Raw genomic sequence first — 57,671 nt, 5'->3', positions numbered from 1 at the left:
TCGGGTCGGCGTAGCATTGCCGTCGCGGCGCGCCGCTTCGGCCCGCTGCGTTCGAAAAGGGGAACATCGTATGCACATGCAACTAGCTCGCGCTTGTTTTCGCGCGCTGTCGGTCGCTTCGGTCGTCGCCCTCCTGGGGTGCAACGTCGAGGTCGAGAGCCCGGATCAGGGCAACGGTGACGTCGACGGGGGCGAGGACGAGGCGATCGGCGCCGCCGAGCAGGCGTTTGCCGCGTTCGGGTACAGCAGCGCCACCGCGACGTCGGGCAACGCCTTTCAGAACCTCGGCACCTGGAGCGGGAACGCGGCCTACCTCATGGGCGTGACCGGAAACCTCCGCGACGGCGGCAACGTCGCGATGTACAGCTGGCTCGGCACGGCGCGCGTGTTCGCGCACGCCGACTCGGGTGTGTCGGTTCGTGCCTACGGTGGGCTCGCCAACCCCGGAACCATGATCACGCAGGTCGGTTACTCCAACAACAGCTATACCACGACCAGCCCCAGGGTGTTCCTCGCGTCCACCAGCAACAACCGACGCTGCTTCCTGACGCAGGTCATCAACTACGAGGGCGGCCACAACTTCGCCAGCGCGTCGGACTACATCGGCGTGGAGAAAGACGGCGGCTCTTGGTACCTCCACGGGCAGGGGAAGGTCGCCGGCTACGCGAGCTGCGTCCAGGTGACGGACTACCTCGGCGAGGCTTACCACGGCATCCAGGCAGGGTCGGTGGACCTCGGCCCCGCGGTGACCGGCAAGACGTGCTGGCTCAAGGGGATCGGCGGCATTCTCCGCGGCGGCGTCTCCACCGGCGTGGTCGTCCAGTACGACGCCGCCCAGTCCAGGTGGGAGATGAACGTCTCCGCGAACACGCAGGGCTTCGTGGAGTGCAGCATCTGATCGGCCGAGGTCCGGCGCCGGCGATCCTCTCGAGGACCGTCGCGCGCTCGGCTTCGTTGTCGCCTTCGTCGAGGCCATCGGCGACGCCCGCCGGCGCGCCCAGGGGCTGGGCGCCGCTGGATCAGTGGTCCGTCGACGCGAAGATGCGCAGCCCCTGCGGTGTGCGCAGCAGGTTGTAGCTCTCGCGCCAGCTCAACAGCACGCCGCCTGACGCGTCCAGCAGGTCCCACGACACGGTGGCGAGCAGCGCCTCGCTGCCCATCGTGACCACCTGGAGCTCGCGGTGGCGGCAGGCCGTGCAGCCGTCGCCGCGGTACTGGTCGACGATGCGCTGGAAGTAGGCCCCGACGGCCTCCGCGCTCGTCAGCAGGTCGTGCAGGCCGGCGGCGTGCATCGCGAGGTACGGCACGTGGTAGCGGCGGGCGATCAGCGGCCCGTCGAAGTGCACGAACGCGGCGACGAAGTCGTCGAAGAAGGCGGTGGCTTCGGCGTGGTGGACGTCGGTCATCGGCAGGGCTCCGGGGCGGGCGACCCGCCATCGCGGCGGGCGCGGGGGACGACGACACGGCTGCCGCCATGGATAACACACGCCCGGCCGCCCGCTCCTTGACTGCGGCTTGCGGTCACGACCCGACGCCTCGCGCGTCGGGGCGAATGGACAGGAGGTACCGATGGACGAGCCCTGTGGACGCGATCTGGCGAACAACGCCGTGGTTCCCGAGCGGCTGGCGGAGCTGTTCCGACACGTTGCCGACAACCTGGAAGCCCACGCGCGCTGGGTGGGCAGCGCGACGCCCGAGGCCCGCCTCGAACACGACGTGATGCGCCGGGTGGCCGACCCGTTATACATCGCACCACCTCGCGGAGAACGACCTGAAAGCGGGCTGCGAGCAGCCGATTCCCGTCTGGCGCTCGGCCGACGCTGCGCAGCTTACTTGATCGCCTGGGCCGCCGGCTCGACGACGCAGCGGATGCCGAGGAACCCGCAGCGGTACGTCGCCTCGAAGCCGCCCGGCCGCGCGGTCCTGACGAGCGGCGCGATGCCGTCGCGCCAGCTGCCGCCGCGGGCGATGCGCATCTTGCCCTTGCCGTCGTTGGCGTTGGTTGTCCACTCGAAGACGTTGCCCGCCAGGTCCTGGATGCCCTGCGGGCTCGCGCCGGCGGGGAAGCTCCCCACGTCGCACGCTGTCTTGCGGACGGTGCCGCCGCCGGACCAGCAGAGCTGATCCTTCGGCGCCTCATCGCCCCACGGATACGGCCGCGCCTCCTCGCCGCCGCGGGCCGCCCACTCCCACTCGTCGTCGCGCGGTAGCCGCTTGCCCTGCGCCGCGCAGTAGGCCTCGGCCTGCGCGAAGTCGACGCAGACCATCGGCTGCTTCTCCTTGCCGGCCACGCCGTAGGTCGACGCCTCCTTGGCGCAATCCGCGAATTTGTCCGTGCACTTGCCATCCTTGACACACGCCGCGAACGCCTCGGCGGTGACCTCGGTCCTGTCGACGCAGAGGTCACCCACCGTGGCCTTCACCTTGAGCGGGCCCATCACGAAGCTGCCGCCCGGGACCCGGGCCATGCCCTCGGGGCAGCCGTCCGATGGCTTCGCCGCCTCGGCGGGCGCGGCGGGCGGCTCGGCGCCGGCCTGCCCGGCGCTCGCCGGCGCCGAGGCCACCGCCGGGTCGGGCGGGGGCGGCGCCGGGGCGAGCGCCGCCCCGGTCGGGGCGGGGCTCGTGGCCGCGGGCTGCGCGGCGGGCGCCTGATCGGCGGGCGGGCCGCCGGGGGCCGCGGGGGCCGCGCCGCACGCGGCGACGAGCACGCCGCTCGCAGCGGCGAGGAGGAACAGCGAGGAGATGGCGCGGAGCGGGGTGGGGGATCGCATGGTGTCTCAGGAGGCGGTCACGGTCGGCGCCGGCTCGTCTTCCAGCCATTGCTCCTGGATGACGATCGCCGGCAACAAGGTGAACGGCCCGTCGTAGCCCGGGCCGAACGTCAGGATCTGGATCACCCGCCGATCGCCGCGGCGGATCGGGAACATCACCTCGCCCCCGCGCGGGAGCTCGCTGCCGCCGCGGGGCGGATCGATCCAGAAGGCCACGCCCTCGGACTTCCCGCCGAGCAGCGAGATGGCCGAGACGGTGAGCTCCGGGCAGCGGACGCGCAGCCACTCCCTCGCCCTGTACGCGCGGCAGCCCGCGGCCGCGGGGCCGGCGCGGGAGAGGCGGACGCGGGGCGCCGCCTTCCACTCGGCGGCCGTGGGCTGCCTGGACGGCTCGGGCGGGAAGGGCGCGGCGTCGAGGGGCAGCTCGTCGCCGGCATCGGTCGCGCCGGCGTCGGTCGCGGCGGCGTTCCTCGCGCCGGCGTCGGCCGCGGCGCCCGCCGCGGTCTTGGACGCACCGCCAGGCTGCGAGGCGCTCACCTCGGTCCTGGGCGCGCCGCCTGGCTGCGCGACGGGCGCCCCCGATGCGGCGGCCAGGGCGGAGGCCACGCCTGCGCCCATCAAGGCGAGCAGCACGGAGCGCGGCCTCATAACGTCTCCAGGAACGCCACGAGCGCCGCCCTGTCCTCGGGCGACAGGTGGCTTGTCTTGCCCATCCAGTCGGCGTTCTGCTCGATGAGCTCTGCCAGCGTGCCGGCGCGCCCGTCGTGAAGGTAGGGCGGCCGGCCTCCGACGAAGCGCAGCGACGGCGTCTTGTACTCGGGGCGCGGATCCTCGTCGTAGCCTGGCGGCGGCGGTCGCTTCGGCATCGGGTACGCCGTGCGATCGGTGTAATCGCTCGCGGGGACGTGACAGCGGGAGCACTTCGCCTCGTCGCTGTGGAAGATCTCCCGGCCGCGCTTCTCGCGCTCGTCCGGCGCCCGTTCGGTACGCGGCGGCGTGACGAGGCCCCGGCGGAGGAACATCGCGAGGTAGGTCGCCCGCGCCGCGAGGCTGGTCGGCGTATGGTCGATCGGCAGCCCGCCCCAGCGGTGCAGCCCCATGCCTGTCTGCAGCCTGCCGACGAGGTCCTCGCTCTCGCCGTGCCAGCCGTACGGCCCGGCGGCGCCCACGTTGCCGGCGAGCATCGGGGTGCGCCGCGGGACCCCTCGCTTCCTGGCGACCTCGGGGATGTTCTCCGGCCGCCCGACGAAGTTCGCGTGCTCGCCGTCGGCCGTGCTGAAGGTGGCCTCGCGCCAGACGTACCCGTCGTCGCGCCCGTCGGGGTGGCATCCCGCGCAGCCGAGGTTGCCGCTCACCGTGGCGTCGAGCGCGTTGTAGAAGAGCCGGCGGCCCTTCGCGACCTCCGGCCCGAGCGGATCGCCGGCGAGGTGCACGAGCGCCGACGGCCCTTCCGCCACACCCGCGGCGGCCGGCGCCGGCGCGGAGCTGGCCGCGCCCGCCGGGCCCGCCGCTCCCACGGGCGCGACGGTCGAGCCCGCCGCCGCGTCGTGCAGCCGGAGCGCCGCCACGTCGCCGGTCGATCGGCAGAAGACCCACGCCGTCGCCTCGTCCGCGGAGAGCGCGAGGCCGGTCGGCGCGCCGCACGTGCCGGCCACGCGGATGTGCGGATCGTAGCGGCCGCCGACCGGGTAGCTCCTCACGATCGCGAGCGTCGGATCCACCGCGGTCGCGTCCACCTCGAGCACGAGATCGTCGCCCTCGCCCGCGACGAGCAGCGTGCGCGCGCGCTTGCGGTACGCCATGGCGCGCGGCTGGGTGACGGGCGTGACGCTCGCGCCGGGCAGGGTGATCACGCTCTCCGGGGTGATCACCTGCTCCGCGAACGCCGACCGGAGCACCGGCAGCTTGCCGTGGTGCGGCGGGGCGAGCGGCTCGTCCCGGCCGGTGATCAGCACGTCCACCGTCGCGGCGCCGAACCACGCGGCGTGGCCCATGGCGCCGAGCGCGTGCCGCGCCGCGAACAGGCGCCGCCCGTCCTCGGAGAGCGAGAGCGCGTACCCCAGCGACGCGGCGAGCCGCTCGCCCGACGGGGCGCGCAGCGGCGAGGCGGGCAGGGCGACGCGCCGGACCTTCGGCGCCCCGCCGAGATCGTCGATCCTCGTGAGATCGGCGCCGACGAGGTGGCTCACGTACGCGGCGCTGCCGTCGGGCAGCACCGCCACGCCCCGCGGCTCGCGCGCCACGTCGACGGTCCACCGCGTCTGCCTGGCCTCGAGGTCGACGGCCGAGACCTTGTGGGTCCACGCCGAGGTCACGATCGCGGTCTTCTCGTCGGGCGTGACCGCGACGCCCCACGCGTCGGCGGGCAGCGGCACGCGGCCCACCTCGACGAGGCCGGCCGCGGGATCCGGCCGGTAGATCAGCAGCAGCCCCGGGTCGCGGACGGTGGCGAGGACGCGCGGCTCTTGCCCGTCGCGCCCGCCGAGCGCGAGCACCTGCGCGGGCCTGCCCGGCGCGGGCACGCCTGCGCCGGGCCGAGCGGGGTCGAGCGGCAGCGACACGACGCGCACGACGCCATGGTCCTCGTCGGCCACGTAGAGCGCGTCCTCGCGCGCGGCGCGGGACAGGGCGCCGCCCTCGCGGACCGGCGCGGGCAGCGGCGCGGCCGCGGACGGGGGCAGGGGAGCGGCCGGGGCGCCCGCGCCGCTGGCCGAGGAGCTCGCGCTGCCGGCCGGGCCAGGCCCCGCGTCCGCGCCGGGCGTGGGGCCGCGGGAGCAGGCGCTCGCGGCGAGCGCGAGGAGCGCGGCGAGGTGGCGTGTCGCGGGGAGGGTCGGCAAGGGAGCGACGGATGGTCGCGCGCCCTCCGGTCGCGGGTCAACAGGCGGGCCGCGGGGCCGCGGGCGCTGGAGAGCCCGAGCGCCGCGCCCGACGCGCTCCACGCGGCGTTTGATCCGCGAGCTCGAACGAACTACCGTCGCCGGGACGACATGAACGCCATGCGGGGCGGACCGGCGGCGCTGATCGCGGCGAATTGACGCCTGGAGCGCGAATGTTCTGGATTGAGGGCTGGGTCGAGGTGACGCGAATGTTGCCGTTCGAAGAGGACGAGCACGCATGGCAGGGCGTCCTCCGCGTGCTGCCTCTCATCGACGGTGCGGACGCGATTTCCCAGCGACTGTTCGGGCTATCGAGGGACGTTGTCGCCGCGGGTGAGCCGCTCGGAGCTGTCGCCGCTCGGCGGGGAATTCCACCAAACCCATCTGCTCAGCTTCGTGCAGACCTCGATCGGATCGCCGAGCATGAGCGGCGCTACGGTCCGGGCGAGCTGGGCGGCACCACCTACGCCAGCTGGACAGAGTTGTCGGCATTCGCGACTCGTGTCCGGAAGTGCGATCGAGCGACTGGGCCACCGTCTTTGAACTCATGGACCGAATCGCCAGCGATGAGCGGTTTTCAAGCGCCCGTTTGCGGCTCGTCGTCTGGTATAATTGGTAGCTCGCGGCCCGACCTGCCGTCGCTGTCGACAGCGCCCTCGGGAGCGCTCCTCGCGACAGGGCCGTTCAGCCCGCGGAGCTCCGCGCATCAGTCCCAGCACGCCGACAGCCGGACGTGGATGGCCCCCTCACCGGAGCCGGTGCAGGCGTCGAGGCAGATTCGGGACGCGCCCTCGCCGAAGTACGATCCATTCACGCCGTCGGCGAAGTACGCCGCGATGCAGTCGCAGTCGGTGCAGCCGTCGTAGGCCGGGAGAGCCGTGCAGATGTCGTGGCCGTCGCAGCCCAAGTACTCGGCCTTGTGCTCGCACGCCTCGGTGCCGCGGTCGCAGTTGGTCTCCCCACACCGGAACTCGTCGGCGCTGGGCTCAGGGTCGGCGTCGGTGCAGAAGAACCAGGGCGGCTCCCCCTCGTCGTCCGTCTGGCAGCTCTCGCAGACTTGATGCGTGCCGCAGACCGCGTCGCCGCACGCCGTCCCACCACCTCCGCCAGTCGCATCGCCGCCGCCGGTGCTCGTGCCGCCGCCCCCGCCGCTCGCCTCGCCCCCGCCGCTCGCGCCTTCACCTCCGGCGCCCGTCGTCGTCGTGCCGGCGTCGCCGTCACCTCCGCCTGTCGCTCCCATCGCCGTTGAGGTAGCCGTTGACGCGGTGCCGCCGCCTCCGCCCGGGTCGCCGTAGATGTAGTCGCCGCATGCGGCGACCGTGAGGAGGGAGAGAATCATCGAGGCGAGGAGCGGGCGCGAGGTCATGTGCCGCGACCAAGCAGCTCTCGTACCGTCACGCAACACAGCGGAATTGCACGCCGGTGCCGGAGCGCTCGTTCCTCATCGGCAAAAGCTGGCACAGCTGGGCACATCCAGGGCGGCACCCTGGTCCGCGCGGTGTTTGATCCGTGAGCTCGAACGAACGACCGCCGCCGGGCATGGAATCGTCATCTCCGGGGGGACGCGGCGGCTCGGATAGCGCCCAGGCACCTCGGTTCACGCGGCTCCGGCATCGGCGCGGGGCTCGGCGTTGCGCCACACGAGCGCGCGCCACGCACCCCGCTCGAAGATCTCCGGTCGACGCTCGGCGAGGAGCGGCGCGTAGCGCGCGACGATCTCCGGAACGTCGGTGGACACGAGCCCCGAAAGGATCAACGTCCCGCGCGGCGCCAGGCGAGCCACGATCCGAGGGGCGAGCGCCGAGAGGACCTCGCGAAGGATGTTGGCCACGACGATGTCGAACGTCCCGTCCGGCCACGTCGTCGCGAAGCGCACGCGCGCCTCCACCGCGCTCCGCCGCGCGTTGTCCGCCGCGATCGCGTTCGCGGCGGCGTCGATGTCGACCCCGATCGCCTCGCCGCCGAGCTTCGCGGCGCCGATCGAGAGGATCCCCGTCCCGCTCCCCACGTCGAAGAGGCGGAAGCCGCTGCGCGGCGCGAACGACGCGAGCGCCTGGAGGCACATCCGCGTGCTCTCGTGCCGGCCGTCGCCGAACGCGTGGCTCGGGCCGAGGACGATGGTGCGCTCGTCGACCTCCGCGTCCCGCGGATCGATGATCACGCGGAAGCGAGGAGGCACATCAACGATGGTCGAACGGTCGCTCATGGGTCGTCGGAGTCTGCCACCGCGGCGGCCGGAGCGTCATCCGTACCGTGGGCCCCGGGGGCGCCGAGCGGCGGGGGCTCTCGGCGCGCCGCCCCGGTCCTGCGGCGAGCGCTCCGACCCAGGTGGGCCGGGCTCACCAGCGGGTCCAGCGGGAGATCCGCTGCACACGCGTGTACCCGCTGCCGTCATCCGAGAGCCCGTACGAGGTCGCGTCCGGAGTGCTCATGTGCGGGCCCCAGCCCTCGTCCTCGATCGGCTCATCGTCGTCCGCGCCGAGGTTGTAGACGAAGCAGTGCCCGTAGTGCTGCGTGACGCCCGCATAGGCGCCCGCGCAATTGCCGTCGTCCTTGGTGTCTGCGTCGAAATCCGGCGACGACCATCCGGTGCCGAATTGCCATGAAAAGAGCTGCTCATCCCCGCCGACCCGTATCGGCGTGAGGAGGTGCATGTCCCCGGTGTCGATGCCCTCGGCGGTCGCCCGCATCACCTCGGCGACGGTCCCTGCGATGTCCTCGATCTCGTCGCGGTATTCCCGGCCGGCGATGTACAGCGACGGCTGGTAAAGGTTGTCGCCGAGCGACGGCGTCCCCTTGGTGGCGAGCCGATCGGCATACAGGATCTTCCAGAACGCGAGCGTCGCGCCGTCCGCTGACCCGACGCTGTTGTAGACGAGCGCCCAGCGATCGCCGTCCACAGGCTCACCGCAGTAGACCTCGGCCTGCTCCTCTGGGCCGGGCCCGTCGGGATCGAGCGTGTAGACGCCGCTCGGGGCGCTCTCGGGGACGGCGCCGCACCGGTCATAGACGCACCCTTCGCTCGCCTCCTCGGCGCAGTCTTGCCCGCCGGCGCCGCCGCCACCTCCACCCCCACCGCCGGCGCCCCCGCCCGCCTCCAGGTGGTAGGGCCCATCGAGGCCGGCGAGGGAGGTGCACCCGCCCGCCACGAGGCACGCCGCCGCCCCCACCCACGCCGCGGACCCGCTCGTCATCGTCGCTCCCATGACCTGCTGCCTGCCGCATCCCACCCGCCGGATTGGCGTGGCGCTCCTCCCGCGCCGCGCGGACGCTACAGCCTCACCCCAGGCCTGGCAAGCAACCGGTCCGTTCGCGACGCTCCCCGACCGCTCGCTCGGGCGCGCCGCTGCCCCGCAGTCATTGAAACTGAAGACGAAGGCGGCGTGACGAGCGTAACGAACATGACGAACATGACGAACATGAAGTGAATGAAGAAAAAATATCCTACAGAAACTTCATAGAAACAGGCGCCCATGCATCGTCCTTGGCAAATCCTGGGCCCGTGAATGGCTGAGGCCATCCAGGGCGCACACCCGCGGCGAGCGCGAGCTCACCCTGCCGATCTCGCCGCGGAGCTGGCCTAGGACACCGATCAGCTTGGCAACCATAAAAATGAGACGCCAGAAGACGCCCAAAGACGCCAAAAGACGCCACGAAAACAATAAATTCTGGCGTCTTTTGGCGTCTCTTGGCGTCTTCTGGCGTCCCAACTTCTCGCTGTCTGCGTGCGGCTTCAACCCGTTTGTCGCTCTAGCTCATCCTCGAACGAACAGGCGATTTCGCGGACGGCGCCTCCGGAGCGCAGCCCGTCCAGTCTGCCCCGACCGGCGGGCGTGCCCCTCTCCATGCGCCCGAGGCTCCACGGTCATCCCAGCAAAGGATCTTTGGAATGAAGAGACGAGAACCTGCGCGTGAGGCCCCGAGCGCCACGCCCCTCCACCGCCGGCGTTTCCTCGGCGGTGCGCTGGCGCTCGGGGGAGCCGCGCTCCTCCCCGCTTGTGAATCGCGGTCCGAAGCGTCGGCGAAGCCCGCGGCGAACGCCGCGCCCCTCATCCCGGACGCCGCCAAGCCCGAGGTGCCCGATCTGCGCTTCGGCATCATCGCGCTGACCGACTGCTCTCCTCTCGTGATCGCCCACGAGAAGGGGTTCTTCAAGAAGTACGGCATCAACGCGACCATCGTGAAGGGCGCGAGCTGGGCGGCGATCCGCGACTCGCTCTCGAACGGGGATCTCCAGGCGACGCACATGCTCTTCGGCATGCCGCTCGCCTCGACGATGGGGCTCCTCGGATCGCCGAAGACGCCCATGGTCATCCCGTGGCTGCTCAACCGCAACGGCCAGGCGATCACGATGAAGAGCGACCTCCGGGGCAAGGTGGCCGGAGATCCCAAGGCGCTCAAGCCGTTCGTCGAGGAGGCGAAGGAGAAGGGGGCGCCCATGACCTTCGCGATGACGTTCCCGCCTGGAACGCACGCCATGTGGACTCGCTATTACCTGGGCGCGGGCGGCGTCCACCCGGACAAGGACGTCGCGCTCGTGACCATCCCGCCCGCCCAGATGGTCGCCAACATGAAGGTGGGCAAGATGGACGGCTTCTGCGTCGGCGAGCCGTGGAACGCCAGGGCGATCTCCGACCAGATCGGGTACACGGCCGTCACCACGCAGGAGCTCTGGAAGGACCACCCCGAGAAGGTGTGCGCGTTCACCGCGGAGTTCGCCGGCAAGAACCCGAAGACGGTGAAGGCGGTGATCAAGGCGCTCCACGAGGCGAGCGTCTGGCTGGACAAGCTCGACAACCGCCCCGAGCAGGCGGACGTCGTGTCGAGGCCCACGTACATCAACTGTCCGCCGGAGCTCATCCTCGGCCGGCTGCAGGGGCGCTACGACTACGGCGACGGGCGCACGAAAGAGGACAAGGACTACATGATCTTCAGCGATCGGGGCTGCAACTACCCGCAGCCCAAGTACGCGCTCTGGTGGCTCAGCCAGTTCCGCCGGTGGGGCATGGTGGAGGGGAAGCCGGATTACGAGGGCGTCGTCAAGCAGGTCATGCGCCCCGATCTCTACGAGGAGGCGATGAAGGAGCTCGGGGTCGCGCACGGCGGCCGGAGCGACGCGCCCGAGACGCTGTTCGACGGCGTGACGTTCGATCCGAAGGACCCGGAGAAGTACGCGACGTCGTTCCAGGTCCACGCCCTGAAGGGATGAACCCACATCGCCATCGCCGCGCCGGCGGGAGGCGCGGCGGCGGAAGCGGAAGCGGAAGAAGCGGAAGAGGAGTGCTGCATGAGCGAGGCGAAGGCGATCTCTCCGAGGATTCGAGTCGACCACATGATCCTGCCCCTCTTCGGGGTGGCGTGCGTGATCGGGCTGTGGGCCGCCGCGAGCAGCCTGTGGACCCAGACGCTGCCCTCTCCGCTCAAGACATGGGAGGTGAGCAGGCCTTACATCTTCGAGCCGTTCGAGAAGCGGGGAGAGCTCGACCAGGGCATCCTCCGCTTCACCTGGTACTCGCTCCAGCGGGTCGCCAAGGGCTACACGCTGGCGATCCTCCTCGGGACGCCGATCGGCTTCTTCCTGGGCGCGTCGAGGCTGTTCAGGTCGAGCTTCGATCCCATCATCCAGATCCTCCGCCCGGTCTCGCCGCTCGCGTGGCTCCCGCTCGGCCTCGTGCTCTTCCAGAAGCCCGACCCCGCCGGCGTCTTCACCATCGCGATGTGCTCGATGTGGCCGACGGTCCTGAACACCGCGCTCGGGGTGCGATCGATCCCGCAGGACTACATGAACGTCGCCCGGGTGCTCCGGCTGTCGCGCATGAAGACGCTGTTCAAGGTGCAGCTCCCCGCGGCGCTCCCCTACATGTTCACGGGCTTCCGGCTCAGCCTGGGCATCGCCTGGCTCGTCATCGTCGCCGTGGAGATGCTGACCGGCTCGCCCGGGGTCGGCGGCTTCCTCTGGCAGGAGTACAACAGCCTCATCTACGAGCACATCATCCTGTGCATCATCACCATCGGGGTCGTCGGCTTCCTCCTGGACGCCCTGATGAGCCTCGTCGAGCGCCGGCTCAAGCTGGCGGGAGCGTGACGTCCATGCCGCTGGTCGAGCTCTGCAACGTCGGGAAGAGTTATGGTGGCGGGGCCACCCGCACCGAGGTGCTCAGGGACATCCACCTGGAGATCGAGAAGGGCGAGTTCGTCGCCGTCGTCGGCTATTCTGGCGCCGGCAAGACGACGCTCATGTCCCTCATCGCCGGGCTCCTCAGGCCAGACACCGGGGAGGTCAAGCTGAACGGGAAGGTCGTCCTGGGGCCGGGCCCCGACCGCGGCGTCATCTTCCAGAACTATTCTCTCCTGCCCTGGCTCACGGTCTACGAGAACGTCTACCTGGCCGTCGACCAGATCTTCGGCTCCTGGCCGACGGACAAGAAGCGGGAGCACACCGAGCGCTACATCGCCATGGTGAAGCTCACCGAGGCCCGCGAAAAGAAGCCGGCGCAGCTCTCCGGCGGCATGCGCCAGCGGGTCTCGGTGGCGCGGGCGCTCGCCATGGATCCGGAGGTCCTCCTGATGGACGAGCCGTTCGGCGCGCTGGACGCGCTCACCCGCGCGACGCTCCAGGACGAGATCGCGCGGATCTGGCGCGCCACCCGGAAGACCGTGCTCCTCATCACGAACGACGTCGACGAGGGCATTCTCCTCGCCGACCGGATCGTCCCGCTCAGCAAGGGCCCTCGGGCCACGCTGGGGCCAGGGATCACCGTCGATCTCGAGCGCCCTCGGGATCGCAAGGCCCTCAACCACGATCCGCGCTTCAAGGAGATCCGCGGCGCGGTGATCAGCTACCTGCTCGGCCCGGGCGCCGGGCCCAAGGCGGGCGAGAGCGCGCCCGATGCAGCGCGGAGCGCGGAGGCGGTCGCATGAAGAAGTACCTCGAGATCTGGAATATCACGAAGACCTTTCCCACGCCGAAGGGCCCCTCGGTCGTCGTCAGGAACTTCGATCTGAACCTGAAGAAGGGAGAGTTCCTGTCCCTCATCGGCCACTCCGGGTGCGGGAAGTCCACCGTGCTGTCGATGGTCGCGGGCCTCTCCGAGATCACGAGCGGCGGTATCGTCCTCGCGGGCAGGCAGATCCAGGGGCCTGGCCCGGACCGCGGGGTCGTGTTCCAGTCGCCCTGCCTCCTGCACTGGATGACGGCGCTCGAGAACGTCCTGCTCGGGGTCGAGCAGGTGCACCGGCAGAAGAGCAGGAAGGACTGCATCGAGATCGCGACGCACTACCTCGGGCTCGTGGGGCTCGAGGAGTCCATGCACAAGAAGCCGCGCGAGCTGTCGTCGGGGATGCAGCAGCGGGTCGGGCTGGCGCGCGCCTTCGCCCTGTCGCCCAAGATGCTCCTCCTGGACGAGCCCTTCGGCATGCTCGACTCGCTCACCCGGTTCGAGCTCCAGGAGGTGCTCATGAACCTGTGGGCAGAGGACCAGAAGACGGCGCTGATGGTCACGCACGACGTCGATGAGGCCCTGTTCCTGTCGGACCGCATCGCGATGATGACGAACGGCCCGGGGGCGCGGGTCGGCGAGATCCTGGAGGTCCCGTTCCCGCACCCGCGGGACCGCCAGGAGGTGCTGGAGGACCCGATGTACTATCCTCTCCGAGAGCGGCTGATCACCTTCCTCGAGGGCCAGGCCCACAAGGAGAAGCCCGCCGAGGAGAGCGCCCGAGAGTCCGTCCCGGAAGGCGCCGTGAAGACGGGGCGGTTCTGGAGCGCGCTCTGGAAGGGGACGAGGACATCAGCGTAAGCGGGAGAGAAGGGAGCGGGCGGCCGTGCCGGGCTGCCCCATGAACGTGCCTCTCCAAACAGCCTGCATGTCCTCTCCTCTCGAGGACCGTACAGCGTCGCTTCCTCCGTCGAGGGCTCTTTGCGACGAACCTCACCAAAGCGCGGATTGCGGTCTCGCTGACCGTTCGGGGCAGAGCTCATCACGACCAGGCGAGCGCGAGCTATGCGCTGCGCGCGCAGGTGCGCGCAGCGCTCACGAGGCTCACCACCTCCGACAAAAATAGAGGGAGAGGGGCATGCCCTGAAACAAAAGCCATACGGACAAGCTGGAGTTGCGCGAATGTATCCTCTCTTCGACTGCGTCGGTTGCGGCGAGCGATCAAGCGAGGAAGTGCATGCGCGTATCTCGAATCTTCGCGGCTGTCGGCATCGTAGGGCTCTCTTTCGCCTGCGGCTCGTCCGAGGGCACCGGCTCGGGAGGCGAAGGGGGTGTCGCCACCACGTCAGGCCCCTCCAGCGGCGCGGCCGGGGGCAGCTCCTCCGCCGGTGGCTCCGGAGGGACCAACGCTGGCGGCGGCGGGACGACTGGAACGGGCGGCGGCGGCGAGACGACCGGAACGGGCGGCGCCAGCGCGACGGCCGGCTCTGGAGAAGGCGGCGCGGGCACGGGCGTGGGTGGCGCAGGCACCGGCGGCGCGGGCGGCGCGTTCGCCAGCGGGACGGGCGCCGGCGGCACGGACGGCGTCGGCGGCGCGGGCGGCCCTGACACGGGGGTCGAGGTGCCGACCTGCGCGCCTTTCGGGTCCACGTGCGCGCGCTCCGGAGATTGCTGTTCCGGCATCTGCGACAGCGCGACGAGCACCTGCGCGTCGCCGCTCAGCGTCTGCCTCGGGACAGGCGCCGCTTGCGAGGAATCCTCGGAGTGCTGTGGCCTCAACTGCGCTTCGGGCAGGTGCAGCGCGACCGCCTGCGTCCCCGATGGATCCGACTGCACGGCAGGCGGCGCCGCGTGCTGCAGCGGCATGTGCGTCGGCGGGACGTGCAGCGACGTCAACGGCGCCACGGCATGCCAGACGGGCGGCAACCCGTGCACCGAGGACAGCCAGTGTTGCTCCCAGCTCTGCGGGCGAGACAACCGCTGCGTCCTCTACTCCTCGTTCTGTGTTCAGCGCAACGACGTCTGCAAGGGCGACAGCGACTGCTGTACCGGCGTATGCGTGAAGCGGAACACCTCCGATCCCGCGGGTTACTGCGGCGCGGAGCCGTCGACGGCGAGCCGCTGTAGCAGCGGCGGCATCGACGGCGCGGTCTGCGACAGCTGCGGCTTCTGCTGCAGCCGCGTCTGCGCGCCGTACGGCCCCACCGGGATCGCCGTCTGCCAGCCGCCGAGCGGCTGCCGCGTGAACGGCGCCCTGTGCCGGCGCAACGAGGACTGCTGCGGCGGCGATCCCACGGCCGCTCTGCCGGGCGCGGGCAGGGTCGTCTGCGACACGTCGGGGGATCCGGACGGGGAGATCGGCCGCTGCCGCAACCCGAACGGCTGCACGCCCCAGGGCGGCGTCTGTCACTTCAAGGACAGCTATTGCTCGGATACGTCCACCAGCGCCCCCAACAACTGCTGCGGCTACCTGGGGAACGCCAGCAACTGCCGCCTCGACGCCCTCGGCGTGCCTCGGTGCAACGCGCTCACGGCCTGCCGCCAGGCAGGCGAGGATTGCGCCTCCGCCGACGACTGCTGCGACGGCGCTCCCTGCGTGCGGAATAGCGAAACCGGCAAGCTCCAGTGTTACGACACGCCAGGAGGGACGGGGCCCCAGTGTGTCACGGCGGGCGGACCCTGCACGAACAACGGCGACTGCTGCGTCGGAACCACGTGCGAGTACGAGCCGGGCTCCCTGTCGGGCACGTGCACGACAGACTCCCCGTCAGGAGCGACCGGGAGCTCGAGCGCGACCGGCGGAACGGGCGGCGCAGGCGGCGCAGGCGGCGGCGGTGGCTCGGACGGGGCGGGCGGCACCCCGCCGCGATGCGCCGAGTACGGGCAGCTCTGCGGCGCCACGTCCGACTGCTGCAACGCCGGAACCGTGCAGTGTTACAACGGCATCTGCCGCATTCCTCCGGGCTGACGCCGCGTTCAGGCGCGTCGACTCGTGTCGATTCACTCGTGTCGAGGAGAATGGATATGACCGGCAAGAACCGCGGGATCCACGCCCGCTCCTTGTTCCTGACGTCGCTCTGGTGCCTGGGCTGGGCGCTCGCGTCGGGATGTTCGGGATCGGATCGCGGGACGGGCGCGGGCGGCGACGGCTCCGGAAACAGCGGCTCCGGAAGCGGCGGCGCCGGTGGAACGGACTCCGGTGGAACGGGGGGCGAGCCCTCCCTCGGAGGCGGCTTCATCGCGACCGGGCCGGGCGCCAGCTCGGGCGGCGGGGAGGGCGGCGGCGACTGCGGCGGCCAGCAGGTCGAAGCTCAGCCGCGGCAGGTTCACCTCGTGATCGTGCTCGATCGCTCCGACAGCATGACCAAAGCGTGGGAAGCGAGCGATCGCTGGACGATGATGAAGGGCGCCGTCGGCGCCGCGCTCGACGTGATCCAGGACAGGATGTCCGTCGGGCTCCAGCTCTTTCCCTCCGACGAGCACTGCGGCATGCCGGCGGGGGAGGACCTGAGCGTGGCCGTGGCGCCGGGCGCGACCTCTGTCCCCGCCATCAAGACCCTCCTGGATGGCACGGACCCCGGCGGCGCGACGCCGACCGCGGACGCCCTCGCGCGCGCCCTCGGGTACCTCACCGTGGGCGCCGGCGGCGCCCTCGAGGGCGACAGGTACGTCCTCCTGGCGACCGACGGCGGCCCCAACTGCAACCAGGATCCGGCCATGACCTGCGAGGCCGCGACCTGCACCACGAACATGGATGGGGACTGCCCTTCGGGCATACCGAACTGCTGCGTCGCCGGCTTGACGGACGTGTGCCTGGACGACGTGCGCACGGTGCAGCGGGTGAAGGACCTGCGCGCGGCCGGCATCAAGACCTTCGTCGTCGGCATCCCCGGCGCGACGGCCTATGCGAATGTGCTGGACCAGCTCGCCGTCGAGGGCGACACGGCCACGTCGGAGACCTCGCCCCGTTATTTCGAGGTGGTGGACGCGGCGAGCCTCGGCGATACGCTGACCGGCATCACGCGGGATCTCGTGAGGACCTGCGCGCTCTCGCTGGAGACCGAGCCGCCCGACCGCGCGAAGGTGAACGTCTTCATCGACGATGAGGTGCTGCCGAAGCCGGGCGACGACGGCTGGGATTACGACGATTCGACGACCCCGCCCACCCTCGTGATCAAGGGCGCCACGTGTGAGCACGTGAAGTCCATGGGGGCGGAGAGCGTCCGGGTCGAGTTCGGTTGTCCCACCGTCGAGGTGCCGCAATGACCTGCGCCTGTGACGCGCCCTCCCGGCGCGCCGCGTGATCGACCTCCTCCAGCCCTCCGAGAGCCAGCCCACATCGCATGAAGCGCCGCGCTAGCGCGCCGCACTGCCGCGCTCGGTGACGGGCGCGAACGCCAGACTCCGTCCGTGTTGGATGTCTAGCGCACAAATACTGAAAAATATTGCCCTGAACGAATCAATGTTCCGATTTCGGTGGTGACTCGGGAGCACCGATCTAGACATAATCCGCCCATGGTGCGCTTGTGCGAGAACACCGTCCGTCCTGTCTGCTCGACGCGAGCAGCAGCGGCGGCGGGCCGGACCAGCGCCCCGGCGAGGTGAGATGCTCTCCGCGACCTGTTCCGTGAGCCAGCCGATCTACGTCGACTCGAGCATCGAGGTGTTCGAAGGGACCTGGGGTGACGAGCGCAAGCCCGCTGTCTTCAAGGTCCTGAAGAGCGAGTTCCCGAGCGCGCGTGAGCTCGCGGCGCTCCGGCACGAGTACAACGTGCTCTGCGCGCTCGACGTCGACGGCGTCGTCAAGGCCTACGGGCTCGAGAAGCACAGGAACGGCCTCGCGCTCGTGCTCGAGCGGCCGAGCAGGACGACGCTCCACGACATCCTGCGCGCCGGCCGGCTGGAGCTCAAGGCGGCGTTGACGATCGCCCGCTCGGCGGCCCGGGTCCTCGACGAGTTCCACCGCCGCAAGGTGATTCACAAGGACATCAAGCCGCACAACCTCCTCGTCGACCCGGACACGCTGGAGGTCCATTTCGTCGGCTTCGGCATCGCGACGCTCCTCCCGCAGGAGACGCAGCAGGCGATGAGCCCCGAGGCGCTCGAGGGGACGCTCGCGTACATGTCGCCGGAGCAGACCGGCCGGATGAACCGCGTGATCGACCGCCGCACCGACCTCTACTCGTTCGGCGTGACCCTCTATCAGATGCTCACCGGCGTCGTGCCGTTCACCGGCAGCGACCCGCTCGATCTCATCCATGGCCACATCGCGCGGACGCCGGTGCCGCCGCCCGAGCGAGTCCCGGGCGTGCCCGACGCGGTGTCCCGGATCGTGATGAAGCTCCTCGAGAAGAACGCGGAGGACCGGTACCAGAGCGCCTTCGGGCTCTTCGCCGATCTCGACGCGTGCCTCCGCCAGCTCTCGACCTCCGGCGCCGTTGCGCCCTTCGCGCTCGGCCTGCGCGACATCCCAGACACGCTGCGCATCCCGCAGAAGCTCTACGGCCGCGCCGAGGAGGAGCGCGCGCTGCTCGCCGCCTTCGAGCGCGCCGCCGGCGGGGAGGGCGAGCTCCTGCTCGTGTCGGGGTACTCGGGCATGGGCAAGTCGGCCCTGGTGAACGAGATGCACAGGGCCATCGCCCAGCGAGGCGGCTACTTCACCGCGGGCAAGTTCGAGCAGCTGAACCGCGGGGCGCCGTACGCCTCGCTCGCGCGCGCCTTCCGGGAGCTCCTCCGGCACATCCTCACCGAGCGACCGGAGCAGCTCGCGCGCTGGAGCGCGGCGCTCGGCCGCGCGGTCGGGAGCGCCGGCCAGCTCCTCGTCGACCTCATCCCGGAGCTCGAGTGGATCATCGGCCAGCAGCCCCCGGTCCAGCAGCTGCCGCCGGCGGAGGCGCAGGGCCGCTTTCACGCGACCTTCAAGGCGTTCGTCCGCGTCTTCGCGACCGCCGAGCACCCCCTCGTCCTCTTCCTGGACGACCTGCAGTGGGCCGACCCTGCCTCGCTCAAGCTGCTCCAGGTCCTGGCCGCCGATCCAGAGCGCGGCCACCTGCTGCTGCTCGGCGCCTTCCGCGACAACGATGTGTACGCGGCCCACCCGCTCCGCGTCGCGCTCGACGAGATCGAGAAGGCGGGCGCGCCGCTCCGCGAGCTCAAGCTGGGGCCGCTCGCCCTCGCCGACGTGATCGCGCTGCTCTCGGACGCGCTCTCCGCGGCCCGCGCGGACGTCGAGCCGCTCGCCCGCGTCGTGTTCGACAGGACGCAGAGCAACCCGTTCTTCGTGCGGCAGTTCCTGGGCTCGCTCCACGCGGAGGGCCTGCTCCGCTTCGAGAAGGGCGCCTGGACATGGGAGCTCGACGGCATCCGGCGGCGCACGGTCACCGACAACGTCGTCGACTTCATGGCGCGCAAGATCGAGGAGCTCGAGCCCGAGCTCGTCCGCGTCCTCCGCCTCGCGGCCTGCATCGGGCACGAGTTCGACCTGCGCACCCTCGCGGTCATCAGCGAGCGGCCGGCGCACGAGACCGTGGCCGCGCTGTGGAAGATCCTGCAAGAGGGCCTGATCGCGCCCGTGGACGCCGACTACCGCCTCGCGCACGCAACCGACGCGACGGACGACGAGGCCCAGGCCGGCGTCGACTGGCGCGTCACCTACCGCTTCCTGCACGATCGCGTCCAGCAGGCGGCGTACTCGCTCATCAGCGAGGATCGCAAGCGCGAGGTCCACCTCAGGATCGCGCGGCTCATGCTCGCCAGCTGCGAGGGCGCCGCGCGGGACGATTCGCTCTTCGCCATCGTGAACCACCTCAACATCGCGGCGCCCATCGTGACCTCGGCCGCGGAGCAGGCCACGGCCGCGGAGCTGAACCTCGCCGCCGGCAGGAGGGCCAAGGCCGCCACCGCCTACGAGGCGGCGGCCGGCTATTTCCGCGCGGGGCTCGGGTTTCTGCCCCACGGCGGCTTCGACGACCACTACGAGCTCGCCCTCGCGCTCCACAGGGAGCGCGCCGAGGTCGAGTCGCTGTGCGGCGCCTTCGAGGAGGCCGAGCGGCTCTGCGCCGCGGCGCTCGCGCGCGCCCGGACGGCCATGGACAAGGTCGCTGTCCTCCTCGTCCAGGCGAACCAGTACCTGCTCCAGTGGCGCAATCACGAGGCGACCCTGGTCCAGAAGGCCGGCCTCCGGCTCCTCGGCTGTCCGATCCCCGAGGCCCGGGAGGAGGTCGCCGCGCTGCTCGAGCAGGAGCTCCGGGCGGTGCCCGTCCTCCTCGGCGCGCGCAGCATCGAGGAGCTCGCCCGCGCCCCGAGGACGACGAACCCCGAGCACCCCGTGACGCTGGAGCTGCTCGTGAACCTGTTCTTCGGGGCCTACAACTCGAGCGACCAGACGCTCGCGAACCTCGCCATCGTAAAGATGGTGACGCTCTCGCTGCAGCACGGGAACAGCGATATGTCCGCGTTCGGATACGTCGCGTACGGCATGGTGGTCGGCCCGCTGCTCGGCGAGTACGAGACGGCGTACCGGTTCGGCAAGATGGCCGTCGAGCTCGCGGACCAGCTCGACAACCTCGTGCTCCGGGCCAAGACCTACCACATCTTCTCCGCGGACGTGCACAGCTGGACGCAGCCCCTGCGGAAGGCAGATCCCTATTACGACCGGGTCTACGACCTCGGGCTCCAGGCCGGCGACTGGACGGCCATGGGGTACATGATCAGCCAGAGCGGCTCGGACCGGCTCACCTACGGGATGAACCTCGCGGAGCTCTCGCAGCTCACCGAGACGCACCTCGCGTTCCTGCGGCGCGCGCGCAGCCATGACATCATCGACATCCTCCTCGCGGGCGTGATCCAGCCCCTCCGGTGCCTGCAAGGGCTGACGAGGGGCCGGCTCAGCTTCGACGACGACGGGTTCGACGAGGCGTCCTACGCGGCGAAGCACGGCGGCTCGCCCTACCACATGGGGTGGCTGTACTACGCGAAGATCCGGAATGCCTACCTGTTCGGCGACAGGGCGAGCTTCGCCGACCTGATGCCGAAGCTCGCCGTGATCGAGGGCGCCTTGCCGACGCACGCCAAGGTGCCCGAGGCGACGTTCTACGCGGGCCTCATGCGGATCGCCGCGTGGGAGAGCGCCGAGGGTGCGGCGCGGCGGGAGCACGAAGCGCACCTCTCGCGGCTCCTCGGGCGGATGAAGCGCTGGGCCGACGCCGGGCCGGACAACGTGCTTCACAAGCACCTGCTCCTGCTCGCCGAGCAGGCCCGCGTCGAGGGGCGGCGGGCCGAGGCGATGGACCTCTACGAGCGGGGCATCGAGGCCGCGCGCCAGGCCGACTACGTCAACAACCAGGCGCTCGGCAACGAGCTTTACGGCAGGTTCTGGCTCGCCCAGGGCAGGGTCGAGTTCGCGCACATCTTCCTGCGCAGGGCGGTTTACCTGTACGATCGCTGGGGGGCGACCGAGAAGGCCAAGGCGCTGCGCGACGAGCTCGCGCCGGCCGACCCCTCGGCCCTGGGCCAGCCTCTTCCGCTCTCGCCGACCGGCACCGCGCTCCAGGGCCTCGTCGCGGGGGAGAGCTTCGATCTCGCCACGGTCCTCAGCACCGCCCAGGCCATCTCGAGCGCGATCGTGCTCGACAAGGTGATCGAGCAGGTCCTGCGCAGCGTGATCAAGAGCGCCGGGGCGAGCCGGGGGTTCCTCATCCTCGCGCGCGGCGAGGTGCTGACGGTCGAGGCGATGATCGCGGTCGGCCCCGACACGGTGAGCCTGGGCCTCTCGATGCCCCTGGAGGCGCGCCTCGATCTGGCCCGCTCGGTCGTGCATTACGTGGCGCGCTCGCGCGAGGCGCTCGTGATCGGGCGCGCGGACGACGACCCGCGCCTCGCCGGCGATCCGCACGTGATCGCGCGCCGGCCGAAATCGATCCTGGGCTTGCCGCTCCTGCACCAGGGCCGGCTGAGCGGGGTGCTGTACCTGGAGAACCACCTCGCCGAGCAAGCGTTCACCGCCGATCGCATCGAGCTCTTGCGGCTCCTGTCCTCGCAGGCGGCGGTGGCGGTCGAGAACGCGCTGCTCTACGCGGACCTCTCGGCCGTGAGCGCCGAGCTCCGTGAGGCCAACGAGCGGCTGGAGCAGGAGGTGAAGCAGCGGACGGAGGAGCTCTCTCTGGCCAACGTGCGCCTCTCCGCGCAGAGCGCCGAGCTCCGGGACGCCAACGTGCGCCTGCTCCACGAGCTCGGCGAGCGCGAGCGCGCCGAGGCGGCCCGGGCCGAGCTGCAAGAGGAGGTGATCCGCTTCCAGCGGGCGAAGATCTCCGAGCTGTCGACCCCGCTCGTGCCCATCACGAGCGACGTCATGGTCATGCCGCTCATCGGCACGCTGGACGAGGAGCGCGCGCAAGACGTGCTCGAGACCCTGCTCGACGGCGCGACGAGGAGCGGCACCCGCACCGTCATCATCGATGTCACGGGGATCAAGGGGGTCGATCAACGCGTGGCGAACGCCCTGCTCAAGGCGGCGAACGCCCTCCGGCTGCTCGGGGTCCAGGCGGTGCTGACGGGCATCCGCGGCGAGGTCGCGCAGGCGCTCCTCCGGCTCGACATCGACATGTCGCGCGTCGTGATCCGCGGGACGCTGCAGAGCGGGATCGCCTACGCCGTCGGCCGATCGGGCGGCATGAGCGCGCCGGGCACGCGGCCATAGGGGGGCGAGGCGCGCGGCGATCCGCGCGTCGAATCGTGTAGACACGTCCGGAGCGGATCGCGCATCATGAGCTGGCCAGTTGACCGGGGGTTCCTGCTCTGTCGTGGCCCGCGCGGCGGCACGAGGCGTATGGGCCCGTCGCGCGAGGCGGCTCTTGTCGGGTGGACGGGTGGAGGGGAGAGCGCATGTTGAAGAGCATCGGTCGGTTCATCGTCGGGGTCTGCGTGGCGGCGGGGCTCGCGGCCCTGGGCTGCGACAACGGCGGCGCGCCCGCGGCGGGGGGCAAGCCGAAGCTCGCCTACATCACGAACGGCGTCGCCCCGTTCTGGACCATCGCCGAGAAGGGCGTCATCGACGGCGCGAAGGAGCACGACGTCGAGGTGAGCGTCGTGATGCCGAGCGACGTGAACGACCAGCTGCACCGGGTCGAGGATCTCCTGATCCGCGGCGTCGACGGCATCGCGATCAGCCCGATCGACGCGGAGAACCAGGTCCCGCTGCTCAACAAGGCGGCCGCGAAGACGAAGCTCATCACGCAGGACTCGGACGCTCCGAAGAGCGATCGCATCGTGTACATCGGCATCGACAACTACGTCGCTGGCCGGATGGCGGGGCAGCTCGTGAAGGAGGCGATCCCCGGCGGCGGCAAGGTGGCCATCCTCGTCGGGCGGCTCGAGGGCGACAACGCCCGCAAGCGCCGTCAAGGCGTGCTCGACGAGCTGCTCGATCGAAAGGACAATAGCGCCGGGAACGACCCGCTCAACCAGGAGCTGAAGGGGGCGAAATACACCATCGTCGCGACCCTGACCGACCAGATCGACGCCGCCAAGGCGAAGGGCAACGCCGAGGACATGATGTCGGCGCACCCGGACCTCGTGGGCCTGATCGGCCTGAACGCGTACCACACGCCGGCCCTGCTCGAGGCGGTGAAGCAGGCGGGGAAGATGAGCTCGATCCAGGTCGTCGGCTTCGACGAGCAGGACGCGACGCTGCGCGCGATCCAGGACGGCGAGGTGGTCGGCACCGTGGTGCAGAATCCGTACATGTACGGCAAGGAGTCGGTGCGCGTGCTCGCGGCGCTCGTGCGGGGGGACAACTCCGTCGTGCCCCAGGACAAGTTCATCTCCCTGCCGGCCCGGCAGATCCGCAAGGGCAACCTGGACGCGTTCTGGGCCGATCTGAAGCAGAAGGCGGGCAAACAACCGTGAGCCTGGCGCCGGGCAGCGCGGCGCCCGCGCGGCGCGCGCGCCCGAGCCGAGCCCGGCGACGCTCGACGCGCCGACGCGAATGACAGCCTCCTCGCCTGAACCGGACGCGACGCCGCTGCTCGAGGCGCGCGGCCTGACCAAGCGCTTCCCCGGCGTGCTCGCGCTCAGCGGCGTGCACCTCGCGCTCGGCCGGGGGGAGGTGCTCGGCATCGTCGGCGAGAACGGCGCTGGCAAGAGCACCCTCATGAAGATCCTCGCCGGCGTCGAGGCGCCCGACGCCGGCGAGATGCTCTTCGACGGGCGGCCTGTCGCGCTCGGCTCCGTCAGGGAGGCGCTCTCCCTCGGGATCGCGCTCATCCACCAGGAGCTCAACCTGGCGGACAACCTCGATGTCGCGGCCAACATCTATCTCGGCCGGGAGCCGCGGCGGGGCGGCTTCATCGACGAGGGCAGGATGGAGCGCGAGGCGCGGGCGATCATGGCGCGCGTCGGCCTCGCGTGCTCGCCGCGCGCGCTCGTCGGCGGCCTGTCGCTCGGGCAGCGGCACCTCGTCGAGATCGCGAAGGCGCTCTCCGCGAACGCGCGGGTGCTCATCATGGATGAGCCCACGTCGTGCCTGTGCCCGCACGAGGCGGAGGCGCTCTTCCAGGTGGTGCGGGAGCTCCGCGCGGGCGGGATCAGCGTCGTGTACATCTCTCACCGCCTCGGCGAGGTGAGGGCGCTCTGCGATCGCGTGCTCGTGCTGCGCGACGGCGAGAACGCGGGCGAGCTCGCGCGCGGGCAGGAAATGAGCCACGAGCGCATCGTGCGATTGATGGTGGGCCGCGATCTCTCGCAGTTCTATCCGCACGTCCCGAACCCGCCCGGCGAGCCGGTGCTCGAGGTCTCCGGCCTCCGGACGCCGAGGCACCCCGGGCGAGCGCTCTCCTTCACGGTGCGCGGCGGGGAGATCGTCGGCGTGGCCGGGCTCCTCGGCGCGGGGCGCACGTCGCTGCTCCGGACGCTGTTCGGCGTCACGCCGGCGGCCGGTGGCGCCGTCCGCGTGGCCGGGCGGGCGATCTCGCCGCGCGCCCCGCGAGACGCCATCGCCGCCGGGATAGGCCTGGTCCCGGAGGACCGCCAGCAACAGGGCATCATCCTGGAGATGGCGATCCGGGCCAACGTGAGCCTCCCGAGCCTCGGCGCGGCGCAGCGCTACGGCGTCCTCGACCGCGCGGGCGAGCGCCGGATGTCGGCGCGGATGATCCGGGAGCTCGGCGTGCGGACGCCGAGCGACGTGCAGCCGGTGCAGCACCTGTCCGGCGGCAACCAGCAGAAGGTCGTCATCGCAAAGTGGCTGTCGATGTCGCCGCGCGTGCTGCTCCTGGACGAGCCGACCCGCGGCATTGACGTCGGCGCCAAGCACGAGATATACCAGCTCATGGAGCGATTGGCAGCGAGCGGCATGGCCACCCTGTTCGTCTCCAGCGACATGGAAGAGGTGATAGGCATGTCCGATCGTGCGCTGGTGATGCACGAGGGGCGCATCGCCGGCGAGCTCGGCCGCGCCGAGCTGAGCGAAGAGGCGATCATGCAGCTCGCGACAGGCAGCGACGCCGCGGCGTGACGCGGCGTGACGCGGCGTGACGCGGCGTGACGCGGCGTGACTACTACCCATCGAGGCCAGAGAGCATGTCTGTGACGACACACGATCTCCGGGCGCGCGGCGCCGCGCCCGCTGCGCTGCTCGTGCCCAGCGCGCGGCGGAAGGTGCTCGGCGTCTTCTGGCTCCTCCTCGCCGTGTCGCTCGGCACCGCGCTCCTGAACGGGAGGTTCCTCCTCGCGGAGAACCTCGAGAACCTGATCCGGAGGACGGCGCTGTTCGGCATCCTCAGCATCGGGGCGGGCTTCGTGATCATCACGGGCGGCATCGACCTGTCGATCGGGTCGATCGTGGCGCTCGCCGGCTGCATGCTGCCGTGGCTCCTCTCGGTGCAGCACTGGCCGGCGTCGCTGGCGGTGCCCGTGCTGCTCGGCATCTCGCTCTGCATCGGGCTCGCGCACGGGCTGCTCATCACGAAGCTCCGGCTCCAGCCGTTCGTCGTGACGCTCTGCGGGCTCCTGCTCTACCGGGGCACCGCGCGCGGGATCTCCGGCGATCAGACGCAGGGGTTCGGCGTCGGGTTCGAGTCGCTGCGTTACCTGTCGGTCGGCAGCCCGCTCTCGGTCCCCGTGCCGTTCCTCTCGTGGATCTCCGAGGGGCGCTTCAGCCCTTACGCGGTGCACCCGTTCACCGGCGTGAAGACGCGGCTCGCGCCGATCACGTGGATCGACATCCCGATGCCGTTCCTCCTGTTCCTCGCGATCGCGGTGGCGGCGTCGATCTTCCTGAACCGCACCGTCTATGGCCGCTATCTGATGGCGCTCGGCCGCAACGAGCAGGCGGCCCGCTACAGCGGGGTCGACACCGACAGGATGACGATCCTCGCGTATGTCCTCTGCTCGGTGCTCGCCTGCTTCGGGGGCATGCTGTTCGCGCTGGAGGTCAACTCGGCCCAGCCTGTCGATTTCGGCAATTTCTACGAGCTGTACGCGATCGCCGCGGCCGTGCTGGGCGGCTTCAGCCTGCGCGGCGGTGAGGGCGCGGTGCTGGGCGTCATCCTGGGCACCGCCCTCATGCAGGTGCTGCGCAACGCCATCAACATGCTGGGCGTCCCGACCCAGATCGAGTTCGCGGTCATCGGCGCCGTCATCCTGATCGGCGTCATCGCGGACGAGGTGGTCAGGCGCTACGCGGCGGCGAGGCGCAAGGTGGTTGGCGCGTGAGCTGATGAGCTCGCGGCGGCGAGGTCGGCGCCGCGCTCCGTCGCGCATGGAGCGCAGCGTCTCTGTCCTTGCCAGGAGCTCGGCATGGCGGCGCGCAGGTGCGCGCAAGCGCGCGAAGATCGCGTGCTACGCTGCAGCATTGCTGGCGTCCCACGCGGAGCCGGAGCGAAGCGAGCGCAGGGGGCCCGGGCCGCGATCCGCCGGTTCCACGTAAAAACATCAACCAAGTCGCTGGCTTACGGTAGCCGTGGGGCGGTCTTCACGCGACGGCCACCCGATGGAAGGGGAATGGCGTGATGCTGAAGCGCATTTCTTGTGACACTGCAATTGTTTGCCTGACACTCGGGCTCGCGGGCTGCGCGCTCGACACGGAGGCAGAGGAGCCGATGGCCGGGGAGTCCGCTGTCCCGTTTCCGTTCGGCACCGCCGGCAGGGCCCCGTCGAAGGCAGAGGCCCTGAAGGCGCTCGGCGCCGGCATTGCCGCCAAGGGGGTCGGGGTACCCTCTGTGTGGGGACCTGCGGAGAAGTCGTTCCTAGGCACCTCGACGACCGCGGCCTCGAGGGTCTACTTCACCGGTCATCGCGGCATCGTGTCCGAGGTGTTCTATCCGGTGCTCGACACAGTGAACACCGTCGATCTGCAGTTCCTCGTGGGGGACACGGCGAAGACCTTCGTCGACGAGGAGAAGCAGCAGAGCTTCACCGTGACCCAGCCGGACAAGCGGTCCATGCGCTGGCAGGCGACGACGACGAACAGCGCCCACAACTGGCGGATCACCAGGACCGTCTTCACCGATCCGGGGCGCCACGCGTTGATCCAGCGCGTCCGGTTCGACGCCCTGGGCGGCAGGAACGTCACCCAGTTCAACCTCTACCTGCTCCACAACCCGGCGATGGACAACTCCGGGGCCGGCGACACGTCGAGGACGGTGGAGGCAGGGCGGCGCACGTTGCTCGTCGCCTCGGAGAACAGCCGCGCCTCGGCGCTCGCCGCGTCGCGCCCATGGAAGGTGGTGAGCGGCGCGCCGATGGTGTCGAGCGGCTTCGTCGGCGAGTCGGACGGCTGGACCGACCTGCTCGGCGGGAACGTCGACAGGACCATGACCTGGCGAAACGACCTGGCGAGCGGCGGCAATGTGGCGCAGATGGGCTGGATCGACCTCGGTACCAGCGCCGTCACCAGCGTCTCGTTCGACGTCGTGCTCGGCTTCGGCGCGACCGAGACAGAGGCGGCCGCCACCGCGAACGCGACGCTCGGCAGCAGCCTGAGCGCGCTGCAAACCACCTACGACAACGGGTGGAAGACCTACGCGGCCGGGCTCAGCAGCCAGAGCGCCACAGCCGACGACCAGTATTACCTCGCGGCGATGTCGCTCAAGGTGATCCAGGACAAGTCGAACGGCGCCATGATCGCGGGGATGGGAACGCCCTGGGGCGAGACCAACGGCGACGGCAATAGCGGCGGCTACCACCTGGTCTGGGCGCGCGATCTGTTCAAGTTCGCCAGCGCGCTGGTGACGGCCGGCGACACAGCGACCGGGACCTCGGTGGTCAACTACCTGTTCAACACGTTGCAGCAGTCGAGCGACTGCGGCGTCGCCGAGTACAACGCGCCGGGCTGCCCGCAGGGCTACAGCCGCGTCGGCCGCTTCCCGCAGAACGCCTGGGTCAGCGGCTGGCAGTACTGGCAAGGCACGCAGATGGATGAGCAGGCGATGCCCATCCTCCTCGCGTGGCGGCTCGGACCTTCCGTCTACAACCCGCTCTGGAAGAAGATCAAGAAGACGGCCGACTTCATCGTCAACACCGGCCCATGGACCCAGCAGGAGCGGTGGGAGGAGAACGCCGGGTACTCGCCGTCGACCATCGCGGCGGAGATCGCGGGCCTCGTCTGCGCCGCGACGATCGCGCGCGCGAACGGCGACACCACCAGCGCGGCGCGCTACATGGCCGCCGCCGACCACTGGCAGCAGAGCGTCGACCGCTGGACGTTCACGACCACGGGGTACCACGGCGACGGCCGGTATTACATCCGCATCAACCCCTCCGCGCGGGGCAACACGGGCAGCGGGCCGCAGGTGTACAACCCGGTGTCCGGGCCGGACGCGGCGGTCCGCTTCACGATCGGCAACGGCGGCGGCACGCACGACCAGCGGTACATCGTCGACGGCGGGTTCCTCGAGCTCGTGCGGATGGGGGTGAAGCGGGCCGACGATCCCTCGATCGTCGCGACGCTGCCCGAGTACGACGCCATCCTGAAGCGGACCATCGCCGGCAAGGGTGAGGCGTGGTTCCGCTACAACTACGATGGATACGGCGAGAAGAACGACGGCGGCAACTTCGACGGAAACGGCGGCCGGGGCCGGCTGTGGCCCATCTTCACGGCCGAGCGCGGCATGTTCAAGATCGCCAGCACGGGTGTCGGCGCCGACGGCAACCCCTACCTGACCGCGGTGAAGGCGTTCTCGACGCCGCAGGGCTTCATCCCGGAGCAGGTATGGAGCGAGTCGACGGACGTCACCGGCTGGTCCGTCCAGAAGCCGGCGAACGTCGCGGCGGGCACCCCGACGCGGTCGATGAGCCCCCTGAACTGGGCCATGGGCGAGTACATCAGCCTGGTGGCGTCGATCCGGGCGGGCAGGGTCGTCGATGTACCTTCGGTGGTCTGTGGCCGCTACAACGCGTGTGGGGTGCCGCCCGGCTCCGGCGAGGCAGGCGTCACGGTCAACGTCACCGCGACAACCGTGGTCGGCCAGCACATGTACGTCACTGGCAACACCGCGGCGCTCGGCAGCTGGAACACCGATCTCGGCGTCCCTGTCGATCCGCGCGGTTACCCCGTGTGGACGAACCGCGTCAACCTGCCGGCCAGCAGCGCGCTCCAGTACAAGTACTATCGCAAGAACGCCGACGGCACCGTGACCTGGGAGAACCTCCCGGGCGGCGGCAATCGCACGATGAGCACGCCCGCGTCCGGCGGGGCGCTCACGGTCAACGACACCGTGAGCTGGTGAGTGGTCGGCCAAGCGCGGCGCGCGGGCGAGCCTACGCCGCGGGGCGCTCGGGCTCGCAGGCGCCCCCGGCCTTCGTCGGGAGCGTGAAGAACACCCGCGTTCCCCGGCCGAGCTCGCTCTCCACGCGGATCGCGCCGCCGTGGCGCTCGACGAGGTTCTTGCAGATCGACAGGCCGAGCCCCGTGCTCTTCTCGCCGCCGGTCGACCGGGTGCTCGTCCTCCGGAACTTGCGGAACAGGCCGCTGATCTCGTCCGGGTGAATGCCCAGGCCCTGATCCTCGATCATCACCTCGACCGCTTCACCGAGACTCCGCGCGCGCACCGTGACCGTCGTGCCCGGATGAGAGAACTTGAACGTGTTGCTGAGCAGGTTGCTCAGGACCTGCTCGATCCGCGCGACGTCGCAGCAGACGAGCGGGAGGTCGGCGGGCACGTCGACGTGCACCGCGATCCCCTTCCGGCCGGCGCCGTGCTCGTTCAGGGAGACAGCCGCCAAGAGGATGCCTCGCAGGTCCGCCTCCTGCAGGTGAAGCCCGCCGTTCCCATGCTCCAGCGTCGTGATGTCGAGCAGGTCCTCGAGCAGCTGCAGCGCGAACTCGGCGTTGTCCTGGATCTTCAGGGCGTAGCGCCGCGTGTCCTCGGGCCCCGCGCCGGCGCCGGCCAGCTGCATCTTCGAGAACCACTGGATCGCCGCGATCGGATTGCGCAGATCGTGGGCGGCGACGCCCATGAGCTCATGGGTCCTCTGGGTCACCTCGGCGAGCTGCTGGTTCTCGAGGTGGAGCGCGTCGGCGCTCGTCTTGAGGCTCGAGAGGAGCCGCTGGCAGCGGCTGATGCGCTCGTGCTGCGCGAACGCGTCGCTCACGACGCCGGCGAGCTCCGGCGGATCCCACGGCTTGGAGATGAACCGGTACACGCCGCCCTCGTTGATGGCCTGGATGGCGGCGCTCGTGTCCGCATAGGCGGTCATGAGGAGGCGGACGGTCTCCGGGAATTCGGCCCTGAGCCTCGCGTAGAGCTCCGTGCCCGTCGTGCCCGGCATCCGCTGGTCGCTGAGGACGACAGGGATGGGCCGATCGCGCAACATCGCGTGACCCTGCTCGGCGCTCTCCGCGATGAGGACATCGTAGTCGCGCCGAAGTTCGCGGCGGAGCGCCTTCAAGGTCTCGGGCTCGTCGTCGACGATGAGCAGCGCGCGCCGCTCGCCGGAGGCGCGCGTCATCGGTCGGTCTCCTTCGGGAGCGTGATCGTGAAGGTGCTGCCCACCCCGGGGGTCGATCGGACGGTGATGGTGCCGCCGTGCTGATCGACGACGATCTTATGGGAGATGGTGAGGCCCAGCCCCGTGCCTTGCCCGACGGGCTTGGTCGTGAAGAACGGATCGAAGATCCGGCCGAGGACATCAGGGGTCATCCCGGCGCCGTTGTCCTCGAACTCCAGGGCGATCCGGCGCGCTTCGTCGCGCTCGCGGATCACGATGCGACCGTTCCCCCGGCCCCGGCACTCGACCGCCTGGGCCGCGTTGATGAGGAGGTTCAGGAACACCTGGCTGAGCTCCGCCGGCTTGCAGCGCAGCATCGGCAGCTCGGCCCACTCGACCGTCACCTGGACGCCGCCGTCCTTCAGCGCCGGGCCCGCGATCGCGAGGGTGCTCTCCAGGCACTCCTTCAGGTCGCAGCGCTCCTCCTCCGCCCGGTCGATCCGCGTGAAGGTCCTGAGGTCCTCGACGATCTTCTGCACGCGCGCGAGGCCGCCCAGCGTGCCTTTCACGAGATCCCCCGTATCCTCGCGCAGAAAGTCGGGCTCGACCTCGGCGCGGAGCGCCTCGGCGAGGCCCTTCACGTCGTCCGAGCCCGCGCTGACGGCGGCCCGCTCGAGCGCCTCATAAGCGGCGAACAGCCGATCGAGCGACTCTGCCAGGGTGTGCACGTTGCTGCGGACGAAGGCGAGCGGGTTGTTGATCTCGTGGGCCACGCCGGCGGCGAGCTTGCCGAGCGCGTTCATCTTTTCGGAGTGGACGAGCATCGATTGCGTGGCGCGCAGCTGCTCGAGCGACCGCTCGAGCTCCTTCTGCTCGGAGACGAGCCGCCGCTGCAGGCTCGTGATCCGCGAGTTGAGCGCGGACACCTCGGCGACGACGCGCTCGAGCTCGATGACGTCGAACTCGGCGAGGATCAGCAGGTCGTGGCCGAGCCGCCAGACCTCTCCCCGGAGGCTGTGCGCGATGGACCGGAGATCCCCGAAGTGCAGCATGCCGCGGTAGATCGGCTCCTCGGCGCCGCGCCCGGCCGCGGCGAGCTGCGCGAAGCTCGGGCTGACGAGGCGAGCCTCGGCGCGACCCGGCTCGCCCGCCGCCCCGAGCAGCCGGCGCATGCCGTGGTTGGTGAGCCTCGGCGCGCCGTCCGGCGCGAACACGCCGATCGCGAGCGCGGTCGAGGCCATGAGGAAAGCGGCGGCGAGCTCCGCGATCGGACCGCCGAGCTCGTGTCCAGGCGGCGGGGTCACGAGCGGTGCCCCTTCGTTTTCTCCTGCGCTTTGCGCCATGCGCGGTTCCATCGGAGTCATCGGAATCCTCCGAATCAAAGCCTCTCCCTCGCTCGCGGCGGAGGCGATCTGTCTTTGGCAGGCCGGCGCGGAGCTCGCTATGCGAAACGCACCCCGCGGGGCCGGCGGTTGAAGGCGCGGAGCGGGGTCATGCGCTCCGCGCCGCGAGGAGCTGCTCCGCCGCGCGGACGGCGCCCTCCGCGCTCGGCGCCGAGCCGTCGGCCCCGAGCTGCCTCCAGAGGTCGTCGACGACGCGGAACGGCTGGCCGCCGACCAGGACGACGACGCCCCTGCACCGATCGTCGCCGCGCGCCGCGGTGATCACCTGGCGGACGCTCGACAGCTGATCGCTGAGCGCGGCCGAGACCGCGAGGACGTCGGCCTTCCGCTGGACGACCTCCTGGATCACGTGCTCGGCGGGCGTGCTGGCCCCGAGATAGAAGGTGTCCCACCCCGCCATCTCGAAGAAATCGGCGACGAAGCGCGCGCCGATCTCGTGGAGGTTCCCGTCCACGGCGGTGGCCACGAGGCGGCGGCCGGCGCGATCGGCGCTGACGACGAGCGGATAGAGCTGGCCCAGGATCATCTGCGTGACCGCCGTGCAGTAGTGCTCCCCGGCGACGCTGAGCTGACGGAGCTGCCAGCGCCGGCCCAGCTCGTACTGGCACGGCTGCAGCACGTGAACATAGATGTCCTTGATCGGCGCGCCGGCGTCGAGCGCCTCCCGGATGGCCCGCACCGCTCGCCTCCGGTCCCGCTCGATCAGCGCGTCGAGGTAGCTGCACGCGACCGCCCCGAGCGGCGCCTCCCGGCGGACGAAGCTGGCATCCTCGGCGTGCGTCCGAGCGACGAGCTCATCGGCCGCCCTGTCACGGTCTGTGGTCACCATGCCCGCGTATGTGGTGACGCGCCCTCGCCACCGCACGCGCGATATCGCACGGGTCCGCCCGACGCCCCTCCGGCGGGCGGCCGCCGCCGGCGCGTCGCCGCGCGCCGCGGGTCGAGGGCGAGGGGACCCGCCAGGCTTGAGCCGGCGTCGCGCTTCGAGCTACCGTCTCTCCCGCGTCTCAAAAGAGCGTCGTCGCCCGGCGCGGGAGCTGAAGAACGATGTCGATCTCGTTGGTGCGGAACGCCTACGGCAAATCGAGGGTGCGGCTCGTGAAGGTCCGCCGCGCGGGCGCGCGGCACGAGCTCACCGACGTCCAGATCGATGTCCAGCTGGAGGGCGAGTTCGACGACGCTTACACGAAGGGTGACAACAGCAAGGTGCTGCCCACGGACACGATGAAGAACACCGTGTACGCGCTCGCCAAGGGCCACCCGGTCGAGCCGATCGAGGACTTCGGCGTCCTGCTCGCCGACCACTTCCTCGGCAGGCCGCACACCCGGCGGGCGAGGGTCGCTATCGCGGAGAACGTCTGGTCTCGCGTCGACGCGGGCGGCGCGCCGCACCCTCACGCCTTCCTCCGCGCGGCAGGGGAGCGGCGGACCGCGGAGATCTCGGCGACTCCCGGCGGGGTCGAGATCACGTCCGGCGTCGCGGACCTCCTCGTCCTCAAGACCACCGGCTCGGCGTTCTCGGGCTTCCCGCGCGACGGGTACACGACGCTCAAGGAGACGGGCGACCGCATCCTCTCGACGCTCATGGTGGCCCGCTGGCGCGCGGCCGGCCGCGACCCGGCGCCGACGGCGACGTGGGAGCGCGCCCGCCGCGCCCTGATCGAGACGTTCGCAGAGCGACACAGCCTCTCGGTGCAGCACACCATTCATGACCTGGGGGAGGCGGTGCTCGCCGCCTGTCCTGCCATCGACGAGGTGAGCCTCTCGCTCCCCAACAAGCACTGCCTGCTCGTCGATCTCGCACCCTTCGGGCTCACCAACGACAACGAGATCTTCGTCCCCGTCGACGAGCCGCACGGGCTCATCGAGGCCACGATGAAGCGAGGGAGCTGAGCGTCGGGCGCGGCCGTTTTTCTCGACATGCCGACGACGCGCCCGGTACAGTGCGGCGAATGGACCAGATGGCCGGCCCGGACGAGCTCGAGATCGCGACGAGCTACATGAACGCGGTCCTCAACGGACCGTTCATCGCCGTGGAGTGCACGGGCGACGTCGGGTCTCTCGAGATCGCCGCGTGGAGCGCCGGGGCGGAGCGGCTGCTGGGTTACACCGCGGAAGAGGTGATTGGCCGCCGCCTCGCGGACACGGCGCTCCGCAGCGCAGACGTCGACAACTGGCGACGCCTCTGCGACGGGCAGGGCGGCGCGCCGCTCTCGGCCGAGCACCGGCGGAAGGACGGCCGCGTCGTCGCGTGTGCGTGGGTGCACGAGCCGATCCGCGGCGTCGACGGCCAGGTGGTGCGCAGGCTCTTCCTCGGGCAGGACGTGACCGACCGCGGCCGCCTGGCGGACGCGTCGCGGGACGACTCGATCATCCTGCGATCCATCCTCGATCACGTCCCGATCGCCGCGTGCAAGTATGATCGCGATGGGGTCTTCACCCATCATGACGGCAAGGGGCTCGAGAACTCGGGCGTGAAGCCTGGGGCGCTCATCGGCAAGAACGTCTTCGACCTCTACGGGTCGAGCCCCGAGGCCGCGGACGGGATGCGGCGCGTGCTGGCGGGAGAGGTCGTGGAGAACCAGGTCGAGACCCACGGCGTCGCCTGGCGGTCCTGGCTGCTCCCCGTCTTCGACGAGCGCGGCGCGCCGGACGGCGCGGTCTCCGTGACGTTCGACATCACGGACATGAAGCGCAAGGAGGTCGAGCTCCAGGCGAGGCTCGACATGATCCAGGCCCAGCAGCAGGTGATTCGCGCGCTGTCGACGCCCATCATCGAGGTCTGGGATCGCGTGCTGACGCTCCCGATGGTCGGCGTCGTCGACAGCGTGAGGACCTCCGAGGTGATGGACAGCCTCCTCGACGCGATCGCGACCAAGGGGGCGCGCTTCGCGATCCTCGATCTGACCGGGGTCGACGCCGTCGACACGAAGACGGCCAGCTACCTCATCGAAATGGTCCGCGCGATACGGCTCCTCGGCGCGGAGGGCGTGATCACGGGTATCCGCTCGAACGTGGCGCAGACGATGATCGCGCTCGGGGTCGATCTCTCGGGGATCATCACGATGGGCAACCTCCGCGCCGGCCTCAAGCTCTGCATCCAGCGGATGAACCGCGCCGACGCGGCCGACGGCGCGCGGCAGGCCGAGGCACGCTGATCGGGCTAAGGCGCTTTCGTCCGCGGCGGCGAGACGTCGAGATCCGCCATCTTTCCCTCTCGCTCCAGCCGCCAGATGTCCTCGTCGGTGACGAACTCCTGCGCGAGGAGCTCTCGCGCCCGCTTGATCTTCGCGAGGAGGACGGGCTCCGTGACCGGTATGCTCGACTCCTTGGTCGGCGCGGGCGGCGGCTTCATCAGCGAGAACGTCCCGCGCGCAGCGTGCCCCTCTGCCGTCTCGCCCTCGAGAACGTACGTGATGGTGAACACATCCGGTTCACGCGCCGTGTCGAGCTTCACCTCCACGTCGACCCCTTGCCCCGGTGGGATCTCGGTAAGGCCGAGCGAGGCCTCCTCGTGCGGTGAGGCGCTCGACGCCCCCGCGAAGTGCCGCACCGCCGTGACCGTATCGATCCGGACCGGCGCGTCGCGGTGATGCCAGAGGCGGAACGTCTGCCGGACCACGCCGTCGCCGTCCTGCTTGGGAAATCGGGGCGTCGGCGTCGCCGCGATGGTCACGATCCCCCGCTCGGCGAGGTCCTGAAACATCATGTTCGGGATCTGGAGCAGGGTGCGGCCGGTGAGCTTCTCGCCCGCTTCGCTCTTGACCTCCACCCGGATCAAAAACTCGGAGACGAGCGTGGTTTGCGGCCGGCGCTCGTAGCTGTGGGTCACGAACGGCGCCTTCGTCTCCTCCGAGCCGCCGTCGTCGAACACCCAGGCATAACTCGCGGGCTTGAACGGCCTCGCGGCGGGGTTGTCCTTGATCCCGACGTCGACGATCTGCGCCGTGAGCTCGAATTCACCGGGGGTGCTCGGCTGGAGCCTGTGGGTGACGACGACGATCCGCTCCGGCTTGCAGGCGTTGACCTTGTATCTCGGGACCTCGATCTGAGTCACCGCGTTGTTCCGCCCGAACACGGAGATGGTGGGCATCTCGTACGATCCGTCCGTGTCGGGCCAGATGCGGAGTGGTACCCGCGATCCGGCGCGCGTGCCAATGACGCCGTGGAGGTACTCATCTGTCCCGTTCGTGGTATGCGATCGCACGGTGATGAGGTTCTCCTCGCCGGCGCACACCTCCGGCTTCTCGACCTCGATCTCGTCGATGACGGGCGCCGGGTCCTCCGCGGGCGCGCTCGCCACGGCGGCGCTCACCGCGGCGGCGCTCGCCGCGGCGGCGCTCGCCGCGCGTCCGGCGCGCGGCGGGGCCTCCGGCGCGCTCGTCTTCGCCGCTGCCTGCACGGGCTCGGGCGCCTTGGAAGGGCGGACCGACCAGACCAGGGCCCAGAGCGCGGCGGCGAGCACCACCACACCGACCCATTGCGCCTTTGACCGATGCTCGCCGATCCTGGTCGTCATGGCCGGAGCTCCTCACGTCGCTGTGCTCGAACGTCCGTCAGTACCAGCACCCGTAGACGTTGCCCCCGGAGTTCCACTGGACGTTGTGGTTCGTATCGGCAGACCAGACGGTCGCGCCGGCCTGCGTCCCCCAGGGGTGCCCGTTCCAGCCGCCGATGCGGTCGGGGCTGATGGACACGGCGACGGTCTTCGGGTCGTCTCGGACTCCTCTCCACACGCTGCTGCTGCCGGTGTTGCATGCGTGCGAGGCCATGCAGTTCGCGACCTGATTGGCGGCCTTGTCGCAGACGTCCGTGAAGCATGCGAGCGAGGTGCCGACCATGCCCCAGAACCCCAGGCTGTTCTCGCAGCTGTCCATCACCCCGCCGTGAAGGGCGTTGGCCGCGCTGACGAGCTTGGCGTGGCTGTACGTGTACGGCGGGATGGCGCCCTGGCCGTCGAGATGGTGCGCGAAGGCCAGGAATGAGGAGCAAACCATACCGTTGTTCCACGCCGGCCCGCCGGTGGGCGTGCCCTCGGTGTTGCGGTACTGGAAGAACGAGTAGTGCACCCGGTCGCCGCGGACGCTCAGCCGAGGGATCTCGACCCCTCCGTCGATGATCGAGCGCTCGGCGTAGTAAGGCACCTCCCACCAGATGGTTTCGCCGATCGACGCGGCCCGCTTGGGATCGCCGACCTGATAGGTCAGCGCGGCCGGGCCGCTCCCGCCGCTCCCGTAGAGGAAGCGGTAGATCCCACCCTGGTTGACCTGCGCGAGCCCGGGATAACCATCGAGCAGATCGTTCGATACGATGGGCGTGCTGCACACATCAGGCCAGGAGTTCTCGCGCGGCTGCTTCATGGTGGCGTGCGTCACCCACCGTCCGGGTCCGTGCGACAGCATCGAGTGCGTTCGGAACTCGCCGACGGCGTTAAGGACGTCTCCGATCGGCCCGGAGCCGGCGCTGAACACGGCCGCGCCGTTCGGCGCGTTCCAGCCGGCGCTGGAGTACCCGCACGCCTGCTCGGCGGCGGCAGCGGCGGAGGCGAGGCACGATGATACGATGACGAGCGGCAGGACGATCGCTGGTTTCACGGGCGCACCTCCGAGAGCAGGGCCGTCGGGACACAGGGCGGTGAAGCGGGCGCGTGGAGCGTCCTGGGCTCTGACGGACGAACGCCGCGAGCGGCCCGAGCCGGAGGCGGCGCTCGCTCGAGATACGGAAGGATGACGCTCCAGGGGCGGCGCGTGCGGGTGCCCCACCCCCGGCAGATAGTGTGGTCTGCGGAAACCGTGGGCAAGCAGAAAATGGAGGCGCGATTGCCTTCTACCGCCGTGATCGAGCCCCTCAGGCGGGCGGGCCTGGCGGATGCACAGAACGATGGACAGGACGATGCACAGGACGGACCGGCGGGACCCGGGGACGCCTCATCGGTCGACTGGAGGCGGCGAGCCCCGTCCCGGGGCTCCGAGCACCTCGACCGCCCCCTCCGACGACAACAAGATCTGCGGGTTGGCCTGCGCCGGCGAGATCACGTTGAGCACGCCCCTCGCGCGCACGCGCAGGCCTGGTTTGATGAACTTGTTGCGCGCGTCCACCGGGGCGCCGGGGTGCGCCGCCCAGCCCCGCGCGAGTTTGTCGCGGATCGCCTCGAAGAGCCCCGGATCGCTGAAATTGACGAGCGTATACTCGCGCTCCACCCGATCCCCGTCGACGACGCGCAGCGCCCAGATGTCGAATTTGATCTGCGGGCTCCTCGGGAAGAGCACGAGATCGCCCTCCAGCGCGATCGGCTGGCCATGACCGGCCTGCATGCGCTCCAGCACCTCGACTGGCCTCGAGACGGCCGGATCGAGCCGCAGGTGGATCGGGTGATCGGGGCGCTCGGCGATCACGTAATGCAACCGGATCTTGTCATTGCGCCACAGGTCCCGGACGTGCTCCGGGCGGGTCACGAACACCGGCACCACCTTGTCTGCGAGCTCGACAACGAGGATCTTGCCCTCGGCGTCGACGCCGTGCACACGACCCACGAACTCGCGCCCCCCGAGGAGCGCCGCGTGTGTGGTCGTGTCGTGTGCATACGGCGGCGCGTCCACGCCGGAGGAGAACCGCGTGATCACCTCGATGCGGCGCACGCGGACATGGCGCTGAGGGCCTTTCTTCTCGAGGCTGCCGAACACGCGCAGCCTGTCATGCCGCTTTAGCCCCGCGAGCTCCCGCGCGACCTCCGGCGACCCCGGGATCATCGGAAAGTCAGCGTAACGGAAGAAATCGTGCGGGAGCCGGTAGGTGAAGACGAAGAGACCGGACGCAGGCGCCGCGCCGTGCATCCATCCATCGAGCCCGTGGCCGGCGAGCGCCGCGGCGATGCCGGCATCATCGTCCGGGTCAATCACGGCCGACGGATCGCGCGGGGTCGGCGTCGCGTGATGGCTCGGAGTCGCGCGCGCGGGCAGCGCGGCCGGAGCCTGTGCTGGCGGGGGATGGCAGCCGGACGGAACGACCAGGAGGGCGAGAAGCCAGCCGAGCACCGCGACCGCGCGTTGACCCATGCGCCAGCATAGCAGTCGCGGAGTCGAACCTGCACGGCGGCCGTGGAGCGCCTGAGCGGCGCTATCGCGTGCTCCGGTCGAACCGCGCCCACGCCTGCACGTCCCGCGATCGTTCGAGCCGCGCGATCGCCCGCTGCACCGGCGAGAGCCCCGGCAGCGAGGTGCCCACGACGACGTGCCCGCACCCGAGGTACCGCTCGAACGTCGCGCGCCCGCGCGCGAGCGGGTGCCCGCGACGCGTCACGATCACGTGTTCGTCGTCGACGATGGGGCGGAACACGAACTGCTCCAGCCCGTCGATGTCCGCCCGCGGGACGAGCGCCAGGTCGACGTCTCCGCGCTCGAGGGCGCCGACCGGCCTCTCCGCCCCGTTCGAGCGTGAGCCGTTCGGCGACATCCGCGCGCCGTGACGCCTCGAGGCGCGGCGCGCGTGACGTCGCTGGTCAAAATTCGAGAGCATTCGGCGGTTCGTGATCAATACGCGCTGGAGCGGGAATTCTTCCAATGACTACTCGTGTGCGCGGCGTGGGTGGCCTGGAGAGGTGCGACGAAGTCGCGCTCTCGCCTCGCTGCCCAGGCCGTAGTTCGCCCGGTTCTGCTGGGCTGACGCGGCGCGTGCCGCGTCAAGTGACGGCCAGCCGATCCATAATATGACGGGAGTGGAGTCTTCGGGCAGTACCAGACTTCGCCAGCCGATGGTCCGTTGTTGACCGCTGTCCGGCCATTGAACGTGGGCGTCTTGCGCTGTGGATTGATGGGAGCAGCGCTTGACGTCTGCCGAGGCTTCACCGTAGGTTGTGACCGACGGTAGGAGGTCACGGTATGGCTGACTTAGGATATCGTCGCTGGCGAGCCGGTTCGGCGCTCGTAGCGACGCTCGCGCTGACGGCCGTAGCCGGGTGCGGTAACGGGCAGATTGGAGCTTCGGGCTCCGACTCTGGCCCCGGCTCCAGCTCCGGGGGGGACGGCTCGACGTCCGGACAAGGAGATCCCCCGGTGTGCGGCGCCGAGCGGATCCTCGCACCGCAGCGGCGTTTGACGCGATTCGAATACAACAACACGGTCCGAGATCTCCTCGGAACGTCCCTCACCCCTGCCGATCAATTCCCCCCGGATGAGATCGCTGGCGGCTTCAACAACAACGCGACGGTGCTGACCGTGTCTGCGCTGCACGCGGAGAAGTACCTCCTGGCTGCCGAGGCGCTCGCGACCGAGGCCGTCGCGGGCGATCTATCAAAGCTCGTGCCGTGTGATCCGGCCGCGGTGCAGGGGCAAGTCGCCCAGGAGGAAGCGTGCGCGCGGCAATTCGTCCAGGACTTCGGCCGTCGCGCGTACCGTCGACCGCTCGAGACGTCGGACGTCGACCGGCTGATGCGCGCCTACGCCGCGGGGCGCACCGACGGGTCGTTCCGTGAGGGCATCGAGGTCGTCATCCGGGCCGCGCTGCAATCGCCGAAATTCCTGTTCCGCCTGGAGCTGCGTCACGATCTCGATGCCTCCTCGTCGCGGGTGCGCCTCGACCCGTACGAGATGGCGTCGCGCCTGTCGTACCTCGTCTGGGCGTCCGGCCCCGACGACGCGCTGCTCGATGCCGCGGAGGCGGGCCTGCTCGATACCCGCGAGCAGCTCGCCGAGCGAACCCGCCAGATGCTGGAGCACCCGCGGGCGCGCCGGGCCGTCACGGAGTTCTACAAGCAATGGCTCAACCTCGGGAAGCTCGAGACCATCGTCAAGGAGGAGAGCCAGTTCCCCGGGTACGACGACGAGCTCGTCGCCGGGATTCGCGCCGAGACCCCCGCGTTCGTCGAGCACGTGCTGTGGTCCGGGGATCACAAGCTCTCGAGCCTGCTCACGCTGCCCGTCGGCTTTGCCACCGAGTCCGTCGCCGAGCTCTACGGCGTGACGGTCCCGCCCGGCTCGACCACACCCCAGCTCGTGGAGCTCCCGCCGGACCAGCGCGCAGGGGTGCTCACGCAGCCCGCGTTCCTGGCCGTCCACGCGCACCCCGATCAGACCTCTCCGGTGCTGCGGGGCAAGGCCATCCGCTCGAAGTTCATGTGCCAGGATCCGCCGCCTCCTCCTGACGACGTCGACCTCACGCCGCCCACCGGCGAGGAGGGCGTCACAGCGCGTGAGCGGTTCAACCAGCACGCCTCCAACGCCAGGTGCGCCGGCTGCCACAAGCTGATGGATCCGATCGGCTTCGCGTTCGAGAACTTCGATGCCGTGGGCGCGTACCGCACCGAGGAGGGCGGGCAGGTCATCGACGTCTCCGGGGAGATGGTCGCGTCCGAGGACATGGATGGCCCGTTCGTCGGCGTCCGCCAGCTGGCGGAGAAGCTCGCCGGGAGCGCGCAGGTCCGCGAGTGCCTCGCGACGCAATGGTTCCGCTACACGGCGGGCCGCTTCGAGAACGTCGACGACGAGTGCTCGCTCGACGGGCTGCGCGCAGGGTTCCACGGTTCGGAGGGCGACCTCGTGGAGCTCATCGTGGCGACGACGCAGACCGACGCGTTCCTGTACCGCAGCGCGATCGCAGAGGAGGAGTGACATGACACCGCGAATGATCTCTCGACGGCGGATGCTCCAGGGCGCGCTGGCGGCGACGGCGACGATCCCGCTGCTGAACTCCGAGCTGGCCCGCGGGCAAGAGGCCACGGCGCCCAAGCGCTTCGTGGTGTTCTATACGCCGAACGGCACCATGGAGTCGAAGTGGATGCCCACGGGCACCGAGAACAACTTCACGCTGAGCCCGCTGCTCCAGCCGCTCTCGCCGTTCAAGTCGAAGATTATCCCGATGCGCGGGGTGAACATGAACGTCGTGGTCAACTCGAACATCGGCTCCGAGCACGCTCGGGGCATCGGGGGCCTCTTGACGGGGCGGGCGCTGCTCAAGGGCAACTTCAAGAGCTTCATGTCCACCAACGCCGGCTGGTCGTCGGGGATCTCGCTCGATCAGCACATCGCGAACAAGCTGCAGCCCAAGACGCTGTTCAAGACCCTGGAGCTCGGCGTCCAGGTCCGTGACGCGGAGGTGCGCGGCCGGCTCAGCTACGCCGGGCCGGACCAGCCCATCCCCCCCCGCGAGGACCCTTACGACACGTTCCAGCAGCTCTTCGGGGCCTCGGTGCCCGACCCGGGCCAGGACCCGGGCGGCTCCACCGCGCTGGATCGGCTCCGCGCGCAGCGGCGGACCGTGTTCGATCTCCTCCGCGAGGACATCGCCGACGTGCGGCCCCGCATCGGCAAGGAAGATCGCCTCAAGCTCGACTCGCACCTGCAGTCGATCCGGGACATCGAGGCGCGTCTGGCCGGCGGCGGCTCCTCGACCGGCGGCGGCGGCACCCCGACCACGGGCAGCTGCAAGGCCCCGGCGCTGGGCGACCGCATCGACCTCTCGAAGGACGACAACATGCCCGCCATCGGCAAGCTCCAGATGGACATGATGGCCGCGGCGCTCGCGTGCGACCTCACCCGGATCGCCACGATCCAGTGGTCGTACGCCGAGAGCGAGCACCTCTACCCGTTCCTCGGTCTCACGCAGAATCACCATGCCATCTCCCACGAGTGGAACGCGGCGGGCGACGAGAAGTACATGAAGATCCACACGTGGTTCGCGGAGCAGCTCGCCTACCTGCTCGGGAAGCTCGATTCGTACGCGGAAGGGGATCGCACGCTCCTCGACAACACCGTCGTCCTGTGGGTCACCGAGATCGGCGAGTCGAGGCAGCACGCGCTCACGAACATCCCGTTCTTGCTCGCCGGCAGCGGGGGCGGGGTCTTCCGCACCGGCCGCTTCGTGGACTATCTGGCGAACGGCGGCTCTGCCCGCCAGCACAACGATCTTCTCGTCACGATCGCGAACGCGATGGGCACCGACGACAAGACCTTCGGCGACCCGCAGTACAGCACCGGCGCGCTTCCCAGCCTGACGTAGCCAGCTGCTGGCAGATCGCACGGGAGCGGATCAATTCACCCAAGCCGCTGCGCGCGAGAAGGACTTGACTCGTCCGGTTGAAGGCACCGAGATCTCGCTCTTTCTGGAGGGCATCATGCGTCTCGGTTCCTTGTCTCCGGTGATGGGCCTGCTGGTCGTGGGGCTCGGCGTCGCGTCTTGCGCTTCCGACTCGGAAGAGCTCCCTGGGGGCTCATCGGAGGGCAGCGGCGGCGCTTCCGGGGTCGGCTCATCGTCCGGCGGCGGCGGGGCGCCCGGCGCGTCGGTCGGCTCGTCGTCCGGCGGCGGCGGGGCGCCCGGCACCTCCAGCGCTTCGGCGGGCGGGGCGCCGGGCACCTCCGGCGCGTCTGTCGGCTCGGCGTCCGGCGGCGGCGGCGCGCCTGGCGAGGGTGGGGGACCGGAGCTGCCGCCGGCGGTCGGCCCCCTGGTCAACGGGATCCAGTGGGCCGACACCTCGGGCAAACCCATCCAGGCGCACGGGGGAGGGGTGATCCGGGTGGGCGACCATTATTACTGGTTCGGAGAGAACCGGAACCCGGACGGGACGTTCTATGCCGTCTCCTGCTATCGCTCGACCGATCTGCGGCGCTGGGAGTTCAGGAACCATGTCTTGACGATGGACTCGGACAAGGACCTCGATCCGGCCAACATCGAGCGCCCGAAGGTGGTCTACAACGCATCCACGGACAGGTTCGTGATGTGGATGCACTGGGAGAACGGGGTGAACTACGGTGAGGCCCGCGCCGCGGTCGCGAGCTCGAGCACCGTGGACGGCGACTACACGTATCACGGCAGCTTCCGGCCGCTCGCCGGCAGCGGGGTGACCGATCACGGCAAGCCCGGGTACATGTCCCGCGACTGCGGGCTCTTCGTCGACGACGACGCCAAGGGCTATTTCATCTCCGCCACGAACGAGAACTACGATCTCAACCTCTACGAGCTGGCCCCCGACTACCTGTCCATCGCCCGCCTCTCCGCCACGCTCTTCCCCGGCGGGCACCGGGAGGCGCCGGCCCTGTTCAAGCGGAACGGCACCTATTTCCTGCTGACCTCGGGCGCCACGGGCTGGTCGCCCAACCAGGCGAAATACGCGACGTCCCGCGCTCTCGACAGGGGCTGGTCGGCGATGACCAACGTCGGTGACGGCACGACCTACCACTCCCAGTCGACCTACGTGCTCCCGGTCCAGGGCAGCGCCGGGACGGCCTACCTGTACATGGGAGATCGGTGGGCAGGGGCCTGGAGCGGACCGGTCAACAACTCGACGTACGTCTGGCAGCCGATCTCCTTCCCGTCGGACACCACCATGAGCATGCGCTGGAACAACACGCTGACCATCGACACGTCGGCCGGCGCCGTCGCCGGAGCGACGAACAATTTCAAGCTCGTCAACAAGAAGAGCGGCAAGGTGATGGATGTCGTCGGCGCGTCCGGCGAGGACGGGGCGGACGTCGTCCAGAACGCGGACAGGGGAGGAGACAGCCAGAAGTGGAGCTTCAACTACAATGGATCGGGCTACTTCCGGCTGACCAACGTCAAGAGCGGCAAGGTGCTCGATGTCCCTGACGAGTCGACGAGCGACGGGGTCGCGCTGGTGCAATGGGAGAACCACGACGGCGACAACCAGGCATGGCTGTTCATCGATCTGGGCGGCGGTGATTTCCAGATCAGGAACAAGAAGAGCGGCAAGCTGATCGGGGTCTACCAGGGCTCCACCGCGGACGCCGCCGCGATCGAGCAGCGGGGGGGCGGCGGCGGCGAGGAGCAACGATGGCAGATCGTCGTCGCCGAGTGATGGGTGGATGACGGGCGGGGCGCCTGCGAGGGCAGGGCCGCGACGAGGCCGGCGCCGATGAGCGCGGCGGCCCGGCCCGATCGAGGTCGACCGGGCCGGGTGGAGGATCGCGGCGCCGCTACGACCGCGCGCGCCGCCGCCGCCCGAGCACGAGGCCCGCGGCCGCCGCCGCGAGCGCGGCGGCGCTGCCCGCGGAGCCCGCCGGGCCAGAGGCGCTGCACCCGGCCGCGGCCGGCGCGAAGCCGCCGTCCGTGTCCGCTTCGGCCGACGCCGGCAGCGCGTCGGGCTCGTGCAGATCCCGAGCCGACATCGGCTCATCGAGCACCTCGTCCACGGCGAACGAGGTGGACAGCACCTCGCGCTCGCCGCCCAGGCCCTCTTCCGGCGCGAACTCCGCGTTCCCCGGCGCGGCGAGCTGCGCGACGGCGCCCTGCGGGCTCGAGACCTGGAAGATCGTGTTGCCGATGGTCACATACCAGCTCCCGTCGAGCCAGCGACCATGCCCGAGAGACGAGCCGATGGTCTCGGGCGCGCCCCCCGCCCGGCCCAGATAGCGCTTGCCGCCGTTCAGGAAGAGGACCTCGCCGGTGTCGCTGATGCCGTCGTGGCCGACCCGGAGCTTCACCTGATCGAACTGGCTCGACGTCGTGAAATCGCTGATCTGATGCTGCTCGCCGTCGGGGGTCCGCAGCCAGACCTGGTTGACGGCGCCGTCGCTCTTCAGGAAGGCGGCGTGGCCCGCGTGAACCAGCAGCCCGGCCGAGGTGCCGGTGATCGAGTCGCCAAGGAACACCTCCTCTCCCTCCGCCGTGTACAGGTAGCTGGAGCTCGTCATGCCGTCCCACCACCGGCCGGCGACGTTCGTCCCGTCGGTGATCGGCCGCTGCAGGTTCCCCTCGTGATCGCCGAGGCGCACCCCGCTCGGCCCGACGATGGCGGAACCCTCGTAGGTGCCGAAATAGACGCCGCCGGAAGGCGTGATGTCGGCCTGGAACGGTGACCTGCTCCCGTCGATGCGCCAGAGGGTCCTGCTCGTCCCCGCCGACAGCGAGGTCGCGACGGCCCAGTCGTCGCTGTTCGTCGTCCACACGATGTTGTCGCCGTTCACCGCGTCGAGGCGCGCCGCGCTCGTGATGGTGCGCCGGGCGCCGTTGACCCAGGCGAGGATGTGGCCCGTCGTCGACTGATGTACGGACCCGGACGGCGTGAGCGCCCCGTAGACCTCGCTGAACGGCAGATCTCCTTGAGGGATGGTCGCGACCCAGGTCACCTGCTGCGTGGCGCGGTCGAAGATCCCGAGGCGCTGGTAGAGGTCCCGGAAGAGGATCCGCGCGGCGTCGAAATCGAGGATGGTGCCGGGCGCGCGCTGGACGGCGGTGAGCCTCGGGCTCCTGTCGACGTAGATGGGGCCGATGGTCCTCGTGACGGTGGGGCCCACGCCGTCGCTGGCCTCGAGCGTGAGCGTATACGCTCTGCCCGACGGGAGCTGGTAGCCGTACCAGGCCTGCTCTTCCTTGAGGTAGAGGTGCCCCGGCACGGGCTGCGGGTTGCCCGGCAAAAGGGTGACCTGTCCTTCGGCGCTGTGGAACGTCGCCCGGAGGCTCTTGCACGTGTACGGCGGCGTCGGGACGCACTTCGCGGCGAAGCGCCAGCCGTCGGTGAGGGTGTCGTTCACGACCGCGTTCCATCCGAGCGTCGGCGGCGCGTACCGGTGTACGGTGCCCTGCGCGCTCGCCACCTCGCCAAGCGTGCTGTACGCGTGGACCGTCACGATGTGGGGCCCATAGGCGAGCTCGCCCGCCAGCTCGCCGAGGTCGAACGCTCCCTGGAAATGACCCCCTTCCGTCGGCGTGAGCTCGATGGTGAGCCCTTCGAACTCCGCCTCGACATAGTAGATGTCCTCGGGGGACGACGCCGTTGCGTGCACCGGGATCGTGCTGCTCTCGATGATCACATTGGTCGGCTCGATGAGCCCGACGGTGACGGCGGCATCGGCGGCGTGGGCCGAGAGGGACAGGGCAAAAGCAATGGCTGTGCCAAGATGCTGGCGATAAGCTCTCATGGATCCTCCGTATTTTGAACGCTTCGGTGCATCCGTGGCTCCGATCATTCACTCACCGGGTAGCCGCCCTGCGAGCGGGCGTGAAGCGGAACGACGCGCTGGCGCCCGGGCCGAGCGCTTCGCTGGCGCGATGAGCCGGCTGTTCGGGATAACAGCGCGACGAGCGCGCTGCTCGTCGGCTTCTTGCTTTACCGCGTCGGGCTGCAAACGCGACAGGAACGCGCCGCTTTTGCTGTGTCCGCGGGCGCACGCCCGCGCGCGGCGGGCTACGGCCGACCGAACGCGCGTAGCCGGAGGGAGTTGGTGAGCACCGACACGCTCGACAGCGACATCGCCGCGCTCGCGAGGACGGGCGACAGGAGCCATCCGGTGAACGGGTAGAGCAGGCCCGCCGCGATCGGGATGCCGATCACGTTGTAGATGAACGCCCAGAACAGGTTCTGCCGGATCGTCCGCAGGGTGGCGCGGGCGAGCCCGAGCGCCACCGGCAGGCCCGCGATCCCGCCGCGGATCAGCGCCACGTCCGCGGACGCGACGGCGATGTCCGTGCCGCTGCCCAGTGCGATCCCCACGTCCGCGCCGGCGAGCGCGGGCGCGTCGTTGATGCCGTCGCCGACCATGGCCACCCTGCGGCCGGCGGCCCGCTGCTCGCGGACGATCCTCGCCTTGTCCTCGGGCCTCACCTCCGCGAACACGGCGCGGATGCCGAGCTCATCGGCGACGGCGTGCGCGGCGCCCGCCCGATCGCCGGTCACCATCGCCACCTCGACGCCGAGCTCGGCCATGGCCACGACGGCGCGGCGCGCCGCCTCGGTGGGCCGATCGGCGACCGCGACGAGGCCCGCGAGCCGCCCGTCGACGGCCACGAACGACGGCGTGCGGCCCAGCGCGGCCAGGCGATCGGCCTCGGCCTCCAGCGCGGCCGTGTCGACGCCCGCCCGCTTCAGCCACGCCGCGGTCCCGATGCGGACGAGCCGCTCCGAGACGCGCGCCTCGATGCCGTGGCCGATCTCCGCGCGGAACGCCGAGGCCTGTGCCATGCCGACCCCGCGGCCGCGGGCGCCCTCGACGATCGCCCGCGCGACCGGGTGCTCGCTCTCTCGCTCGGCGGCCGCCACGAGGCCGAGGAGCGCCGCCTCGCCGTGGCCCGCGAGGTCCACGACGTCCGTGAGCTCGGGCCGACCCGAGGTCAGGGTCCCGGTCTTGTCGAGCAGCACCGCGTCGACGCGGCTCGCGGCCTCGAGCGCCGCGCCGCCCTTGACGAGGACGCCGAGCTCCGCGCCGCGCCCCGTCCCGACGGCCACGGCGGCCGGCGTTGCCAGCCCGAGCGCGCACGGGCAGGCGATCACGAGCACGGCGACGAACCGCTCGACCGCCGTGGCGAGCCCCGCGGCGGTCGGGTCGATCGCGAGCCACGCGGCGAAGGCGAGCGACGCGACGCCGAGGACGACGGGCACGAAGACGCCGCTCACCACGTCGGCGAGGCGCGCGATCGGCGCGCGCGACCCCTGCGCCTGCTCGACGGCCTCGACGATGCGCGCAAGCGCGGTGTCCGCGCCGGTCTTCGTGACGCGGAAGACGAGGGCGCCGCTCTGGTTGAGCGTCCCGCCGAGCACGGCCGAGCCCGCCGTCTTGTCGACGGGCATGCTCTCGCCGGTGAGCATCGCCTCGTCGACCGCGGACGCGCCGTCGACCACCTCGCCGTCGGTCGCGATGCGCTCGCCGGGCCGCACCCGCACGAGGTCGCCCGGGGCGAGCGACGAGGCGGGCACCTCGTCCTCGGCGTCGCCGCGGACGCGCCGCGCTGTCTTCGGCTGGAGCGCCACGAGCCCGCGCACCGCGTCGGCGAGCCGCTTCCGCGCGCGCGTCTCGAGGAGCTTGCCGAGCAGCACGAAGGTGACGATCGCGGCCGCGGCCTCGAAGTAGACCGGCGGCGCGTGGTCGTGCTCGGCGTGCGGGAAGAGGCCGGGGGCCGCGACCGCGGCGGTCGAGTAGAGCCAGGCGGCGCCGGTCCCGAGGCTCACGAGGGTGTTCATGTCCGCGGCGCGGTGCCGGAGCGCGCTCCAGGCAAGGCGAAAGAACCGGCGCCCCGGCCCGAAGACAACGATCGTCGCGAGCGCGAGCGAGAGCCAGCGCGCGGAGGCGCCTTCGAGCGCCGGGATCGCGCCGTGGGACATGGCCATGGCGAGCAGCGGCGCGGTGAGCAGCGCGGCGATAGCGAAGTCGCGCCGGAGCGTCCGCTGCTCCTTCTGCTCGGCCGCGTCCATGGCGGCGGCGCGATCGGCCGCGCTCGACTGCAGGCGCTGCGGTGGGGCGTCCGCCGTCGCTGCCGGGCGTTCGGGCGCCGTGGAGGTCGCGGGGACGCCGGCGATCGGCGGGCTTGCGGGGACGCCGTCGGCCTGCGGGGCCGCGGGGAGGCCGGCGGTCGGCGCGGCTTCAGGGACGCTGGCCGCCGGGGGGATCTCGGGCACCTCGTACCCCGCCTCCACGATGGCGCTGGCGAGCGCGGCCGGCGTGGTCGCCTGCGCGTCGTAGGTGATCGTCGCGCGCCGGGTCACGAGGTTGACGGCCGCATCCTGGACGCCGGGCGCGGCGCGCAGCGCCTTCTCGACGCGGCGCACGCACGCCGCGCAGGTCATGCCCTGCACCGGAAGCTCCGTCCGGGCGCCCTGCGCGGCGGGCGCGGCCTTCGCGCTGGTCGGCTGCACGGGCTGGGGAATCGTCGCCATGGCTTTCTCCTTACACGAGCTCGCGGCTCGTCTCCTGTCGCCTGCGCAGACGCGCCGTCGCTCCGGTGATTACGGTCTACCCCTGCAGGCCCGGGTGAGCTCCGGCGTCGGCCGGTTCGGAGCGGCGCCCGCGGCGCCCGCGCCCCGCCGAGCGGACGCGAGCCGCGGGAGGTGGTACGTCCGCGGGCGCGCCATGGAGCAGATCCTTCCGGCTGTCGGGGTGAGCGTGGTCGTGTTCGTGTCCACGAACATCGACGACATCCTCCTTCTCTCGGCGCTCTTCGCGGATCCAGGCTTTACCCCTGCTCAGGTGGTGGCCGGCCAGCTCCTCGGTATCGCGGCGCTCGTGATCGTGAGCGCCGCGTGTGCGCTGCTCGCGGTCCGCGTGCCGGACGGAGGGATCGGCCTGCTCGGCCTGGCTCCCCTCGCGCTCGGCCTGAGAGGCCTCTGGGCGCTCTGGCGGGGCACGAGGGCGGAAGCAGGCACGGCGAGCAGAGCGGACGAAGCAGACGCAGCGGAGAGCGCACGCGAGCCCCAAGGCAGCGCGTCGCGCTTCAAGGTGATCGCCGTGGCGAGCGTGACCCTCGCGAACGGCGGGGACAACCTCGGCGTGTATATCCCGCTGTTCTCCAGCTCCCCTGCGCACATCCCGCTTCATGCGGCCGTGTTCGCGGTCATGACCGGCGCCTTCTGCGCGCTAGGGCACCGCCTTGTCAACCACCCGATCCTGGGCACCCGCATCCGGCGTTTCGGCCGTGCGGCGCTGCCGTTCGTCTTGATCGGCCTCGGGCTCTGGATCCTGTCCGACGCCCTCGTGCTTGTCCGCGCGCGGTAGCCGCCCGGGGGGCGCACGCGAGCCGCGTCACCAGCGGCCGCGCACCACGACGCCGCCACCGGCCTGGCCCGCAGTCAGCTCCCAGCTCACCTCGGGCGCCGGCTGGCGGCGCGGGGATGGCTCCAGCAGGAAGAGCAGCGCCGACGCGCCGGCGAGCGCCACGCCGGCGCCGAAGCCGACCGTGCTCACCAGCCCAAGCTGCTTCGCGCGGTTGCCAGCGTCGAGCCCGTCGGGTTTGCATCGCGCCCGGTCGGGGCTCACGTCCCTGCAGTTGTCGGCCGCGACGCCGCTCGCGTCGAGCGCCATCCACCCGGTCACCGATCCGACGATCAGCCCGGCCACGCCGAGCCCGCCCGCCACATAGGTGACCACCCGCAGGCCGCTGGGCCCCTGATCCGGCGCCGGCGGCTCGGCGAGCGGCGGCTTGACGGCCGCCGGGGACTTCACCTCGAGCACGATCGCCCTCGACTCCGACCGGTCGATCGTGAATCGCGTCTCGGTCACGGCCCCTCCCGGCGCCTGCGTCGTCACGACGTGCTCTCCGGGATCGACGGGGAGCGCGACGCCGAGCGAGGGTCTCTCCAGCGTCATGCCGTCGCACTGCACGCGTGTCCCCGCCGGCGCGCCCGGCGGCAGCGACAGCGTGAGCTGCGGCACGAGCGGCGCGAGCGCGCCGCGCTGCCCGAGCGCGATTTTCTGTCGCGCCGACTGCTTGACCCGCTCGGGCTCATTCATGCGATCGACCATCGCGAGATAGTCGTTGTAGCGCGCGACCGCTGTCGCGATACGCCCCCATTTGGCCTCGCACTCGGCGAGCGTGAACAGCCGCCCCGGGCGGGGATCGAGACGCTGGCTTTCGGCGAGGGCAGGGCAGCCGGTCTCGTACCGGCCCGCCAGCATGTCGGCGAGCCCGCGATCGAAGTGCGATTCCGCGACGGCGAGCGCCTGCGCGCTGGCCGGCGCCGCGACGGCGACGCCCAGCACGCCAAGGCAGATGGACCGGAACCAGGAGAAGCGCATGAGTGAGCCGCCAGATACCATCGTTCCCGCTCGCTCCTGGCGAAGGAGTGTCCGCCCTGCCATCGTGCTCAGTCCGGCTTGTACAGCGACTCAGGGCTCGGCTCTGCGGCCGGCGGGGCTGGCGCGAGCCTGCGCCGTGAGCCGAGCGCTGGCGGCGGCGACGCGCTCGCCGCCCCCGTCGCGGGGGCGAGCGCGCGGCTGCCCTTGCCCAGCGGCACGGAGGCCGCGGGAGCGGGCGTCGCGACGCCCAGCGCCGTGGCTGTCGCCGAGGCGTCGGGGAGAGGCGGCGTCGGATGGACTTCAGGGGGCGCGGAGGCGGGCGAGCGCGCGTCCCCCGCGGTCTGCGCGGGCTCCGCGCTCCCGTCGGCGGGCAGCGCGCCGCGGCCCAGCGAGGCGAAGGCGAAGGCGCCGCCGCCGAGGAGGACGAGCGCCGCGACCGTGATCGCGGCTCGGCTCCGTTGCTTCGTGGGGGGCAGCGCGGTCAGCACGGCCGCGGTCGGGAGCTGGACGTCGCTCGGCAGTGACAAGGAGCGGGAGCTCAGGGGGCCCTGTCCACTCGGCGTCTCCGCGGGGAGCAGGCGCGATGATCGCACCGGCGCGGCGGGCAGGTCGAAGACCTCGGCGAGCGCCTCGACCGCGGCCGAAGCGGTGGCGAAGCGCGCCTCGGGGGCGCGGGCCGTCACCTTGGTGAACCACGCGTCGAAGGCCGGAGGCAGCATCACCCCCTCGGCGTCCGCGCGCGTGGACGCGGGCTCCTGCGGGCCGTTCACGGCGAGCGCCGCGAAAGCGAGCGCACTGTCGTACTTCCGCCTGTCGTTCAGCCAGTACGCCTTGCCGACGAGGAGCGTGTACGCGATCATGCCGAGGGCGAAGATGTCGGCAGCCCGCGAGATCGACTCCCCGCTGAATTGCTCGGGCGCCATGTAGAGCGGCGTGCCGAGGACCGCGGTCGCCGCCGAGTCCGTCGCCGTCTCGACCACGAGCTTGGCAATGCCGAAGTCGAGCACCTTGAGCCGGGGCGCCCCGTCGTCGGTCTCGGCCAGGAAGAGGTTGGCAGGCTTGAGGTCTCGGTGGACGACCCCGGCGGCGTGTGTCTTGTCGAGGGCGATGGCGGTCTGGCGCAGGAAGGCGACGGCCTCTTCCGGCGGCAGGCGCCCGGCCTGGCGGAGGCGCTCGTCGAGCAGCGTGCCGCGGAGCAGCTCCATCACGAGGAACGGCTTGCCGGTCTCCGCGTCGATCCCGGCGTCGAACACCTCGACGATGTGGTCGCTCTCGATGCGCGCGGCGACGCGCGCCTCCAGCTTGAACCGGGCCTGGAAATCGGGGTTGCCGGCGAGGTGCGAGTGCATCACTTTGAGCGCCCGCCGGCGCTCCGTCTCGATGTGCAGAACCTCGTAGACCGCGCCCATCGCGCCGCTGGCGATTCCGCGCACCACGCGGTACCTGCCAGCAAACAGCATCCCGTCGTCCAGACTCAGCGACATGGGTTCCACCAGCAGGCGAACTTATACACCAGCGTACGCGACGCCTGCACTCAGGAACTGACGGATCGAAGCGCTGTTTACAGTGTTCCAGCAAAGATCTAGGGTGCGCTCCGTCGGTCTGTGCCGTCGCGCGGCGGAATGGCCGGTGGTCGCTCGCTGACCGATCGGTGACAGCCGTGTGACTCGATGGGAACATCATTCCATTTCGGCGGCCAACCTCCTCTCCTCCGCGACCAAAACCTCTCGAAATTTCACATGAAAATGAAGACGATATTGGCTTTCGCTCGGTGCGCCGGCGGATGTGCCATGGCGCTGCTCGGGCTCGGATGTGCGCAGATCTTCGGCTTCGACAAGGTCTACGAGCCCGAGGACCCGATCTCCGGAGGCGGTGGCGCAGCGGGCTCAGCGGCCGAGAGCGGTGACGGCGGCGCGGGGGATCCATGCGAGATCCTCGCGGTGCTGCCCGGGGAGAGCCTCGCCCTGTCGATGATCGACGACATGGAAGACGGAGACACCCGGATCTCCGGAGGGAACGGGTCGAACCCTTGGGCAGGGTTCTGGTTCGAGGACAACGACGAATCACCGGAAGGAAGGCAGGATCCTGCGAACCCGGCGGACCTCGTGAGCCCCCTCGACCCTCCGCGCGGCGCCAGCACCAAGGCCGTGCACACGAGCGCCGATGACGGCTTCCTCCTCTGGGGAGCCGGCGTCGGCTTCCATCTGGACGACGAGGCCTACTACGACGCGTCCGGGTACCGTGGCCTCACGTTCTGGGCCCGCGCCGAGGAGGGCTCCACCAGGAGAATGAAGGTGATGTTCATCGATCAGCAGACCTATCACCTGGGGGGCATCTGCAACGAGGCCGAGGGGGAATGCAACAATCACTTCCACAAGCCCGTGATGCTGGAGAGCGACTGGAAGCACTTCAAGATTCCGGTGGAGTGCCTCAAGCAGGAGCCCTACGGCAAACAGCTGTTGGCGCCCGCCCTGGAGCGGCTCTGGGCCATCGAGCTCTTCTTCGACAAGGAGCAGGCGTTCGACATCTGGATCGACGACGTCGCCTTCTACCGGTAGGCGCAGATCTCCTTCAATCAAGGGGAGCGCGCGCTGTCCGCGATCGGCGGGCGGAGTCGCTGCGCGCTCCACGTCCGCGATCGGCGGGCGGAGTCGCTGCGCGCTCCACGTCCGCGATCGGCGGGCGGAGTCGCTGCGCGCTCCACGTCCGCGATCGGCGGGCGGAGTCGCTGCGCGCTCCACGTCCGCGATCGGCGGGCGGAGTCGCTGCGCGCTCCACCCGAGCCCGCTTCAGTCCGTGACGAGAGGTCCCACGCCGTTGGCGAACTCCCATCTCTTGCTCTCGTCCATGTGGATCTCCCAGTCGAACACGCCGCGGAGCTCCGGGTGGTTGCTCTCGACTTGATTCCACGTGGGGATCGCCTCGTCGATCGACATGTAGTATTGCCGGTCCGAGATCCCGAACCCCACGACGACGTGCGTCGAACCGAGCAGCGAGACCCACTCGTTCACGCTGTTCACGATGTAAGACTGCTCGGCGAGCTCGGGGCCATCGTAGTACTGCGGGGCCGCGTAGTCCAGGGCGCCGGCCTCCACCATCTGCTGGCAAAACGTCTTGTCGCGGCTGTTCCAGGGGGCCGGAGGCGCGGTGATGATGAAGCCGGGGATGCGCCGCTTCAGCTCCTGGCTGATCCAGATCATCTCGGAGGTGTCGGGGGCCTGATCGGCCTCGAAGGTGTTCCAGTCGAGGCCGTCGAACCCACCCAGGCGGTCGTAGATCCCGATCACGCTATTGACGAACGTCTCCGACTTCGCGCGCGTCGGGAAGCTCATCCCATTGTGGGCGCCGCCGACGGTGAGGATGATCCTGCGATCCTGGACCGTCCGTGCGTACTCGATGTCGGCGTTCAGGTGCGTCGCTGCTCCCTTGCCATCACCCGGCGGCTCCCAGTAGACGGCGCCCGTGGTGCCGGGCGATCCTCCGAAGGGCTTCGCGGCAAAGAGATAGATCACGTTGTAATTGCTGTTGATGTCCCGGATGCGGACGGGCGCTTCCGTCCAGTTGGGGTAGTAGCCAGCGACGACCTTTTCGGGGAGCCCAAAGCCCGCGCGGGGCCTGCCGTCGTCGCCGGGGCTGTCGCCGCAGCCGGAGTACGGCTCCCAGAAGTACGTGCTGACGGTCGGGATGAAGCCGGGATTGTCGAACTTGGCGATGTAGGCCGACCCCTCGTAATTCACGATGTCCCCCGCGGCATACGGGTGACCCTCTTGCCATTGCGGATAGCTGCACGAGCCCTCGGTGGGCTCGGAGCTGGAGCCCTCGGTGGGCTCGGGGCTGGAACCCTCGGTGGGCTCGGAGCTGGGGCCCTCGGTGGGCTCGGGGCTGTCGCTGCAGCCGGAGTACGGCTCCCAGAAGTACGTGCTGACGGTCGGGATGAAGCCGGGATTGTCGAACTTGGCGATGTAGGCCGACCCCTCGTAATTCACGATGTCCCCCGCGGCATACGGCTGATCCTTCTGCCACTCCGGAAAGTCTGCGCACGCGGCGGATTCGTTCTGATCCACCTCGAGCTCCTCCGGCGAGCTGGAAGCAAGGCATCCGAGCCCGCTCGCGGTGAAGGCGACGAGGAGAAGTGAAAGCTTGGGAGAAATCTTGGAAAGATGGAGAGACATGGTGGCCTTTCTTCGACGAGAGATGAACGATCGCCGATGGTGGTCTCGCCGAACGCAGCATTGCCATGCTGCGATCCGGCGCCGCTGGGCCGTGACTCGCCGCTGGGCTCGACCTCGATCACCACCCGTTGATGGGGACATCGTGGTACCAAGCGCGGCCGGGTCGTCGTGGCCCGATGCAACTGCGCTGCTGCTGCTGCGCTGCTGCTTCAGGGAAGAGCAAGCGATGTACCAGTCGTGATCATGGCCCCGACGATGGGCGCGCGGCGTCGGGGCAGCCCGTCGCTGAGCTCTTCCTGGAGCCGACGCGCGGCGATCGAGCCCGGCAAGCGGGGGGCGCGCGTGGGCGATCGGGGAGATCGCACCGCGATCGCCTCGATCGCGAGCGTGGGAACTCCTGGATCGCCCCCGGCGATCCGGCGCTCTCGGGCCGCCTGGAGCTCACCCGCGGCCTGTCACGCGCCTGTCGTCCGGCGCGCCGGCGCCGCAGGTGTCAGGTGGAGCGCCGTGCGCGCAGGATCTGGAAGTACCGCCGCGCGATGCCCGACGCGGCCGCCGCGTTGCTGACGTTGCCCCCGTGCTGCGCGAGGACGCGCTGCACGTAGCGCCGCTCGAAGTGCTCGACGATCCGCTCCCGCGCGCGCGGTAGCGGCAGGTTCAGCGCGAGGATCTCCTCGACGATGTCGCCGGATGTCCCGGGCTCTGCGCCTCCGCGCGTGGAGGGCGGCGCCGGCGCGCCCGGGGAGGCCAGCCCGGCCCGGGTGATCTCGATCGGCGCGTCCTCGCCGAGCGCCACGCGCCGCGCCACGGCGTTGTAGAGCTCGCGCACGTTGCCCGGCCAGTCGTAGTCTTCCAGCCGCTCGCCGAACCCCTGCGGGAAGAGCGCGCCGCGGCCGGCGAGCTGCCGAAAGAAGTGGTGCGCGAGCACCCTGACGTCGCCCCGCCGCTTGCGCAGCGGCGGCAGCTCGATCCGGGCCACCGCGAGCCGGAAGAACAGATCGTCCCGGAACCGACCCGCCTGGATCTCCCGCTCGAGATCGCGCCGCGTCGCCGCGAGCACCCGGATGTCCACGCGGATCCAGCGGTTCGAGCCGACGCGCTGCACCTCCGATCGCTGGATCGCGCGCAGCAGCTTGGCCTGCAGGCTGAGGTCGAGATCGCCGATCTCGTCGAGCAGCAGCGTGCCGCCGTGCGCCTCCTCGAAGACGCCGCGGCGCGCCTCGTTCGCGCCGGTGAAGGCGCCGCGCTCGTGCCCGAAGAGCGCCGACTCCACGAGCGTCGGCGGCACCGCGGTGCAGTCGAAGACAACGAACGGCCCGGCCGCCCGCGGCCCCTGCTCGTGGAGCGCCTCCGCGAGCACTTCTTTGCCGGTCCCCGTCTCGCCCTCGATGACGACGGGGACGCTCGAGGCCGCGAGGCGCTCGCACAGCGGATAGAGCCGCCGCATCTCCTCGCTGGCGCCGAGGAGCCTGCCGAACTGCACGGCGGGCGACAGCTCGGCCGCCTGCGTGACGCCGAGCGCCTCGACGCGGAGCACGGTCTCGCCGATCCGGACGAGCTCGCTGCCCTGGAGGTACGCCTCCCCGACGCGGATCCCCTGGACGAAGGTGCCGTTCGTCGATCCGAGGTCGGTGACGCGGAGCCGGGCGCCGGCGAGCTCGAAGGCGGCGTGGCGGCGCGAGACGAGCCGATCGGTGAGGGGGATGTCGCAGGCGGGGCTCGTGCCGGCGAGAACGCGCGAGGGCAGCCCCGGCGCCACCGTGAACCGGCGGCCCTCGTCCGGGCCCGCCATGACGGAGAGGGCGAAGCTCTCGGCCGCGGCCGCGGCGGGGCGCACCGGCCCGGGCAGGAGTTCGGTGGAGGCGGCATCGTCGTCGCTCAGCGGAGGCATGCTGCCATCTCAGCAGGCCTCCGCGCCGACGTCACGTGAGGCAGATCGCACCCAATGGATCGCCGGGATCGCTCTCGTACGCACTCCCGGTAATGATCCGTTGACCTGTCGCTTCGAAGCCCGATTCGGCGCTGCTCCGCGCTGGCACGCGCCGTGCTTGAAATGCGGCCGTCGCGCCCAGACCGGGCGACGGCGGATCGGCCCGACAACGACAGCGGGCGCCGCTCGACACGAGGCTCGGAGT

The 57,671-nt window shown here is 70.5% G+C and carries 39 protein-coding genes; 19 read left to right on the top strand and 20 right to left on the bottom strand.

What is annotated here, in order from left to right; all coding sequences use genetic code 11:
- Nucleotides 1–76 precede the first annotated feature (76 nt).
- Entirely contained in the window at nt 77–898 is an 822-nt protein-coding gene (locus WMF22_RS22315; RefSeq protein WP_437301051.1) for a hypothetical protein, read from the top strand.
- 121 nt (nt 899–1,019) lie between these two features.
- On the opposite strand, the gene WMF22_RS22310 is transcribed toward WMF22_RS22315, so the two are convergent.
- The 7 genes from WMF22_RS22310 to WMF22_RS22280 all read right to left on the bottom strand — a co-directional run bounded on the left by WMF22_RS22310 (nt 1,020) and on the right by WMF22_RS22280 (nt 8,841).
- Nucleotides 1,020–1,406: a hypothetical protein gene (locus WMF22_RS22310; protein WP_437301050.1), complete on the bottom strand. Its 387-nt coding sequence runs from the start codon at nt 1,404–1,406 to the stop codon at nt 1,020–1,022.
- Between the two features lie 423 nt (nt 1,407–1,829).
- On the bottom strand, nt 1,830–2,771 hold the full coding sequence (locus WMF22_RS22305) for a formylglycine-generating enzyme family protein (protein WP_438036954.1): 942 nt from the start codon (nt 2,769–2,771) through the stop codon (nt 1,830–1,832).
- 6 nt (nt 2,772–2,777) lie between these two features.
- Complete coding sequence (locus WMF22_RS22300; RefSeq protein ID WP_438036953.1) at nt 2,778–3,419, bottom strand: hypothetical protein; 642 nt, start codon at nt 3,417–3,419, stop codon at nt 2,778–2,780.
- Entirely contained in the window at nt 3,416–5,608 is a 2,193-nt protein-coding gene (locus WMF22_RS22295) for a hypothetical protein (RefSeq protein WP_438036952.1), read from the bottom strand. Before WMF22_RS22295 ends, WMF22_RS22300 begins: the two co-directional genes overlap by 4 nt.
- A gap of 745 nt (nt 5,609–6,353) precedes the next feature.
- Nucleotides 6,354–7,013, bottom strand: coding sequence for a hypothetical protein (locus tag WMF22_RS22290; protein ID WP_437301046.1), 660 nt, complete (start codon nt 7,011–7,013; stop codon nt 6,354–6,356).
- A 231-nt stretch (nt 7,014–7,244) separates the two neighbouring features.
- Nucleotides 7,245–7,853, bottom strand: coding sequence for a 50S ribosomal protein L11 methyltransferase (locus WMF22_RS22285; protein WP_438036951.1), 609 nt, complete (start codon nt 7,851–7,853; stop codon nt 7,245–7,247).
- A gap of 133 nt (nt 7,854–7,986) precedes the next feature.
- Nucleotides 7,987–8,841, bottom strand: a complete 855-nt coding sequence (locus tag WMF22_RS22280; protein WP_437301044.1) for a fibrinogen-like YCDxxxxGGGW domain-containing protein — start codon at nt 8,839–8,841, stop codon at nt 7,987–7,989.
- A 695-nt stretch (nt 8,842–9,536) separates the two neighbouring features.
- Here WMF22_RS22280 and WMF22_RS22275 point away from each other — a divergent pair.
- The 11 genes from WMF22_RS22275 to WMF22_RS22225 all read left to right on the top strand — a co-directional run bounded on the left by WMF22_RS22275 (nt 9,537) and on the right by WMF22_RS22225 (nt 29,309).
- Nucleotides 9,537–10,856: a CmpA/NrtA family ABC transporter substrate-binding protein gene (locus WMF22_RS22275; RefSeq protein WP_438036950.1), complete on the top strand. Its 1,320-nt coding sequence runs from the start codon at nt 9,537–9,539 to the stop codon at nt 10,854–10,856.
- Between the two features lie 78 nt (nt 10,857–10,934).
- Nucleotides 10,935–11,732 carry a nitrate ABC transporter permease gene (ntrB, locus tag WMF22_RS22270; RefSeq protein ID WP_272092815.1) on the top strand — a complete coding sequence of 266 codons (798 nt, stop codon included), beginning with the start codon at nt 10,935–10,937 and terminating at the stop codon, nt 11,730–11,732.
- 5 nt (nt 11,733–11,737) lie between these two features.
- Nucleotides 11,738–12,568 (top strand): ABC transporter ATP-binding protein, encoded by an 831-nt coding sequence (locus WMF22_RS22265; RefSeq protein ID WP_437301593.1) that lies wholly within the window; start codon nt 11,738–11,740, stop codon nt 12,566–12,568.
- The gene (locus WMF22_RS22260) at nt 12,565–13,446 is read left to right on the top strand and encodes an ABC transporter ATP-binding protein (RefSeq protein WP_438036949.1); all 882 of its coding nucleotides are present in this window, start codon (nt 12,565–12,567) and stop codon (nt 13,444–13,446) included. The genes WMF22_RS22265 and WMF22_RS22260 overlap by 4 nt, the downstream gene beginning before the upstream one ends.
- A 376-nt stretch (nt 13,447–13,822) precedes the next feature.
- Entirely contained in the window at nt 13,823–15,553 is a 1,731-nt protein-coding gene (locus WMF22_RS22255) for a hypothetical protein (RefSeq protein ID WP_438036948.1), read from the top strand.
- Between the two features lie 56 nt (nt 15,554–15,609).
- Nucleotides 15,610–16,851: a vWA domain-containing protein gene (locus WMF22_RS22250; RefSeq protein ID WP_437301040.1), complete on the top strand. Its 1,242-nt coding sequence runs from the start codon at nt 15,610–15,612 to the stop codon at nt 16,849–16,851.
- A gap of 361 nt (nt 16,852–17,212) precedes the next feature.
- Complete coding sequence (locus WMF22_RS22245) at nt 17,213–22,282, top strand: AAA family ATPase (protein WP_438036947.1); 5,070 nt, start codon at nt 17,213–17,215, stop codon at nt 22,280–22,282.
- A gap of 185 nt (nt 22,283–22,467) precedes the next feature.
- Nucleotides 22,468–23,490, top strand: coding sequence for a sugar-binding protein (locus WMF22_RS22240; RefSeq protein WP_437301038.1), 1,023 nt, complete (start codon nt 22,468–22,470; stop codon nt 23,488–23,490).
- 79 nt (nt 23,491–23,569) lie between these two features.
- Nucleotides 23,570–25,096 (top strand): sugar ABC transporter ATP-binding protein, encoded by a 1,527-nt coding sequence (locus tag WMF22_RS22235; protein ID WP_437301037.1) that lies wholly within the window; start codon nt 23,570–23,572, stop codon nt 25,094–25,096.
- A gap of 65 nt (nt 25,097–25,161) precedes the next feature.
- On the top strand, nt 25,162–26,295 hold the full coding sequence (locus WMF22_RS22230) for an ABC transporter permease (protein WP_438036946.1): 1,134 nt from the start codon (nt 25,162–25,164) through the stop codon (nt 26,293–26,295).
- Between the two features lie 386 nt (nt 26,296–26,681).
- Nucleotides 26,682–29,309, top strand: a complete 2,628-nt coding sequence (locus tag WMF22_RS22225) for a glycoside hydrolase family 15 protein (protein WP_438036945.1) — start codon at nt 26,682–26,684, stop codon at nt 29,307–29,309.
- A gap of 31 nt (nt 29,310–29,340) precedes the next feature.
- Here the strand turns inward: WMF22_RS22225 and WMF22_RS22220 are convergent, their stop codons facing one another.
- The 3 genes from WMF22_RS22220 to WMF22_RS22210 all read right to left on the bottom strand — a co-directional run bounded on the left by WMF22_RS22220 (nt 29,341) and on the right by WMF22_RS22210 (nt 32,742).
- On the bottom strand, nt 29,341–30,531 hold the full coding sequence (locus tag WMF22_RS22220) for an ATP-binding protein (RefSeq protein WP_438036944.1): 1,191 nt from the start codon (nt 30,529–30,531) through the stop codon (nt 29,341–29,343).
- Nucleotides 30,528–31,814 (bottom strand): sensor histidine kinase, encoded by a 1,287-nt coding sequence (locus tag WMF22_RS22215; protein ID WP_437301034.1) that lies wholly within the window; start codon nt 31,812–31,814, stop codon nt 30,528–30,530. The genes WMF22_RS22220 and WMF22_RS22215 overlap by 4 nt, the downstream gene beginning before the upstream one ends.
- 187 nt (nt 31,815–32,001) lie before the next feature.
- Nucleotides 32,002–32,742, bottom strand: coding sequence for a cobalamin B12-binding domain-containing protein (locus tag WMF22_RS22210; RefSeq protein WP_438036943.1), 741 nt, complete (start codon nt 32,740–32,742; stop codon nt 32,002–32,004).
- A gap of 218 nt (nt 32,743–32,960) precedes the next feature.
- Between WMF22_RS22210 and pucL the strand changes: the two genes are divergently transcribed.
- Nucleotides 32,961–33,806, top strand: a complete 846-nt coding sequence (gene pucL, locus WMF22_RS22205; protein ID WP_437301032.1) for a factor-independent urate hydroxylase — start codon at nt 32,961–32,963, stop codon at nt 33,804–33,806.
- Between the two features lie 59 nt (nt 33,807–33,865).
- Complete coding sequence (locus WMF22_RS22200) at nt 33,866–35,071, top strand: PAS domain-containing protein (RefSeq protein WP_438036942.1); 1,206 nt, start codon at nt 33,866–33,868, stop codon at nt 35,069–35,071.
- A 5-nt stretch (nt 35,072–35,076) separates the two neighbouring features.
- On the opposite strand, the gene WMF22_RS22195 is transcribed toward WMF22_RS22200, so the two are convergent.
- The 4 genes from WMF22_RS22195 to WMF22_RS22180 all read right to left on the bottom strand — a co-directional run bounded on the left by WMF22_RS22195 (nt 35,077) and on the right by WMF22_RS22180 (nt 39,365).
- Nucleotides 35,077–36,432, bottom strand: a complete 1,356-nt coding sequence (locus tag WMF22_RS22195; RefSeq protein ID WP_438036941.1) for a hypothetical protein — start codon at nt 36,430–36,432, stop codon at nt 35,077–35,079.
- A 37-nt stretch (nt 36,433–36,469) separates the two neighbouring features.
- Nucleotides 36,470–37,507, bottom strand: a complete 1,038-nt coding sequence (locus WMF22_RS22190; RefSeq protein ID WP_437301029.1) for a hypothetical protein — start codon at nt 37,505–37,507, stop codon at nt 36,470–36,472.
- 333 nt (nt 37,508–37,840) lie between these two features.
- Nucleotides 37,841–38,968, bottom strand: coding sequence for a hypothetical protein (locus WMF22_RS22185; RefSeq protein ID WP_438036940.1), 1,128 nt, complete (start codon nt 38,966–38,968; stop codon nt 37,841–37,843).
- A 61-nt stretch (nt 38,969–39,029) separates the two neighbouring features.
- Nucleotides 39,030–39,365, bottom strand: a complete 336-nt coding sequence (locus WMF22_RS22180) for a LysR substrate-binding domain-containing protein (protein ID WP_438036939.1) — start codon at nt 39,363–39,365, stop codon at nt 39,030–39,032.
- A 638-nt stretch (nt 39,366–40,003) separates the two neighbouring features.
- On the opposite strand from WMF22_RS22180, the gene WMF22_RS22175 reads away from it, so the two are divergent.
- From WMF22_RS22175 to WMF22_RS22165, 3 genes are all read left to right on the top strand, one after another.
- Entirely contained in the window at nt 40,004–41,518 is a 1,515-nt protein-coding gene (locus tag WMF22_RS22175) for a DUF1592 domain-containing protein (RefSeq protein WP_438036938.1), read from the top strand.
- 1 nt (nt 41,519) lies between these two features.
- Complete coding sequence (locus WMF22_RS22170; RefSeq protein WP_437301025.1) at nt 41,520–42,905, top strand: DUF1552 domain-containing protein; 1,386 nt, start codon at nt 41,520–41,522, stop codon at nt 42,903–42,905.
- A 115-nt stretch (nt 42,906–43,020) separates the two neighbouring features.
- The gene (locus tag WMF22_RS22165; RefSeq protein ID WP_438036937.1) at nt 43,021–44,718 is read left to right on the top strand and encodes an RICIN domain-containing protein; all 1,698 of its coding nucleotides are present in this window, start codon (nt 43,021–43,023) and stop codon (nt 44,716–44,718) included.
- A gap of 118 nt (nt 44,719–44,836) precedes the next feature.
- On the opposite strand, the gene WMF22_RS22160 is transcribed toward WMF22_RS22165, so the two are convergent.
- Nucleotides 44,837–46,780: a hypothetical protein gene (locus WMF22_RS22160; RefSeq protein WP_437301023.1), complete on the bottom strand. Its 1,944-nt coding sequence runs from the start codon at nt 46,778–46,780 to the stop codon at nt 44,837–44,839.
- A gap of 266 nt (nt 46,781–47,046) precedes the next feature.
- Entirely contained in the window at nt 47,047–49,509 is a 2,463-nt protein-coding gene (locus WMF22_RS22155; RefSeq protein ID WP_438036936.1) for a heavy metal translocating P-type ATPase, read from the bottom strand.
- Between WMF22_RS22155 and WMF22_RS22150 the strand changes: the two genes are divergently transcribed.
- Nucleotides 49,508–50,344, top strand: coding sequence for a cadmium resistance transporter (locus WMF22_RS22150; protein WP_438036935.1), 837 nt, complete (start codon nt 49,508–49,510; stop codon nt 50,342–50,344). The genes WMF22_RS22155 and WMF22_RS22150 overlap by 2 nt on opposite strands.
- 27 nt (nt 50,345–50,371) lie before the next feature.
- Here WMF22_RS22150 and WMF22_RS22145 read toward each other — a convergent pair whose 3' ends face one another.
- Together WMF22_RS22145 and WMF22_RS22140 are read right to left on the bottom strand one after the other, a co-directional pair.
- Entirely contained in the window at nt 50,372–51,364 is a 993-nt protein-coding gene (locus tag WMF22_RS22145) for a hypothetical protein (protein WP_437301020.1), read from the bottom strand.
- 68 nt (nt 51,365–51,432) lie between these two features.
- On the bottom strand, nt 51,433–52,848 hold the full coding sequence (locus tag WMF22_RS22140; RefSeq protein WP_438036934.1) for a protein kinase domain-containing protein: 1,416 nt from the start codon (nt 52,846–52,848) through the stop codon (nt 51,433–51,435).
- Nucleotides 52,849–53,154: 306 nt separating this feature from the next.
- Between WMF22_RS22140 and WMF22_RS22135 the strand changes: the two genes are divergently transcribed.
- On the top strand, nt 53,155–53,922 hold the full coding sequence (locus tag WMF22_RS22135) for a hypothetical protein (RefSeq protein ID WP_437301018.1): 768 nt from the start codon (nt 53,155–53,157) through the stop codon (nt 53,920–53,922).
- Between the two features lie 231 nt (nt 53,923–54,153).
- Here WMF22_RS22135 and WMF22_RS22130 read toward each other — a convergent pair whose 3' ends face one another.
- Nucleotides 54,154–55,428, bottom strand: a complete 1,275-nt coding sequence (locus WMF22_RS22130; protein ID WP_438036933.1) for a glycosyl hydrolase family 18 protein — start codon at nt 55,426–55,428, stop codon at nt 54,154–54,156.
- 601 nt (nt 55,429–56,029) lie between these two features.
- Nucleotides 56,030–57,427, bottom strand: coding sequence for a sigma 54-interacting transcriptional regulator (locus WMF22_RS22125; protein WP_438036932.1), 1,398 nt, complete (start codon nt 57,425–57,427; stop codon nt 56,030–56,032).
- Nucleotides 57,428–57,671: the final 244 nt, after the last annotated feature.

The organism is Sorangium sp. So ce204, assembly GCF_051526795.1.
In the GTDB taxonomy this organism is placed as follows: domain Bacteria; phylum Myxococcota_A; class Polyangia; order Polyangiales; family Polyangiaceae; genus Sorangium; species Sorangium cellulosum_B.
The sequence above is the reverse complement of the archived record's forward strand: the minus strand, read 5'-3'. Positions and strand labels throughout refer to the sequence as shown.

What these genes read in the sequence shown, in the direction of transcription:
- WMF22_RS22315 (WP_437301051.1), top strand. Translation starts at nt 77, where the DNA reads ATGCAACTAGCTCGCGCTTGTTTTCGCGCGCTGTCGGTCGCTTCGGTC.
- WMF22_RS22310 (WP_437301050.1), bottom strand. Translation starts at nt 1,406, where the DNA reads ATGACCGACGTCCACCACGCCGAAGCCACCGCCTTCTTCGACGACTTC.
- WMF22_RS22305 (WP_438036954.1), bottom strand. Translation starts at nt 2,771, where the DNA reads ATGCGATCCCCCACCCCGCTCCGCGCCATCTCCTCGCTGTTCCTCCTC.
- WMF22_RS22300 (WP_438036953.1), bottom strand. Translation starts at nt 3,419, where the DNA reads ATGAGGCCGCGCTCCGTGCTGCTCGCCTTGATGGGCGCAGGCGTGGCC.
- WMF22_RS22290 (WP_437301046.1), bottom strand. Translation starts at nt 7,013, where the DNA reads ATGACCTCGCGCCCGCTCCTCGCCTCGATGATTCTCTCCCTCCTCACG.
- WMF22_RS22285 (WP_438036951.1), bottom strand. Translation starts at nt 7,853, where the DNA reads ATGAGCGACCGTTCGACCATCGTTGATGTGCCTCCTCGCTTCCGCGTG.
- WMF22_RS22280 (WP_437301044.1), bottom strand. Translation starts at nt 8,841, where the DNA reads ATGACGAGCGGGTCCGCGGCGTGGGTGGGGGCGGCGGCGTGCCTCGTG.
- WMF22_RS22275 (WP_438036950.1), top strand. Translation starts at nt 9,537, where the DNA reads ATGAAGAGACGAGAACCTGCGCGTGAGGCCCCGAGCGCCACGCCCCTC.
- ntrB (WP_272092815.1), top strand. Translation starts at nt 10,935, where the DNA reads ATGAGCGAGGCGAAGGCGATCTCTCCGAGGATTCGAGTCGACCACATG.
- WMF22_RS22265 (WP_437301593.1), top strand. Translation starts at nt 11,738, where the DNA reads ATGCCGCTGGTCGAGCTCTGCAACGTCGGGAAGAGTTATGGTGGCGGG.
- WMF22_RS22260 (WP_438036949.1), top strand. Translation starts at nt 12,565, where the DNA reads ATGAAGAAGTACCTCGAGATCTGGAATATCACGAAGACCTTTCCCACG.
- WMF22_RS22255 (WP_438036948.1), top strand. Translation starts at nt 13,823, where the DNA reads ATGCGCGTATCTCGAATCTTCGCGGCTGTCGGCATCGTAGGGCTCTCT.
- WMF22_RS22250 (WP_437301040.1), top strand. Translation starts at nt 15,610, where the DNA reads ATGACCGGCAAGAACCGCGGGATCCACGCCCGCTCCTTGTTCCTGACG.
- WMF22_RS22240 (WP_437301038.1), top strand. Translation starts at nt 22,468, where the DNA reads ATGTTGAAGAGCATCGGTCGGTTCATCGTCGGGGTCTGCGTGGCGGCG.
- WMF22_RS22235 (WP_437301037.1), top strand. Translation starts at nt 23,570, where the DNA reads ATGACAGCCTCCTCGCCTGAACCGGACGCGACGCCGCTGCTCGAGGCG.
- WMF22_RS22230 (WP_438036946.1), top strand. Translation starts at nt 25,162, where the DNA reads ATGTCTGTGACGACACACGATCTCCGGGCGCGCGGCGCCGCGCCCGCT.
- WMF22_RS22225 (WP_438036945.1), top strand. Translation starts at nt 26,682, where the DNA reads ATGGCCGGGGAGTCCGCTGTCCCGTTTCCGTTCGGCACCGCCGGCAGG.
- WMF22_RS22220 (WP_438036944.1), bottom strand. Translation starts at nt 30,531, where the DNA reads ATGACGCGCGCCTCCGGCGAGCGGCGCGCGCTGCTCATCGTCGACGAC.
- WMF22_RS22210 (WP_438036943.1), bottom strand. Translation starts at nt 32,742, where the DNA reads ATGGTGACCACAGACCGTGACAGGGCGGCCGATGAGCTCGTCGCTCGG.
- pucL (WP_437301032.1), top strand. Translation starts at nt 32,961, where the DNA reads ATGTCGATCTCGTTGGTGCGGAACGCCTACGGCAAATCGAGGGTGCGG.
- WMF22_RS22200 (WP_438036942.1), top strand. Translation starts at nt 33,866, where the DNA reads ATGGACCAGATGGCCGGCCCGGACGAGCTCGAGATCGCGACGAGCTAC.
- WMF22_RS22195 (WP_438036941.1), bottom strand. Translation starts at nt 36,432, where the DNA reads ATGACGACCAGGATCGGCGAGCATCGGTCAAAGGCGCAATGGGTCGGT.
- WMF22_RS22185 (WP_438036940.1), bottom strand. Translation starts at nt 38,968, where the DNA reads ATGGGTCAACGCGCGGTCGCGGTGCTCGGCTGGCTTCTCGCCCTCCTG.
- WMF22_RS22180 (WP_438036939.1), bottom strand. Translation starts at nt 39,365, where the DNA reads ATGTCGCCGAACGGCTCACGCTCGAACGGGGCGGAGAGGCCGGTCGGC.
- WMF22_RS22170 (WP_437301025.1), top strand. Translation starts at nt 41,520, where the DNA reads ATGACACCGCGAATGATCTCTCGACGGCGGATGCTCCAGGGCGCGCTG.
- WMF22_RS22165 (WP_438036937.1), top strand. Translation starts at nt 43,021, where the DNA reads ATGCGTCTCGGTTCCTTGTCTCCGGTGATGGGCCTGCTGGTCGTGGGG.
- WMF22_RS22160 (WP_437301023.1), bottom strand. Translation starts at nt 46,780, where the DNA reads ATGAGAGCTTATCGCCAGCATCTTGGCACAGCCATTGCTTTTGCCCTG.
- WMF22_RS22150 (WP_438036935.1), top strand. Translation starts at nt 49,508, where the DNA reads ATGGCTTTCTCCTTACACGAGCTCGCGGCTCGTCTCCTGTCGCCTGCG.
- WMF22_RS22155 (WP_438036936.1), bottom strand. Translation starts at nt 49,509, where the DNA reads ATGGCGACGATTCCCCAGCCCGTGCAGCCGACCAGCGCGAAGGCCGCG.
- WMF22_RS22145 (WP_437301020.1), bottom strand. Translation starts at nt 51,364, where the DNA reads ATGCGCTTCTCCTGGTTCCGGTCCATCTGCCTTGGCGTGCTGGGCGTC.
- WMF22_RS22140 (WP_438036934.1), bottom strand. Translation starts at nt 52,848, where the DNA reads ATGTCGCTGAGTCTGGACGACGGGATGCTGTTTGCTGGCAGGTACCGC.
- WMF22_RS22135 (WP_437301018.1), top strand. Translation starts at nt 53,155, where the DNA reads ATGGCGCTGCTCGGGCTCGGATGTGCGCAGATCTTCGGCTTCGACAAG.
- WMF22_RS22125 (WP_438036932.1), bottom strand. Translation starts at nt 57,427, where the DNA reads ATGCCTCCGCTGAGCGACGACGATGCCGCCTCCACCGAACTCCTGCCC.